Here is a 56,313-nt window from a genome sequence, read left to right on the forward strand (position 1 = left end):
ACGGCGGGGAGTCGGCGGGGCGCCGGATCTTCCGGTACGTGCCGTACACGATCGTGCAGGACCCGTCCGCCCTGCCCGAGTACCAGGCGTACTGCGTCTCGGGCGAGGACGCGGACTGCGGGGCGAGTTCGGGGCCGTGCGCGGCGCCCGGCGAGGTGGAGGAGTGGCAGCGCAGGCACACCCAGGAGACCCGGCACCTGCGCTACCGCCGCAGCTTCGCCGACTACGCGGTGCTGGAGCGGCAGGGCGGCTGAGGCCCCGGCCGGGCCTCAGGGCCCCTCGGTCGGTTTCCGCAGCACGGGCGGGAGGTCCTCGACGGACTCCGCGACGACGAGGCGGTAGGCGCCGGTGTCCTCGGCCACCGCGACCGCGACGGCGGGGTCCACGCCCCGTACGGCGAACGCGGTCGTCGGGACCGGGCCCTCGCCGTCGTCGCCGTCCCCGGGCGTGTCGTCGCAGGCCGGGCGGGTCGCGGGGCCGAGCGACCGTCCCAGGGGCACGGTGGTCTCCTCCCCGCCGAGGTACGTGCGGCCGTCGTACTCGACGACGTAGGCGCAGGAGGGCGCGGGTCGCGCGACGTCGTCCGGGGACGAGGGCGCGCAGCCCGCGCTCAGGGCGGCGGCGACGGCCACCAGCGCCGGGGCCCACGTCCCCCGGCCCGCCTTCATCGGTACGCCTTCATCGGTACGCCTCCTCCGGAGCCCTGCTCCCGTACGACGGTCACGTGACGAAGACGTGCGGGGGCCCGGAAGCGTTCAGTTTCCGGGCGGCCCCTGCGCCACGAGCCGGCCGCCGCCCGTCCCGCCCACCGGACCGAGGTCGATCAGCCAGTCGGAGGCCCGGACGACATCGAGGTTGTGCTCGATGGTGACGACCGAGTGCCCGGCGTCGACCAGGCGCTGGAGGACGTCGAGGAGGCGGGCGGTGTCGGCGGAGTGCAGGCCCGTCGTCGGTTCGTCGAGGAGGTACAGGGCGCGGCCGGTCGTGCGCCGGCCCAGTTCCTTCGCGAGTTTCAGGCGCTGGGCCTCACCGCCGGAGAGGGTGGGGGCGGGCTGGCCGAGCGGGAGGTAGCCGAGGCCGACGTCCGCCATGCGGCGCAGCCGGGTCGCCACCGCCGGGACGTCGGCGAACACGGTCAGGGCCTCGTCCACGGTCGCCGCGAGCACCTCGGCGATGTCGTGGCCCTCGTGGCGCACCGACAGCACCTCCGGCCGGAAGCGACGGCCCTTGCAGGTGGGGCAGCGCACCTGCACCGCGGGCAGGAAGTGCATGCGGACGGTGAGGACGCCCGCGCCCTCGCAGCGTTCGCAGCGGCCCCCGGGCACGTTGAAGGAGAAGTGCCCGGCGGTGAGGGCGCCGCGGCTGCGGGCGGCGAAGACCTCGCGGATCGGGGTGAAGACGTCCGAGTAGGTGGCCGCGTTGGAGCGCGGGAGGCGGCTGATGGGCTCCTGGTCGATGAGGACGGCCTTGGACAGGTGCTCCCAGCCGTCGACGCCGTCGTGCTCGGCGGGCAGCTCGCCGGCCCGGTCGAAGTGCCGTCGGGCGGCCCGGCCGAGGATGTCCAGCAGCAGCGTCGACTTGCCGGAGCCGGACGGGCCCGTGACCGTCACCAGGCGGCGCAGCGGGATCCGGACGGTGAGGTCCTTGAGGTTGTGGGCCCGGGCCCCGCGGACCACCAGGGCCGTGTCGCCGTCGCCTCGGGCGCGGGAGCGGGGTGCGGGGAGCCGGCCCGACAGGTACGCGCCGGTCACCGAGCCCTCGGTCCGGGCGACCTCCTGCGGTGTGCCCGCCGCGACGATCCGGCCGCCGTCCCGGCCCGCGCCCGGGCCGACGTCGACCACGTGGTCCGCGGCGCGCAGCACCTCCAGGTCGTGCTCGATGACCAGCACCGTGTTGCCGAGGTCGCGCAGGCGCCGCAGGACGTCGACCAGGCGGGCGGTGTCCGAGGGGTGCAGGCCGATGGTCGGCTCGTCCAGGACGTAGAGGACGCCGGTGAGGCCGGAGCCGAGCAGGGCGGCCAGGCGCAGCCGCTGCGTCTCCCCGGCGGAGAGGCTGGGCGTGGCCTGGCCCAGGGTGAGGTAGCCGACGCCGACGTCCACCAGGCGCCGCACCCGCTCCTCCAGGTCGGCGACGACCGGCTCGACGAGCAGCCACTCGTCACCGGCGGCCCGCTCGCGCAGCCCGGCGAGCCAGGTGCCGAGGTCGGTCAGCGGGAGCTGCGCGGCCTCCACGATGCTCAGGCCGTGCACGGTCACCGCCCGGCTCTCCGCACGCAGCCGCGTGCCGCCGCACTCCGCGCAGGGCTGCTTCACCAGGCCCTGCCGCTCGGCCCGTTCGCGGTACTCGGGGTCGTCGGCGCGTTCGGTGTAGCGGCGCAGCAGCGCCGTCGCGATCCCCTCGAACCGGCCGGCCGCCACGGTCTTCGGCGGTTCGGCGCCGGGGAAGTGCCGCCGGAACTCGGCGCTTTCGACGCCGTGGAGCAGCAAGTCCCTCTCCCGCTCGCTTAGTTCGTCGATCGGCCGGTCCGTGTCGAAGGTGAAGCCGTAGTGCCCGGCGGCGGCCCGCAGCTGGGGCAGGCTCCACTCGGTGAACTTCGCGTTCCAGCCCCGCACTCCGCCCCCGGCGACCGACTCGGCGCCGTCGACCAGGCGCCGCACGTCGGGCCGGATCACCTCGCCCAGGCCGGTGCAGGCGGGGCAGGCGCCGGCGGGCTTGTTGAAGGAGAAGGAGCCCATGACGAGGTCGGGCACGAGGTGGCCGCAGTGCGGGCAGGGCCGCTGCTCGGGTTCGGCGTCCTCGTCGGGTTCGGTGCCGTCGGCGTAGGCGGGCGGGATGTCCTGCCCGCAGCCCGGGCAGGGCCGCACCCCGACGCGCGACCACAGCAGGCGCAGGTAGGTGAAGACCTCCGTGACCGTGCCGACCGTGGAGCGGGGGCTGCGGTTGGTGTGGTGCTGGTCGACGCTGATGGACGGGGACAGGCCGGTGATCGAGTCGACGGCGGGTTTGCTCACGAAGCCGGTGACCATGCCCAGCGACTCCAGGTACTGCCGCTGGCCCTCCTGGTGGAGGGTGTCGAAGGCGAGGGTGGACTTGCCGGAGCCGGACAGGCCGGTCATGACGACCAGCTTGTTCTTCGGCAGGGACAGGGAGACGTTCTTGAGGTTGTTCAGACGCGCACCGGTGACATGAATGCAGGAGTCCATTCCTTCAAGTCTTCCATTGAAGTGCGGTGTTGAGACTTTCGGACCGGACGCACCGCTACTCTCGGCGTAACCTTCAAATCGATGACGAACGACCGCCGCCTCCGCCCCGTCGACCTGGCCCGGCTGGCCGGTGTCTCGACGCAGCAGATCCGCAACTACGAGGACGCCGGGGTGCTCCCTCCCGCGGCGCGCACCGCGTCCGGCTACCGCGTCTTCGGGGACGCGCACCGCCGCGCCCTGCTGGCGTACCGGGCCCTGATGCGTGGCTACGGCCCGCCGACGGCGACGGCGATCATGCGCGCGGTCCACGACGGTGACGTACCGGGCGCGCTCGCCCTGGTCGACGCCGCGCACGCAGCGCTGCACGAGGAGCGGGTGGCCCTGCGGGCGGCGAGCGAGGCCCTGGAACTGCTCGCCCTGGAACCCCCGGCCCCGCTCCCCCGCTCCGGCGGCCTGCGCATCGGCGAGGTCGCCGCGCTGCTGGGCGTACGGACGTCCGCGCTCCGGGTGTGGGAGAGCGCCGGGCTGCTCACCCCGGCCCGCGAGCGCGGCACGGGGTACCGGACCTACGCGCCCGCCGACGTCCGCGACGCCCGGCTGGTGCACACCCTGCGCCGCAGCGACTACCTGTTCGACCAGATCAAACCAATCCTGGACGACCTGCGCCGCGAGGGCAGCACGGAGGCCCTCCGGTCAGCGATCACCACCCGCTGCGAAACCCTCACGACCCGAAGCCGGACGATGATCGAGGGGTCGGGGGCGTTGCACACCTACCTGAACGGCCCGACCGGCTCCGGGGGCGTCACCTCTCCCAGTGAGGGCTCGTGAAGGCGGCGCCGAAGTAGCCCTTCACCTCGCCCACGGTGATGCCGGCGCTCTTGCCGCACAGGTTGACCGAGCCGTTCAGGACGGGGCCGGATGCCGAGCCGCGAGCGGTCCAGACACAGCCGTCGGAGTTCTCGGTGGGGGCGCCGACGACCGTCTCGGCCCTGCCGTCCTTGGTGAGATCGGCGAGGTGGACGGCGCCGCCGAAGCCGTCGCCGGTCTCCGCGGCGCCCGGGACGCCCGCCGTGTCCTGGGTGTAGCCGACCGCCTTGGCCGTGGTCAGCCCGGCCGCCGAACCGCGCAGCAGCACGGCGGTTCCCGCGGAGGCGAGCGAACCGACGGCCTCCTGGGGGGAACCGACCAGGACGTCGGCGTACCCGTCGCCGTCGGCGTCACCGACGCTCAGGGACCGGCCGAACCGGTCGCCCCACTCGGCGGTGCCGGGGACGCCCGGGGTGTCCTGGTGGAAGACCTTCGGCTTCTGCTCGGCCGTGATGCCCAGGGCACTTCCGTAGAGGACCTGGATCTCGCCGCCGCGGTGGGCGGCGGGGGTGGGTCCGTTGGCGACGGAGTCGTCGGACGGAACGCCGGTGACGAGGTCGCCGTATCCGTCACCGTTGACGTCGCCGATCTGCCCGGCGTAGCCGTCGGCGTACGGCAGGTCGATGCCCCGGTTGACGGTCGTGTCCTGCGGGTCGGGGGCTCCGGTGTCGAGGGTCACCGGTCCACGGACGTCGTCGTCGGCGGGACCGGCCAGGTAGAAGCGCTCGGCCCTGCCGTCGCCGTTCACGTCGCCCATGACCGCACCACGGACGTTCTGCCGCCATTCCAGGTAGCGCTCGGCGGCCTGCCCGGTGCGGCTGAAGGGGCCGCTGTAGGAGGCGACGGCACAGAGGTCCGAGGCGACACCGAGCTCTGGGGCCCCGTCACCGTCCATGTCACCGGCGGCGAGCGACGAGCCGAACCCGCAAGAGGACGTGTACTCGTCATAGCCGGCCGGAGGGGAGATGTTCGCGCCGCCCTTCAGCCCGTTCGGCCCGCCCCACACCACGGTCACGGAGCCCCGCGATTCGGCATCGTCCACGTCCTCGTCCGGGGTGCCGACGATCAGGTCCGCGTAGCCGTCGCGGTCCAGGTCGGCACTGGCCACCGTGGCCCCGAAGTGGTCGAACTCCTCGGCGGTGCCGGGGACGCCGGTGGTCGACTGGGTGATGACCGTCCTGCGGGTGGTGCTCACCGAGGAGGCGGAGCCGTACAGCACGACGACCGAACCGGCCGCCTGCACCGTGCCGTTGGTGGCATTCGGAGCCCCGACGGCCAGATCGCGATAGCCGTCGCCGTTGAAGTCGTCCTGTACGGCGGCCGTGTTCGCCCCCTTGTAGGGCGCGGCGGCGGACGAGGCCACCGGCGTGAGGGTGACAGCGGCGGAAGCGGTGAGCACGGCGACGGCCGTGACTGCTCTGCGCAACGGGACTCCTTGTTCTGAACAGCGGACGACCCCATGACACGCGAGGCACGGACAAGGTTGTAAGGCCAAGGTCAGACGACCGTCGCAGGGCGTGGCTCGCCGTGGAAGACCTGCCGGGTATGCCAGTCGCGGTGCTCGGCCGCCACAGGGCTCACGCCCGGTTGCGGCCCGACGAGCGGACGGCCCGAGAGGGCTGTGACGTGCTCCCGCGCGGCGTCACTGTGACCGACGAAGCGCTGCGAGACCAGGATGCGGTGATCGTCCCCCACACCGAGGACGCCCTTGTCGAACAGCTTGTGGTGCAGCGAGCACAGGCACAGCCCGTTCTCGACCTGGTCGGGTCCGCCGAACGCCCACCACCGCACGTGGGCGGCCTCGAGACCGACCGGTACCGCACCGATCCTGCCGTCGTATCCGCAGAAGGCGCACCGGTATTCGTAGGCGGTCAGGACGAGTTCCCTCATCCGCGGATCCCGCCGCCTGCGCACCGCAGCGAGCAGCTCGGCCTCGGCCGGCTCCAGGTCCAGGCCGACGGCTTCGCACAGTTCCCCGTGCAGAGAGGGCGGGAAGTGCAGGTCGAGCAGCAGGCGGGCGATCCTGCCGAGCAGGTCCGGTTCGCGCCGCAGCGCCGCTTGCAACTCCGGGATGAGCCGCCCGGTGGCACCCGACTCACGGAGGTCACGCACCCCGCTGCCCGGGCTGCCGGGCCCGCGGTCGGTACGCACCTCCCAGACACCGTCGCTGGTGAGGTGGTGGAACGGGTAGGCGGGAGTCGTCTTGCGGGGCGGACCGTACTCGCTCAGCAGACGCTGCAGATCGCCCTCCACCGCGGTGTACGGCAAGGGGGCATCGGCGTCCTCCTGGAACCGGCCGAGGGCGTACAGCAGCAACAACGGCTTGTGCGGAGCCCGAACCCCGTTCCTCGCCCACTGCCGCAGGGCCGCCATGCGTTCCAGCCAGTCCATGGCGGTTGATCGTAAAGGGCTTCGGCCGGGTGCGTGATGATGCCTGGTGCACTTAGTGGCACCGCTCCGAGGCCCACAGCAGCTTGCGGTATGCATTCGAAGGTAAATACCGTCGATTGGAGAGCTGATGAGTCACAGCACATGGCGGACGCGCCGGACCCGGCAGCTCGCGGGTGAGGCGGTGGAGTACGACCAGGAGTACGTCGACGCGCGGCTGGCCGGCGATCTCGGGCAGGCGGTCTACGACCGCCGGATCGAGCTCGGCCTGTCCCAGGCCGAACTCGCGGAGCGGGCCGGGATGACTCAGCCCCAGGTCTCCCGGATGGAGGGCGGCGACACCGTGCCGACCCTCCCGCTGCTGCGACGCTTGGCCAAGGCTCTGGACGGCACGCTGCACTTGACGATCGACGAAGGTGACTCGCGTGTCACCTTCACCCCGCACGCCGCCTGAGTCACCGGTGTGAGGACCCTGCCGTAACCCGATGGGTGTTTACGAAGGACCGCAGGTGCCCTCCGGGGTCGCGGCTCACGGCCAGACCAGGCAACAGGGCTGACGCCCCGCCTCCTGCAGGCGCGGTGGCTGAAGTCCTGCCATTCGTGCAGCGAGCGGGAGGAGCGGGGTTGTGACCTTGTTTCCCGGTGAGACGTGCGTTGACCTGCGGGAACTCTTCTTGGCAGCTCTCACGGGTCAACGCCGTTTCCCAAGTCATATGCCCTGGATGGGCCCTCGGGGCAGTGCCTGGGAAGGCACTCGTGTCAGGCTTCGTGCCTAGTGGGCCTTGATGCGGGCAGTGATCCCAGGCGGGCAGTGTCCACGAGATGCCTTGAGCTGTTTGGCAGGTGCGCGATCTGCAACGGTTGATCGAGTATCCGAAGCGCGGCTTCGCCGTCGAGCAGGAAGTGCCAGCGGATGTGTATGACGCTTACGAGCGACTTGTGCGGGCGGGGTTCGACAGCCGTCTTGCCACTGGCTGACGGCGACTCAGTCCCGAAGGTCTTTGACCATGACCGCGTACACCGGCGAGTCGGCGAACGGTTGCTGCAAGCCGACTGTGGCGTATCCCCAAGTCTCGTAGAGTGCTTGGACCTTGGGGTGTGTGACGTCGACCAGCAGCACCGCGAGGTCTTCCGTACGTTCCTTGAGTAGCACCTCGTGCAAGCGGTCGGCGATTCCCTGCTTCCGCCACCTCGGACGCACCATCACTTCGGACACCGCGTAGGTGGAGGAGTAGCCGTTGTTCGGCTCGTACCCGGTGGAGCGCCACCATTCGCGGCCCGGGGCGAGAGGGGCGCCGTAGGCGAAGCCCACAGGTTCGTCTTCGTCGTACGCCACCACGCAGGAGAAGCCGTCCATACCGGTCCAGTGGTCGACGAACCAGGCGAAGCGCTGGTGGAAGGGGTCGTCCATCTGGTCGGCGTAGGCGTCGGCATGTACGTCGATGAGCATCTGCCGGAAGCCTTCGGGGAGGTTCCCGTGCTGAAAGTGACGCAGGTCGGTCACGCTCGGCTCCATTCGGTTCGCATGCGGTCTGCCCAGTCTCTTGCGTAGGAAGTGGAAGGAGCCATGACGAACAGGCCCCGGTGGAAGTCGCCCATGAGTGTGCGCATACGGCCGGGCAACGGGTCACCATCCATGATGGTGAAGACGTCGGTGGCTGAGGCCGTGGCCTGTTCGGCTTCTCCCTGGTGGAGCTGTGCGAGGGCGAGTTGGGCGGTCGCGAGGGCCTTGTTGCGCCGGAAGGCGGTCGGGATTCCGGCCAGGGCGCGGTGCGCCATGGCTTCGGCATGAGCGTGGCGTCCGCTGTTGAACTGGACGATTGCGGCGAGGTGATCAAGTTCGGCCTGCCCGTAGAAGGCGGTCCAGCGCGGACGCCGTCGGTCGGCCACCCTCGTGAAGGTGTCCTGGGCTGATCCCAGTGCACGCAGGCCCGCACGGCCGTCGCCGAGAGCCGCGTATGCGAGGGCGACGCGGACTCGGCCCAGCGAATCGAAGAAGGGGTCTCGGCGAGCCGCTGAGGAAGCTTGTGCAGCCTGGGCCGCTGCGAGCGCTTCGGGCCAGTTCTGCCGTTGATAGGCGAGCATCGAGAGGTTGACCCACACCCGCATTTCGGTGGGACCGTCCTGGGAGAGGCCGGCGTACGCCGCTGATTCGTTCAGGTAGCCCTGGGCCTGGTCGAGGTTCCGAGCATCGATGCAGGACCAGGCGGCGATGGTGGTGTACTCGGCGGCCAGTGCGTACAGGGCTCGGCGGACACGTTCGCCGGCGTTTCGCTGCTGTAGTTCCAGCACCCTGGTGCGGCCCTGGGCGGCGGCCTTCTCCAGTGCCGTGTGTCCGCCCTGACGATCGTCGGCTTCGACAAGGGCGTTCATCCCGGCGGCGACCCGGGCCACGTCCGACATGCCGACGGTCCGGCGTTGGGCCACCAAGGGAACTGCGGCAGCTGCGCTTCCAGTCGCTGAGGTGAGGAAAGTGCGACGCCGCACGGGGTCCTCCTGCGGGTGTTGCATGGTGCGTGGTGCGCTGAACCCTAAGTCCTCGACGGGACAGCCGAATACCCGCTCCAGGGCTGCGCACGTGCGCCCGATGGGGCGGCGGGAGGTCCCATTGAGGAGATTGCGGATTGTGCGGTCGGAGACGTCACCGGGCCTGCCAGTGATCTCTGCCAGCGCAGCGTTCATCCGACCAGCTAATTCTTCCTGGGTGAGCCCGAGTTCCTCCATCCGGCTCTTGAGGATGGCGTTCGCTCCCATGGACCGACCGTAGCCCGGTGGTTACGGGCCGAACCAGACCCGAGGTCATCAGCACGTAAAGTCTTCCGGTTCGCGCAGGTGCTGCGGGACGCGACTTTTCCTGTTCGTCGTCGGCCGCGGGTCGTTGACTCGGTACGAGCCGTTGAGCGGGCGAGATTCCCCTTCCTGCCTCTCGATGGCGTGGAGGAAAGCCCGCTCCTGCGCACCCTTCGCGGGGCGGGCGTCCCAGCCTCGGAGGGATGACCCCGTGACCATGACCGCCGCCAAGCCAACCACGACTGGTGTTCCGGGCTACACCGAGACGATGCCGTGCGAGCCGGAATCCGCGCGCCGCGCACGTCTGCTCGTCTCCTCGGCACTGGGCACCTGGGGCATAGGCGAGTTGGCCGAGGTGGGCACTCTGATCGTTTCGGAGCTGATCAGCAATGCCGTCAGCCACACGGCCTGTTGCTTGATCCGTGTGGTGATTCGGCGCGAGACGACCGAAGTGATTCGGATCGGCGTTGCCGACAACTGCCGAGACACCCCGTCACCGGGCTGTCCTGCAGGTGACTCCGAGGGCGGCCGTGGTCTGCTCCTGGTCGAGTCGCTGAGCTGGCGTTGGGGCTATGACCTGCATCGTTGGGGCAAGCTCGTCTGGGCAGAGCTGCGGGTGCCGGCCGCATGCTGATCTCGCGTATCTCCTTACGACTCCTGCCCTTGGAGGACAGAATCCTGGACGGGCTGCGGAATCCCGGTCCGATCTCGGCGGAGGGCCCGGTGCCCCTTCTAGCGAATCAGTCGAAGAACAGAACATCCGACAGGAAGGAAGACCGTGTTCAACCACATGGATCGATTCCCCACGGGCAGCCCGCTGTCGCAGGGGCATCTGACCGTGGCCCCGTGGGGTCTCCGTCGCCTCGCCCCGTACCCGCCCGTCGACGGCCCCGGCTACGCGACGGTGACGCTAGATCCGGAGACGCAGACCGCCCGGTACTTCGACACTTCCGGGGCGCCCACCATGTCCCCGGGCCATGGCACTTCCTCCGGCACGAATCCCGCGACCGGCACCACGGGCCAGGGCGACCGCAACAGCGACTCCCCGGACAGTGACTCGGGGAACGACACCGATCAGTGACTCTGGTGACGAACGACGATCGTCCGGTCCTGGTCGTCACCAACCTCGACGACCCGACTGCGGACCTCGTGATCGCCGAGCTGCACGACCGGGACGTCCCGGTCGTGCGGTTCGACTCCGGTGACTTCCCCGCCACCCTGTCGTGCTCGGCCGCCATCGGCGGCACCGACAGCTGGCGGGGAAGCATGCAGACCCCGAGCCGACGTGTCGACCTGGGCGCGGTGCGTTCCGTGTACTACCGCCGGCCCTCCGGGTTTGCCTTCCCCCACCTCGACAAGCAGGACGAGCGGTTCGCCGTGGCCCAGGCGCGCTACGGGCTGGGCGGCATTCTGACCTCTCTGCCCGGCTGCCTCTACGTCAACCACCCCAACCGCATCGGCGATGCCGAGTACAAACCAGCCGGGCTCGCGGTAGCGGCGGCGGCCGGCTTCAAGCTTCCGCCGACGTTGATCACCAACGTTCCCGACGACGCACGGGCCTTCATCAGGGCGCACGGTCCGGTCATCTTCAAGCCGATCTCGGTTCCGCTCTATCTGGTCGACGGCAAGGCCCAGACCGTCCCCGTGACCGAGGTGATCACCGACGAGATCGACGACTCCGTGTCGGGCACCATGCACCTCTTCCAGAAACGGGTGGACAAGGTTGCCGACATCAGGGTGACAGTGATCGGCGAGCAGATCTTCGCCGTGCGGATCGACTCCGGTCTCCTTGACTGGCGTACGGACTATGGCACTCACACATACACGCCGCTTGCCGCGTCACCCGCGGCGGAGTGGTCGATGCGTGCCTATCTGAAGCGTTTCGGGCTCGTCTTCGGGGCGTTCGACTTTGCTCTGACGGACCGCGGCGAGTGGATCTTCATCGAGTGCAATCCTTCCGGGCAGTGGGCATGGATGGAGCCGCCGACCGGTCTGCCGATGACTGCGGCACTCGCCGATCTTCTGGAAGGGGGACTCTGTGGCCAATGAGACCGATATCGAGACGGCTGCGGTCGATCTCCGGCGCCGACTCGCCCGGCAACTGGAGAAGGACGGCCGGCTGCGCTCACCTGAGTGGCGGGCTGCTGTGGAGGCCGTGCCCCGGCACAGGTTCATCCCGCGCTTCTACCGGGAGGGCCGTGCCCCGGGCGTCACCACCTGGGAACCGGTCACACCGGAGACGGTCGGCAGGGAAGAGTGGCTCAGGCTCGTCTACACCGACGAGACATGGATGACTCAGTTCGATGGTCGGGACATCGACTGGGCCGACCCGAAGCCGATCAGTAACGCGGCACCGACCTCGTCGTCGACGTTGCCGAGCCTCGTCGTGCGGATGCTCGAGGACCTGGATGTGCAGGACGGCATGAATGTGCTGGAGATCGGCACCGGAACCGGTTACTCGACAGCACTGATGTGCCACCGGCTCGGTAGCGAGAGCGTGACCTCGATCGAGACGGACGAAGGCGTGGCCCGACGAGCCGGCCACGCTCTTGCCGAGTCCGGTCATTCCCCCCACCTGCTGGTGGGGGACGGCCGCGCCGGCCACCCTGACAGAGCCCCATACGACCGGCTGATCGCCACGTGCGGCTTCCGCAGCATCCCGCCTGCTTGGCTGGAGCAGGTCCCCCCGGGCGGCGTCATCCTCACCACCCTGCGCGGCTGGATGCGCTCCCTCGGCCTGGTCAAGCTCATCGTCACCGGTGACAGCGCGAGCGGCTGGTTCAGCGAGGACGACCCAAGCTTCATGATCGCCCGCCAGCAGGACGCACCGGAGAGTCTCGGCATGATTCCGGGCCCCCACGACGGGACGGTACGGAAAGCCGCACGCGGGCCAGAGGTTCTCACCAGCTCCGGGTCGGCGTTCATGGTGCAGCTCGCGGCGCCGGACGCCCGCTTCTTCTCGATGGCGGTCGACGGCGGCGCGGTCAGCACGTTCCTGCTGGACAGCGTTACCGATTCCTTCGCAGCCCTCACTCCCACAGACAGCGGCTGGCAAGTCCGCCAGGGTGGCCCCCGCCGCCTGTGGGACGCGATCGAGTCGGCGGTGGCCACCTGGGAGGAGTACGGCTCACCGAACACCGCGGCCTTCGGCGTGACCGTCTCCCGCGACCGGCAGACCGTCTGGCTCGGGAACCCGCACGGCCCGCAGTGGGCGCTGCCCACCTGAGAGCTCAGAACGCCAACGCGCACCGCCATCAGGATCAGGGAAGAACCGCTGATCAAAAGGGCGAGGTCCGAGCACCTCGCCCGCACCCGGTGAGACCCCGGCTCAGGGCCACACCAAGCAGTACGGCTGATGCCCCGCCTCATGCAGCCGGTGCGAGAAGTCCTGCCATTCGTGCAGCAGTTGGTACACGTTGAACGCGTCCCGCGGGCCGCCCCGGTCCGGGACCGTCGACCAGATGAAGGCGGCCGCTCCGACCGCCTCCTCGCCGATGCCGCGCAGGGGGTCGACGACGGTCATGGGGAGCTTGACGACCGCGTAGTCGGGGTGCAGGACGACCAGTTCCAGCGGCGGGACCTTGTGCAGGGGAACGCCCTCGATGCCCGTCAGGACCATCGCGGCCATGGTCTCCGGCTTGATCTTCGTGAACATGCCGTTCATGCCGAGCTCGTCGCCGCCGAGTTCCTCGGGACGCATCGAGATCGGGACGCGGGCCGCGGTGGCGCCGTCGGGCGCGCCGAAGTACTTGTACGTCACCCCCACCCGACCACCATTCCCGCTCCCGGCCCGAAGATCGTCCACTCGACGTTCAGTACGTCCGTCGAGGCGCTCCGGTTCACTCCGCCGCCCCTGTGCCTGAGGTGCTTCCTGCGTGTCCTCCGCTTCGCGCCGGTGCCTTCCCCGCCGGGCACGTCGAGGACCCAGGTCATCAGTCCCCTCGCCCAGTCCGCCACCGCGATGCATATCTCCACCCGACTGCTTTTCCAGAACGCGTCGCCCCCGCCGCGCAACCCGATCATCGTGTCAGTGACCTCCCCCACGGCCGCCCGCCGAAACGTGCGCCGAAACATCTGTCCGCAGGGATCTTCGCAGCCTCCGACCAGGCCGGGGCCGTTCGAGCTGTGTGTATCGGGTCCCAGTCTCGCAGACGCCGGGGCCCCGGGGTCCGGTTGTCCCACACCCTCGCCCGCGGCCCCCCTGGCCTACCCTGAACAGGTCACTGGCACCCGGAGCCCGACTACGTCGGAGAAGGTCGGAGAAGTCGCAGGTCATGAGCGAACTGGCATATCCGTATGAAGCACCGGCCTCGCAGGCTCTGTTCGACCGCGCGGCCGCCGTCACGCCGGGCGGCGTGAACTCCCCGGTCAGGGCCTTCCGGGCCGTCGGCGGCACCCCGCGGTTCATGGTGTCCGGGACGGGCCCGTACCTGACGGACGCCGACGGGCGGGAGTACGTGGACCTGGTGTGCTCCTGGGGTCCGATGATCCTCGGGCACGCGCACCCCGAGGTGATCGCGGCCGTGCAGGACGCCGTCGCCCGCGGCACGTCCTTCGGCACGCCCGGCGAGGGCGAGGTCGCGCTCGCCGAGGAGATGGTCGCCCGCGTGGCGCCGCTGGAGCAGGTGCGGCTCGTGTCCAGCGGGACCGAGGCGACCATGTCCGCCATCCGGCTCGCGCGCGGGTTCACACAGCGCACCAAGGTGATCAAGTTCGCCGGGTGCTACCACGGGCACGTCGACTCGCTGCTCGCCGCGGCCGGCAGCGGCGTCGCCACCTTCGCGCTGCCCGACACCCCGGGTGTCACGGGCGCCCAGGCCGGCGACACCATCGTCCTGCCCTACAACGACCTCGACGCCGTGCGCGCGGCCTTCCGGGCCCACCCCGGCGAGATCGCCTGTGTGATCACCGAGGCCTCCCCGGGCAACATGGGCGTCGTCCCGCCCGCCGACGGGTTCAACCAGGGGCTGAAGGACATCTGCTCCGACAACGGCGCCCTGTACATCTCCGACGAGGTCATGACCGGCTTCCGCACCAGCCGCGCCGGCTGGTTCGGCATCGACGGCGTGGTTCCGGACCTGATGACCTTCGGCAAGGTGATGGGCGGCGGCTTCCCCGCGGCGGCCTTCGGCGGACGCGCGGACGTGATGGCCCACCTCGCCCCGGCCGGGCCCGTCTACCAGGCCGGCACCCTCTCCGGGAACCCCGTCGCCACCGCCGCCGGGCTCGCCCAGCTGCGGCTGCTCGACGACGCCGCCTACGCCAAGGTCGACGCGGTGTCCCGGGAGATCCAGGGGCTCGTCACCGAGGCCCTGGCCAAGGAGGGTGTCGCGCACCGGCTGCAGACCGCCTCCAACATGTTCTCGGTGTTCTTCACCGACCGGCCCGTGCGCGACTACGAGGACGCCAAGGCGCAGGAGTCGTTCCGCTTCACCGCGTTCTTCCACGCGATGCTCGCGCACGGCGTCTACCTGCCGCCGTCCTCCTTCGAGTCCTGGTTCGTGTCCACCGCGCACGACGAGCGGGCGCTGCAGAAGATCGCCGACGCCCTCCCGGCGGCGGCCCGCGCGGCGGCGGAGGCGACGGCATGAGCGACGCGACGAACCCCGGCAGCGACACGAGCAGCAGCACGAGCGACCAGGACATCACCGTCGTCCACCTGATGCGGCACGGCGAGGTCGCCAACCCGGACGGCATCCTCTACGGCCGGCTGCCCGGCTACCACCTCTCGGAGCTGGGCCGCCGCATGGCCGACCGGGTCGCCGAGCACCTGGCCCCGCGGGACGTGACGTACGTCGTCGCCTCGCCGCTGGAGCGCGCGCAGGAGACGGCCGAGCCGATCGCCAAGGCGCACGGGCTGGACCTCGCCACGGACGAGCGGCTGCTGGAGGCCGAGAACATCTTCCAGGGCAAGACGTTCGGCGTCGGGGACGGGGCGCTGCGCAGGCCGGGCAACTGGCGGCACCTGGTCAACCCGTTCCGGCCGTCCTGGGGCGAGCCGTACGTGGACCAGGTCGTGCGGATGATGAGCGCGCTGGGCGCGGCGAAGGACAAGGCCCGCGGCCACGAGGCGGTGGTGGTCAGCCACCAGCTGCCCATCTGGATCGTGCGCTCGTACGTCGAGCGGCGGCGGCTGTGGCACGACCCGCGCAAGCGGCAGTGCACCCTGGCCTCGCTGACGACCTTCACCTACCGGGGCGACCGGATCGTCTCCGTCGGTTACAGCGAGCCGGCCCGCGACCTGGTCCCGGCGCACCTCCTCGCCGGTGCGAAGCCGGTGAAGGGCAAGGACAAGGCGTTCGGCGCATAAGCGGCTTCTGATCGCTTCCGACCGCTCCGTTACGGAATCTGCGCATTTCGGAGGAACCTTCCCGTCCGTCACGCCCTCTGACTGGGTGACCACCAGAGGACGTGACGGAACGGGGAAGCCATGCGCCCTTACTCCCGCAGGGGAATGCTGTCGATCGGCGCGGGAGCCGCCGCCGCTGTCTCGCTCGCCGGGTGCGCCGGTCTCACGGGGTCGGACGACGCGAGCCACGCCGACGGTTCCGGCGGCGACAGCGCGCAGGGCCGGCCGAAGCCCAAGCCCACCGCCCGCCCCATCGGCGACGGCTCCACCGCCTACACCGGCAGGCAGCCCCACCAGCCCGCGAAGCCCGAGCCGCTTCAGCCGGGCCAGGCGCCCCCGCAGTTCGTCGTGTTCTCCTGGGACGGCGCCGGCGAGGTCGGCAACGGCCTCTTCCCGCGCTTCCTCGACCTGGCGAAGGAGCACGGCGCGGCCATGACCTTCTTCCTGTCCGGGCTGTACCTGCTGCCCGAGTCGAAGAAGCGCCTCTACGACCCGCCGAACAACCCGCGCGGCGCCTCCGACATCGGCTACCTCACCGACGCGCACATCAAGGACACCCTGAAGAACGTCCGCCGCGCCTGGCTGGAGGGCCACGAGATCGGCACGCACTTCAACGGCCACTTCTGCGGCGAGTCCCACGGCTCGGTCAAGCACTGGACGCCCCGCCAGTGGCGCAGCGAGATCGACCAGGCGAAGTCCTTCGTGAAGGAGTGGCGCACCAACACCGGCTGGACGGACCTGCCGGCGCTGCCGTTCGACTACGACAAGGAACTCGTCGGCGGCCGCACGCCCTGCCTGCTCGGCCAGGACAACCTGCTGCCCACCGCCCGCGCGCTGGGCTGGCGCTACGACGCCTCCTCCCCGGGCGGCCGCCAGGTGTGGCCCGTCAAGCGCCAGGGCATATGGGACCTGTCCCTGCAGCAGATACCTTTCCCCGGCCGCCGCTTCGAGGTCCTCTCGATGGACTACAACATGCTGGCCAACCAGTCCGTGAACTCCACCAAGGCCCCCGCGCACAACTACCCGGGCTGGCGCGAGCAGGCGGCCCAGGCCTACATCCAGGGATTCAAGCGGGCATACGAGACGAACCGGGCACCCCTCTTCATCGGCAACCACTTCGAGCAGTGGAACGGCGGCATCTACATGGACGCCGTCGAGGAGGCCTTCCAGCACATCGCCCGCGAGAAGGACAAGGGCGGCGATGTGCGTCTGGTCTCTTTCCGGCAGTACGTCGACTGGATGGACGCGCAGCGGCCCGAGGTGCTGGCGAAGCTGCGCACCCTCGACGTCGGGCAGCAGCCGGCGGGCGGCTGGCGGGAGTTCCTGAAGGCGGCCCCCACCGGATCGGGTTCACCCTCCTCGAACGCCGCCTGAAATGCGGTTTTCCGCCCGCAAGGGGGGTGGGCGAGATCCCCGGAACGGACATGCGAAACTTTTCACATGAGTGCCGCCAGCCACGCCCCCCTGCGCTCGAACCGCACCCGCAGCCGCGCCGCCCTGCTCACCGCCGGTGCCGCGGCCGCGGCGCTGACCCTGTCCGCGTGCAGCTCCGGCGGGACCTCGGGCGGGGGCGGTGACACCAACTTCGTCCTGGGCAAGGACGGCATCGCCACCGCCGACAAGGGCGAGCGCGCCGACGCCCCCGACCTGTCCGGCAAGACCGTCGACGGCAAGCAGCTGGACGTCGACGACTACCAGGGCAAGGTCGTCGTCCTCAACGTCTGGGGCTCCTGGTGCCCGCCCTGCCGCGCGGAGGCCCCCGGCTTCCAGAAGGTCTCCGAGGACCTGAAGGACGAGGGCGTCCAGTTCGTCGGCATCAACACCCGCGACACCAGCACCGGCCCGGCCCTCGCCTTCGAGAAGACCTACAAGGTGACGTACCCGAGCCTGTACGACCCGACGGGCAAGCTGATGCTGCGCTTCGAGCGCGGCACCCTCAACCCGCAGGCCATTCCCTCCACGCTCGTCTTCGACCGGGAGGGGAAGATCGCCGCCCGCTCGCTCCAGGCGCTGAGCGAGGAGAAGCTGCGCAAGATGATCGCCCCGGTCCTCGCGGAGAAGTGACGTGACCTCCGCAGTCACCACGCTCGCGGCGACGGGCTACAACGGCACGGTGCTCAACGGCGCCCTGCTGGCGGCCCTGCCGATCGCCCTGCTCGGCGGGCTCGTCTCCTTCTTCTCCCCCTGCGTCCTGCCGCTCGTCCCCGGCTACCTGTCCTACGTGACCGGCGTCACCGGCACCGACCTGGCCGAGGCCCGGCGCGGCCGGATGGTCGCCGGCGCCTCCCTGTTCGTGCTCGGCTTCACCGCCGTGTTCGTCTCCTCCGGGGCGCTCTTCGGCTACTTCGGCGACACGCTCCAGGCCAACCGGGGCGTGCTCTCCAAGGTCCTGGGCGCGCTCATGATCCTCATGGGCGTGTTCTTCATGGGGCTGATGCCCTGGATGACCCAGCGCGAGTTCCGCTTCCACAAGCGGCCGGTGACCGGCCTGGTCGGGGCGCCGCTGCTGGGCGCGCTGTTCGGCATCGGCTGGACGCCCTGCATCGGCCCCACCCTCGCCTCCGTGCTGGCGCTCTCCTCCAACCAGGGCAGCGCGGGCCGCGGCGCCATACTGACGGTGGCGTACTGCCTCGGCCTCGGGGTGCCGTTCGTGCTCGCCGCGGTCGCCTTCCGCAAGGCGCTGGGCGCCTTCGGCTGGGTCAAGCGCCACTACGTCTGGGTGATGCGCATCGGCGGCAGCATGATGATCATCACCGGTCTGCTGCTGCTGACCGGTGCCTGGGACGTCATCGTGCAGGACATGCAGTCCTGGTCCAACGGCTTCACTGTGGGGATCTGATCGATGAGCAAGACCAGCACCACCGGCCCGGCCCCCGCCGGCCGCCCCGAGGACCGCGACCTCGGCGACGCCGGAGCCCAGCTGTCCACCGCCCCCAAGGAGGAGGCGCCCCACCTGCCCTCCCTGGGCGTCGTCGGCTGGGCCCGCTGGTTCTGGCGGCAGCTCACCTCCATGCGGGTCGCGCTGCTGCTGCTGTTGCTGCTGTCGCTGGGCGCGATCCCCGGCTCGCTGATCCCGCAGACCGGCATCGACGCCACCAAGGTCGCCGAGTTCCGCAAGAACAACCCCACCCTCGGTGACGTCTACGACAAGCTCGGGCTGTTCCACGTCTACAGCTCGGTGTGGTTCTCCGCGATCTACATCCTGCTGTTCGTCTCGCTCATCGGCTGCATCGTGCCCCGCACCTGGCAGTTCGTCGGCCAGCTGCGCGGCCGCCCGCCGGGCGCGCCCAGGCGGCTGACCCGGCTGCCCGCCCACACCACGTGGCGCACCACGGCCGAGCCGGAGCAGGTCCGCGAGGCCGCGCTCGCCCTGCTGAAGAAGCGCCGCTTCCGGGCGCACCTCGCCGGGGACGCGGTCGCCGCCGAGAAGGGCTATCTGCGCGAGGTCGGCAACCTCGTCTTCCACCTCGCCCTGATCGTGATGCTGATCGCCTTCGCCTGGGGCCAGCTGTTCAAGGCGGAGGGCTTCAAGCTGGTCGTCGAGGGCGACGGCTTCTCCAACACCCTCACGCAATACGACGACTTCAAGTCCGGCAACCTCTTCACGCAGGACGATCTGAACCCCTTCAGCTTCCGCCTGAAGGACTTCGAGGGCACCTACGAGATGAGCGGCCCCAACCGGGGCACCCCGCGCACCTACCAGGCGACCGTCGACTACAGCGAGGGCGCCTACGGCAAGGACCGGCACAAGACCATCAAGGTCAACGAGCCGCTCACCATCGGCGACACCAAGGTCTACCTCGCCGCCCACGGCTACGCCCCGGTCGTCACCGTCCGCGACGGCAAGGGCGAGGTCGTCTACCGCGACGCCGTGCCGCTGCTGCCGCTCGACGGCTTCGCGACCTCCTCCGGCGCCGTCAAGGTCATGGACGGCTACCGCAACGCCAAGGGCGAGAAGGAGCAGCTGGGCTTCCAGGCGTTCTTCGTGCCCACCTACAACGGCGGCGCGATGGTCTCCCAGTTCCCGGCGCTGATGAGCCCGGTGCTCGCGCTGAACGCGTACCACGGCGACCTGGGCGTCGACTCGGGCCTGCCGCAGAGCGTGTACCAGCTCGACAAGAAGAACATGAAGGAGTTCAAGAACTCCGAGGGCAAGCTGCTGAAGAAGCTGCTCAAGCCCGGCCAGACCATGCAGCTGCCCGACGGCGCCGGCTCGATCACCTTCGAGAAGGACATCAAGGAGTGGGCGCAGTTCCAGATCACCCAGCAGCCCGCCAGCGGCTGGGCCCTGGGCGGCGCCGTCGCCGCGATCTTCGGCCTGGCCGGCTCGCTGTTCATCCAGCGCCGCCGCGTCTGGGTCCGGGCGGTCCGGGGCGCCGACGGTGTCACCGTCGTCGAGATGGCCGGCCTCGGCCGCAGCGAGTCCGCGAAGGTCCCCGAGGAGCTGGGGGACCTCGCCGGGATCCTGTACGACCAGGCGCCGGCCGCGCCCGACCCCGCAGATTCCCCCGACCCCGCCCAGGAGCCGGGCACCACGACCCCCGTACCCGCCGAAGGGGCTGAGAAGCAGTGACGCTCGCCGCCGCGACCAACGAGAACCTGGCCAACCTCAGCAATACGCTGATCTACTCCGCGATGGCCGTCTACACCCTGGCCTTCTTCGCGTACATCGCCGAATGGCTCTTCGGCAGCCGCAGCAAGGTCGCCCGCACGGCGGCCGCGCTCACGGCGAAGTCCGAGGCGAAGAAGGCGCCCGCCGTCACCGTCAACCAGGCGGGCGGCACCGCCGTGCTGGAGCGGCCGAAGGTCACCGTGCGGGCCACGGCCGGCCAGCGGGACGTGCCGGACGGCCCGGGAGCGCACGGCGGTGACGCGCAGGGCGACCTGTACGGCCGCATCGCCATCTCCCTCACCGTGCTCGCGTTCCTGCTGGAGCTGGGCGGCGTCATCGCCCGCGCGGCCTCGGTGGAGCGGGCGCCGTGGGGCAACATGTACGAGTTCAACATCACCTTCTCCACGGTCGCCGTCGGCGTGTACCTCGGGCTGCTGGCGCTGAAGAAGAACATCCGCTGGCTCGGCCTGTTCCTGACCACCACCGTCCTGCTCGACCTGGGCCTCGCGGTCACCGTCCTGTACACGGAGAGCGACCAGCTGGTCCCGGCGCTGCACTCGTACTGGCTGTACATCCACGTCTCCACCGCGATCTTCTGCGGCGCGGTCTTCTACGTGGGCGCGGTCGGCACGATCCTGTACCTGTTCAAGGACTCCTACGAGAACAAGCTCGCGAGCGGCGGCCGTCCCGGCACCTTCGCGACCTCGGTCCTGGAGCGGCTGCCCTCCGCCGCGTCCCTCGACAAGTTCTCCTACCGCGTCAACGCCGCCGTCTTCCCGCTGTGGACGTTCACGATCATCGCGGGCGCGATCTGGGCGGGCGACGCCTGGGGCCGCTACTGGGGCTGGGACCCCAAGGAGACCTGGTCCTTCATCACCTGGGTCGCCTACGCGGGCTACCTGCACGCCCGCGCCACGGCCGGCTGGAAGGGGCGCAAGGCCGCCTACCTGGCCCTGCTCGCCTTCGCCTGCTGGCTGTTCAACTACTACGGCGTGAACATGTTCGTCTCCGGCCTGCACTCGTACGCGGGCGTGTAGCCCGGGGCTTCCTCACCGCCTGGTGTGGGGGGCGCGGTCCGCGACCGACAGGATGATGTCGCGCAGCCGGTCGGCGTACAGCCGCAGGTTCTTGTGCGCGACGTCGGTGTCCGGGAGGCGGGCCGCGAACCACAGCCCCTCGTGCAGCCGGGTGACCCAGGCGCAGACCTGGTCGCCGTAGGACACCCGGATCAGGCCGTAGGCGTTGCGCTCGGTCCAGGTCGTGGAGTCGGGGATGGCCCGGGTGTCGGTGTACGACACGATCGAGTACATGTCGGGGGAGGTCGGCCGGAAGTCCGCGCCGAGCAGCCGCAGCACCCGGGCGAGCGGCATACGGGCCAGCGGCCGGGCGGCGTGCAGCGCGTTGCGCACCGTCGTCAGCGCGGCGGGGAAGTCGGGGGTGCGGGCCACGGGCACCTCGATCGGCGCGCCGCCCACGTACCAGCCCACCGAGTCCGAGTACGCCGACCTGGCCCGGGTGTGGAAGGGCACCACCGTGCGGTAGACGGGCTCGCCGCCGATCTCGTGGACGATCAGGGCGGTCGCCGCCAGCAGGCCGACCAGGGTGCCGCCGCAGGGACGGCAGTACGCCTCGAACGCGGCGGCGGCGTCCGCGTCCACGAGCATCTCGCGCATCAGCTTCTGGGTGGGCAGCGTCCCGCCGGGCTCCAGGCCGAGGTCGACGGGGAAGCCCGGCAGCCGGCCGTCGCAGCGCTGGATGAACTCCCGCCAGCGGGCGACGATCTCGTGGTCGGCGTCCAGCCGGTCCGCGTCCGCCCGCTCGGCCTCGCAGAAGTCGACGTAGCTGCTGACCGGTGCCTGCTGGGGGGTGCGGCCGGTGCGGTGGGCGGCGTACAGCTCGCGGATCTCGGCCGGCATGCGGTAGATCGAGAACGCGTCGACGTTGCTGTGGTCGAAGGCCATGTACACGCTGGTGCTGTCGTCGCGGACGACGGCCGTGTAGATGAGGTTGGGCCAGCGCAGGGCGTCCGCCGTGGTGTCGAAGCGGTCCTGGAGGTGCTGGGCCAGGGCGGCGGGGTCGGTGAAGTCGCCGACGTCCTCGCGGTGCAGGGACACCGAGTCCGCGTCGAGCGTGAAGCGGCGGATCGAGTCGCCGGGCCCGCCCGCCCAGCGGAAGCCGCTGCGCAGCGTCTCGTGCCGGAGCGTCCAGCCGCGCAGCGCCGCGCCCAGCGCGTCGAGGTCGGCCCGGCCGGGCAGGTCGAAGGCCGCGCCGATCCAGGTCGGCACGAACAGGCCGTCCTCACGCACCGAACGCGCCGTCCTGAGGTGCGACTCCTGGATGTAGGCGGGCGGCCGGGAGTCCTCGGGCAGCGCCTTCGCCGTCGCGACGGTCGCCGGGCTCAGCGTCCATTCGACGAGCCGTCCAGGCCGGACCTCACAGCGCTGGATGTCAGACATTCGCACAGGGCGTCTCCGTTCGCAGTTGGGACAGACCCGACCAACACAATGACGAGGCGGCTGCCGGACACACGGCCTGCGGCCGTATTTCAGGGGAACGGATGGCATCTCGAACGGCGATCCGAGGCCGCGCCGCCGCCCCGGGTTGACGCCCTGGCCGGTACGCGTCCCCGCGCGGCCCGCGCGGCGGTGAACGGCGTGTACTGTCCGTGCGACGCGCGCTTTCGACGACCTCGGGGGTTCCATGCACCGTCACGCGGACTCGGTCGAATCGATGGAACAACTCGCCCTGGTCTGGCGGACCATGGTGCTCGACCGTGACCCCGGGTCCGACGTCCGCGACCTCCCGGGGATCGCGGTGCGCTGGGCGGACTGCCGGTTCGCGTTCTGGAACTGCCTCACGCTGACCGACGTCGGCGCGGACGCCGCACTGGTGAAGCAGCGGCTCGGCGAGGCGGCGGAGGTGATGCGCGCCAAGCGGCGGCCCGGGTTCCTGTGGGTCTTCGAGGACCTCCTCGACGAGCAGGCCCGCGCCGGGCTCGACGAGGCCGCCGACGCGGCGGGGCTCGCCTACGCCTTCCCCGGCACCGGCATGGCGGCCGACCTGCCGTCCCTGCCCGAACCGGCCCATGACGAGCTGACGTTCACACGCGTCACCGACGACGAGCTGCTGCGGGCCTACGCCGACCTCAACTCACGGGCGTACGGCTTCGACCTGGCGGACGGCCGCGACGGGCTGGCCGGCTCCACGCTGTGGAAGAGCGACGTCCACGCCTACCTGGGCCTGCGCGACGGCGTCCCCGTCACCTGCGCCGCCACGGTGGAGGCCGACGGACGCCTCTTCGTGGTCCTGGTCGCCACCGACCCGGACTGCGAACGCCGGGGCTACGGTGAGGCGGTGACCCGCAAGGCCCTCCACGAGGGCGCCAGGGCCACCGGCCTGACCCGCGCGACCCTGCACGCGACGGCGGCGGGCGCACCCGTGTACCCGAGGATCGGCTTCGAGCCGAACTCGCCCATCCGCTTCTACGGGCTCAAGGGGTAGCGGGCCGGCCCGGGCCGTGTCCCTCACTTCGTCCCCACCGTCCGCAGCACCCCCACCACCAGCGCCCGGGCCACCGCCACCGTCTCGCGGACCGACACCCGCTCCCCCGCGCTGTGCGCCACCTGGATGTCCCCGGGCCCGAACTGCAGCGTGGGGATGCCGGCGGCGGTGTACAGGCGCAGGTCACTGCCGTACGTCGCGCCGCGCTCGCGCAGGGCGGGGCCGCCGGCCGTGTCGGACCAGGCGTCGCGCAGGACGGCGGGCAGCCGGTGGCCCTCGGGCAGACGGCCGGGGGCGAACTGTCCCCCGGGCCAGGTCACGGTCGGCGGGTGGGCGCGCAGCCAGGGGTCGGCGGCGCAGACCTCGGCCACGCACTCCTCCAGGGCGCGCCGGGCGTCGGCCGGGTCCTCGTCGAGGCGTACGCCGAGCCTGCCCTCGGCGACCAGCAGGTCGGGGACGCTGCTCGCCCAGTCGCCGGAGCGCACCGTGCCGACGGACAGGGCGTAGGGGATGGGGTACTCCGCCAGCAGCGGGTCGGGGTCGGCGTTGCGCGCGGTCTCCAGACGGGCCAGGGCCCGGTGCAGCGGCAGGTACGCGTCGACCGCGCTCACGCCCTGCTCCCGGGAACTGGCGTGGGCGGCCCGGCCGGGCACGGCGATGCGGAACGTCAGGGCGCCCGCGTTGGCGGTGATCAGCGTGCCCGCGGTGGGCTCGGCGATGACACAGGCGTCGCCGCGGTGGCCGCGCCGCAGGGTGCCGAAGGCGCCGATGCCGCCGTCCTCCTCGCCGACGACGAAGTGCGCGGCGACCCGGCCGCGCAGCCGGATCCCGGCCGCGCGGATCGCGGCCAGCGCGGCGAGGTGCGCGGCGATGCCGGCCTTCATGTCGCAGGCGCCGCGCCCGTGCACGACGTCCCCGGTCACCCGGGGCACGAACGGGTCGCCGTCCCAGGCGGTGGGGTCGCCGGGCGGTACGACGTCGACATGGCCCTGGAGGATCAGGGTGGGCCCGTCGCCGCCGTCGGGTGTGGTGCCGACCAGGCCCCACGCCTCGTCGCGGGGTGCCTCCGTGCCCGGGAAGTCCGGGTCGGCCCGCAGGGCGGGCAGGTCCATGGACCACAGGTCGGTCTCCAGGCCCAGCCACTCCAGCCGGCCCGCCAGCTGGTGCTGCAGCTCCGACTCGGCGGCGCTGCCGGTCACGCTGGGCACGGCTATGAGCTCCTGCAGGGTCCGCGCCAGGGCCGCCTCGTCGATCTCCGCCAGGGCGGCGGCCTCCTCGTCACTCAGCACGCTGCCGGTCCTCCCCTCGCCCCGGGGCGCGCCGTTCGCGGCCCCGCCTCCGGATATCTGCTCACGCGGGACCGTCCGTGAACGCCCGTACCGGGAACCGGCGTGCCGGGAGCGGCCGTGCGTGCCGGGAACGGCCGTGCAGTGCCGGGAACGGCCGTGCGGGGAACGGCCGTGCAGTGCCGGGAAGGGGAATGCCGGGATCGGCCGCGCGGTGCCGGGAACCGGCAGGCCGGGAGCGGCCGCGCGGTGCCGGGAACCGGCAGGCCGGGGACGGGCGGGCGGTGCCGGGAACCGGCAGGCCGGGAAACGGCCGCGCGAGGCCGGGAACCAGCAGGCCGAGAACGGCCGCGCGAGGCCGGGAACCAGCAGGCCGAGAACGGCCGCGCGAGGCCGAGCCCAGCCGTGCCGTGCCGGGAACCGGCGGGCCGGGAACGGCCGCGCGGTGCCGGGAACGGCGTGCCGGGAACGGCCGTGCAGTGCCGGGAACCGGCCGTGCGGGAAACGGCCGCGCGATGCCGAGAACCGGCGTGCCGGAAACGGCCGCGCGATGCCGGGAACCGGCAGGCCGGAAACGGCCGCGCGGTGCCGGGAACGGCCGTGCGGGAAACGGCCGCGCGGTGCCGGGAAGGGGCGGGCGGTGCCGGACCCGGGAGTGGCGGGCGTCAGCCGTCCGCGATCCCGCCGCCCACCGTGAACCCGATCACGGCCCCGCCCCCCTCCCGGCACAGCGCGAACGGCGCGCCCCCGTGCGCGAGCGCCACCTCCCGCACGATGGACAGGCCCAGCCCGGACCCGGGCAGGGAACGCGCGTCGGCGGCACGGTAGAAGCGGTCGAAGACGCGGTCCAGGTCCCGGTGCGCTATGCCGGGGCCGCGGTCGAGGACCTCGACGCGGATCGTGCCGGGCCGGGCGGGACCGGCGACGACGATCTCGATGGGGGCGGTGCCGCCCTGGTCGAACTTCACCGCGTTCTCGACGAGGTTGGACAGCGCCCGGGTCAGCATGCCGGGCCGCCCGTCGGTGGTGGTGTCGCCGCCGGTGCGCAGCACGATCCGCCGGCCGCTGCGGCGCCGGGCGTTGGCCGCCACCTCCTCCGCGAGGTCGGCGAGGTTCACCCGCTGCGGCGGCTCGGTGTCGGACTGCCCGGCCGCGAGGTCGACGAGCTCGTTGACCAGGTCGGTCAGCTCCCGGGCCTCCTGCCCCAGGTCGGCGACCAGTTCCTCGCGGGTCGCCGGCGGCAGTTCGTCGATGCGGCGCAGCAGGGAGATGTTCGTGCGCAGCGAGGTCAGCGGCGTCCGCAGCTCGTGACCGGCGTCCTGGACCAGGCGGCGCTGGTCCTCCTCGGACTGGGCGAGCCGGCCCAGCATGCGGTCGAAGGCCCGGCCCAGCCGCCCCACCTCGTCGTGCCCGGCCACGGGCACCTGGATGCCGAGGCGGCGGGTGCGGGCGACGTCCTCGGCGGCGTCGGTGAGCACCACCAGCCGGCGGGTGATCCGCCGGGCCAGCCACCAGCCGAACAGCCCGGCGCCCAGCACCACGGCGGCCATCAGCACCAGCGTGCGCTGCTGGAGCGCCCGCAGCAGGTCCTCGACGTCGCTGAACTCCTGCGCGACCTGCACCGCGCCCCGGCCGCCGCCGAGGGAGACGGTCGCGACGCGGTAGACGTCGTCGCCGACGTCGACGTCCTTGTGCTGCACCACCCGGCCGGAGTCGGCCGCGGCGGCGATCCGCACGTCGTCGGCGACGACCGGCAGCCCCGGACTGCCCCGGTCGACGACCCGCCCGTCCGGGCCGAGCACCTGCACGTCCGTGCGGGCGGGCCGCACCAGGTCGTGCCCGGGCGCGGCGGAGGAGAAGTCCCCGGGCGTCATCCGGTTCTCGCTGACCTCGTCCCGTAGGTCCTGCACGACCTCGTCGAACACGGTCTGCTGGTCCACCCGCACCAGCCGCGCCGCCGCGTTGTACGACAGGATGCCGACCAGGATCGTCACGGCCGCCGTCACGGCGGCGAACGACATCGCGAACGTGGTGCGCAGCGAGACCAGCTTCGTCCGCCGTACCGCCGCCGCCCGGCGCAGGCGGCCCATCAGTCCTCCCGCAGCACGTAACCCACGCCGCGCACCGTGTGGATGAGCTGCGGCGCGTCCGGCGCGTCGAGCTTGCGGCGCAGGTAGCCGACGTAGACGGCGAGGTTCTTGGAGCCGGGGCCGAAGTCGTAGCCCCAGATGCGGTCGTAGATCGTGGAGTGGTCCAGGACGATGCCCGCGTTGCGGACCAGTAGCTCCAGCAGTTCGAACTCGGTGCGGGTCAGCTCCAGCTCGCGCGGGCCCCGCCAGGCGCGGCGGGCCTGCGGGTCCATGCGGATGCCGGCGGCCTCGACGAACCGCTCTGGCAGCGGACGGGGCGGCCCGGCGGGTGCGGCCGGGCCCGGGACGCCGACCGGGCCGGAGCCGACCGGGCTGCTGTCGACCGGCCCGGTGCCGACGTGGGTGCTGTCGACCGGGCCGGTGCCCACCGGGGTGCTGTCGACCGGGCTGGTGCGGCGCAGCAGTGCGCGGAGCCGGGCGAAGACCTCCTCCACGTCGAACGGCTTCACCACGTAGTCGTCGGCGCCCGCGTCCAGGCCGGCGATCCGGTCGGCGGTCTCCACGAGCGCCGTCAGCATCAGGATCGGCGTGCGGTCGCCCTCGGCGCGCAGCACCCGGCACACCTGCAGGCCGTCGATGCCCGGCATCATCACGTCCAGGACGAGGACGTCCGGGCGGTTGCGGTGGGCCTGCGCCAGCGCCTCGACACCGTCGGCGACCGCCATGACCCGGTAGCCCTCCAGGGTCAGGGCGCGCTCCAGGGCGTTGCGGATGGCGCGGTCGTCTTCGGCGAGCAGCACGGTGTGGGGCACGGATCCAGTGTGCCCCGCCACCGGGACCCAGGGGCCGGACGAGCTGCGCCGGAGGGTCCTTCTTACCCCTCTCTCACCAGGGCCCGCGCCGCCGCGGGCGGGGTGCCCGCCGCCCGCTCACCGCCGGGCCGCGGCGAGCCGGGAGGCGTGCGTGGGAGCGTCCGGCACGTCCGCCGGGCGGCCCACGGCGAACTCCTTGCGCAGCACGGGCACGACCTCCTCGCCGAGCAGGTCGATCTGCTCCAGCACGGTCTTCAGCGGCAGCCCGGCGTGGTCGATCAGGAACAGCTGCCGCTGGTAGTCGCCGGCGTACTCACGGAAGGCCAGGGTCTTCTCGATGACCTGCTGCGGGGAGCCGACGGTCAGCGGCGTCTGGTCCATGAAGTCCTCCAGCGACGGGCCGTGCCCGTACACCGGGGCGACGTCGAAGTAGGGCCGGAACTCGCGCACGGCGTCCTGGCTGTTCCTGCGCATGAACACGTGCCCGCCGAGCCCGACGATCGCCTGCTCGGGAGTGCCGTGCCCGTGGTGCGCGTACCGCTCCCGGTACAGCTCGACCATGCGCCTGGTGTGGTCGGCCGGCCAGAAGATGTTGTTGTGGAAGAAGCCGTCGCCGTAGTACGCGGCCTGCTCGGCGATCTCGGGTGAGCGGATCGAGCCGTGCCAGACGAACGGGGGCACGCCGTCCAGCGGGCGGGGCGTGGCGGTGAAGCCCTGCAAGGGCGTACGGAACGTGCCCTCCCAGTCGACGACGTCCTCCCGCCACAGCCGGCGCAGCAGGGCGTAGTTCTCGATGGCGAGGTTGATGCCCTGGCGGATGTCCTGGCCGAACCACGGGTAGACCGGGCCGGTGTTGCCGCGCCCCGTCATCAGGTCGACGCGCCCGTCGGCCAGGTGCTGGAGCATCGCGAAGTCCTCGGCGATCTTCACCGGGTCGTTCGTGGTGATGAGGGTGGTGGCCGTGGACAGGACCAGCCGCTCCGTGCGCGCCGCGACGTAGCCGAGCATCGTCGTCGGGGACGAGGGCACGAACGGCGGGTTGTGGTGCTCGCCGGTCGCGAAGACGTCCAGGCCCACCTCCTCGGCCTTCAGGGCGATGGCGACCATGGCCTTGATCCGCTCACGCTCGGTCGGCGTCCGGCCGGTGGTGGGGTCCGGCGTGACGTCGCCGACGCTGAAGATCCCGAACTGCATGGTCGCTCACCCTCCAGGTTGTTTACCGTTCAACCATACCTGGAGAGCGCCGGTGCGCCCCGGATCGTGCCCAGGACGGGTTCCGGCCGGTCCGCGCCAGCAGCCGCTCGAACGCCGACGCGCCCTCGGCCTCCGGCACCGGCTCCCCGAAGACGCCCATCCGCCGGGCCGTCGGCGCCAGCTCGTCCACCGCGCCCGCCAGCTCCGCCACGACCGCCTCGTCGGCACCCGGGTCGTCCTGGCCCGTCGCCCGCGCCAGGTCCCACACGTGCACCGTCAGATCCAGCAGCGCCATCGAGCCGACCAGCCGCGCCGGCATGCCCATCGCACCGGTCGTGCCCTCCTCGGCACCGGGCGCGGACCAGGCCGCCACCAGCCGCTCCGCCTCCCGCGCCAGCCGCTCACGCCACTCGGGACTCCCGGTGACCACGTCGACCGGCTCGCCGAACTCCGCCGGCTCCTTCACGGCCAGCCGCTGGAACTGCACGATCACCTGGAACAGATGGTTGACCAGGGCCTTCACGTCGTACTCCGCGCAGGGCGTGGGAGCGGCGAGCGCCCCGTCCGCGATGCCCCGCACCACCGGAACCGCCCGCTCCCGGGCCAGCTCCAGCAGCTCACCGATGCCGTACGTCCGCATGTCTTTCGTCTCCATGCCCCGACCGTAGGAAAACCCGGGGCTGCCCTTCTTGAACAAACGCGACGTACGATCCGCCCATGGAGGCACCCCGCCACGACACCCGCGGGATCGTCGACCCGTCCGGGCTGCTGAACCGCGTGCGCTTCCGCCGCCACGAGCCCGCCGAGCCGCTGCGCCGGTACGTCGAGTGGTACTGGCTGATCGACTGGGACCTGCCCGCGCCCTACGCGTCCCACATCGTCCCGCACCCGGCCGTGAACCTCACCTTCCAGTGGGACGAGGACGAGGGGCCGCCCTACGCCGAGGTCACCGGCGTCGCCCTCGGCCTGTACACCAGGAAACTGACCGGCCGCGGCCGGGTCTGCGGGGTGCGGTTCCGCCCCGGCGGCTTCCGGCCCTACACGCCCCAGGCACCGGCGTCCCGCTGGACGGGCCGCGCGCTGCCCGCCCAGGAGGTGTTCCCGCAGATCACCGACGACACCGTCCGCACGATCGTCACCGGCGCCGGCGACCCCGCCCGGGTGGCCGCCCTGGACGCCTTCCTGCTCTCCCTGCCCTGCGCCCCGGACCCGCAGGCCGACCTCGCGATCGACCTCGTCCGGCGCATCCGCGCCGACCGCGGCGTGCGCCGCGTCGGCGACTTCGCCCGCGCCCGGGGCCTGTCGGTGCGGGCCCTGCAACGGCTCTTCGCCACCCAGGTCGGCGTCAGCCCCAAGTGGATCATCCTCCGCTACCGCATCCACGAGGCCCTGGAGGCGGCCGGCACCCGCAGCGACGTCGACTGGGCCGCCCTCGCCGCCGACCTCGGCTACGCCGACCAGGCCCACCTGGTGCGGGACTTCACCGCGACGGTGGGCGTGCCCCCCACGGCCTACGCGGCGGAGGCCCGGGCCTGACACCGGAGCCCGGCCGCCCCGGCGGCGCGCGCCCCGAAGAGGCCGCCGGAACCTGACCCCCGGCCCCACCACCCGGGCATGCGAAGCTGGCCGGCATGTCCGTGCTGCGCTCCGCCGCCCTCTTCGTCCTCGCCGCGCTGCTGGAGATCGGCGGGGCCTGGCTCGTCTGGCAGGGCGTGCGCGAGCACAAGGGCTGGCTCTGGGCGGCCGGCGGCGTCCTCGCGCTCGGCGCCTACGGATTCGTCGCGACGTTCCAGCCCGACGCCCACTTCGGCCGGGTCCTCGCCGCGTACGGCGGGATCTTCGTCGCCGGTTCGATCCTGTGGGGCGTCGTCGCGGACGGCTACCGCCCGGACCGCTGGGACATCGCGGGCGCGCTGATCTGCCTCGCGGGCATGGCAGTGATCATGTACGCCCCGCGCGGGAACTGACGGCGGTCCGGGCCCGGCGTGTCAGAACGGCTCGTCCGGCAGCAGACCCAGCTGCCCCAGGAAGTCCATCTCGTCGAAGTACAGCCGGTAGTCCACGATCCGCCCGTCCTTCACGGTGGCGATGTCCACCCCGCGGATCCGCACCTCCTTCTGCGTCGCGGGCAGCGTCTCCCCGTTGGGCAGCTCCAGTGGCCCCGTGTTCCGCCCGCTGTAGATCCCCTCGTCGATGGCCGTGTCACCGGCCTCGTAGGAGTGCAGCGTCCGGAACGTCGCGTCGGGAACCGCCTCCGTCATCGTCCGCCAGTACGCGACGATCGCGTCGCGCCCGCGCAACTCGCCCTCGTCGGGGGTGAAGGCGACCGCGTCCTCGGCGTACAGATCGGCGACGACCTTCAGATCGGTGTGCGTGGTGACCGCGTCCGTGAGCCGGTCCATGACCTCACGAGCCTCACCCATGACCCACCTCCACAGAAACAGGGGATCACCCGCCCCCATTCTCCCACCGTCGGCCCCTTCTATCCTGGCCGGGAGCCCGGCGCAGAGCCCGGCCGGTCCACCCACCCGAGGAGCTCCCATGGCCACCGCCGCCCCGTCCGCAGCCTCCCGCATCGCCGTCGTCACCGGTGCGAGCAGCGGGATCGGCGCCGCCACGGCCCGGCAACTCGCCGCCGCGGGCTACCGCGTGGTCCTCACCGCGCGCCGCAAGGACCGCATCGAGGCACTGGCCGAGGAGATCAACGCGGCGGGCCACCAGGCCACGGCCTACCCGCTGGACGTCACCGACCGCGCGGCGGTCGACGAGTTCGCCACGGCCTTCCGGACGATCGGCGTGCTGGTGAACAACGCGGGCGGCGCGCTCGGCGCCGACCCGGTCGCGACCGGCGACCCGGCCGACTGGCGGGCGATGTACGAGACCAACGTCATCGGCACGCTCAACCTCACCCAGGCCCTGCTGCCCAAGCTGGTCGCGAGCGGCGACGGCACGGTCGTGGTCGTCTCCTCCACCGCCGGCCACGCCACCTACGAGGGCGGCGCCGGCTACGTCGCCGCCAAGCACGGCGCCCACGTCCTGGCCGAGACCCTCCGCCTGGAGATCGTCGGACAGCCGGTCCGCGTGATCGAGGTCGCCCCCGGCATGGTCAGGACCGAGGAGTTCGCCCTGACCCGCTTCGGCGGCGACGAGGAGAAGGCGGCGAAGGTCTACGCGGGCGTGGCCGAACCCCTCACCGCCGACGACGTGGCCGACACGATCACCTGGGCGGTCACCCGCCCCGCCCACGTCAACATCGACCTCCTGGTGGTCCGCCCCCGCGCCCAGGCGTCGAACACGAAGGTGCACCGGGAGGCGTAGGGCGGGCCGGCCGGTCAGCCCTTGACGCAGACGACCTGCTTGATCTGCGCCACGACCTGCACCAGATCGCGCTGCTGGTCGATGACCTGCTCGATCGGCTTGTAGGCGCCCGGGATCTCGTCGACGACACCGGAGTCCTTGCGGCACTCCACGCCCCGCGTCTGCTCCTCCAGGTCCTTCGTCGAGAACCGGCGCTTGGCCGCGGTGCGGCTCATGCGCCGGCCCGCGCCGTGCGACGCGGAGTTGAAGGACTTGTCGTTGCCGAGGCCCTTCACGATGTACGAACCCGTGCCCATGGAGCCGGGGATGATCCCGTACTCGCCGGAGCCCGCCCGGATCGCGCCCTTGCGGGTCACGAGCAGGTCCATGCCCTCGTACCGCTCCTCCGCCACGTAGTTGTGGTGGCAGGAGATCTCCGGCTCGAAGGTCGGCCTGGCCTTCTTGAACTCCTTGCGGACGACGTCCTTCAGGAGCGCCATCATGATCGAGCGGTTGTACTTCGCGTACTCCTGGGCCCAGAACAAATCGTTGCGGTAGGCCGCCATCTGCGGGGTGTCCGCGACGAAGACGGCCAGGTCCCGGTCGACCAGACCCTGGTTGTGCGGGAGCTTCTGGGCCACCCCGATGTGGTGCTCGGCCAGTTCCTTGCCGATGTTGCGGGAACCGGAGTGGAGCATCAGCCAGACGGCACCGGTCGTATCCGTACAAACTTCAACGAAGTGGTTGCCTCCGCCCAGCGTCCCCATCTGCTTCCCGGCCCGCTCGGAACGGAACCTGACCGCCTCCGCCACCCCGTCGAACCGCCCCCAGAAGTCGTCCCACCCCGCCGTGCCGAAGCCGTGCAGCCGGCCGGGGTCGACCGGGTCGTCGTGCATGCCGCGGCCCACCGGGATGGCCTGCTCGATCCTCGACCGCAGCCGGGACAGGTCACCGGGCAGGTCGTTCGCCGTCAGGGACGTCCTCACGGCCGACATCCCGCAGCCGATGTCGACGCCGACCGCCGCCGGGCACACCGCGTCCTTCATGGCGATGACCGAACCGACCGTCGCGCCCTTGCCGTAGTGCACGTCGGGCATGACGGCCAGGCCCTTGATCCACGGCAGCGTGGCGACGTTCCGGAGCTGCTGGAGCGCCGAGCTCTCCACCGTGGCCGGGTCGGCCCACATCCGGATCGGCACCTTCGCACCAGGCATCTCTACATACGACATAGCGTCCTCAATCCCCCGTAAACGAACAGAAGTCCTCAAGAGCAAATACCGGCGCCAAGGTCGACGAAAGGGATTCCGGACCGGCGTCCACGGCAGTGCGTGCGATACACATTGTGTTCATCGGCCGCACCACGGCGGCAAGCCGATTTCCGCGTCGTAAGGAGCCACCACGTGCAACGGAAGGCGTACGCGTCCGGTATCGCCGCGCTCCTCGCGGCGCTGCTGGCCGGCTGCACCGGCGGTTCGGGCGACGGCGGCACCACGGACGACTCCAACCCGGGCGATGCCGGCACGGCCTCGGCCGCCGCCGAGCCCGGCCGCTACCGCACGCTGCCCGAGCCCTGCACGGCGGTCGGCGAGAGCACCCTCGACGAACTCCTGCCGGGCATCCGGCAGATCGCCGACGGCGAGCAGCGCGAGCGGGCCTACCAGGGCGAGCCGACGACCACGTTCGACACCGACCGCAAGGCCGGCTGCCGCTGGAAGGTGGACTCCCCGGAGGCGACCGACCACCTGCTCGTCGACTTCGAGCGGGTCGTCTCCTACGACAACGCCGTCAGCGACGACAGCCAGGCCGAGCAGCTGTTCGCGGAGCAGGAGGCGGGGGCCCACCTGCCCGAGCCGACCGTCACGTCGTCGGCGTCCGCGGGCAGCCCCCTGGCGGGCGGTTCCTCCGAGGCCCCGAGCGGCTCGCCCTCCCCGTCCGGCTCCGCCTCCTCCACACCGGGCTCCTCCCCCTCGGGCACCTCCTCGCCCTCGGCTTCGGCCTCGGCGGCCCCGACCGAGCTCCAGCCGCGCGTCCTGGAGGACCTCGGCGACGAGGCGTTCCTCGACGACCAGCTCAGCAGCTCCGGTTCGACCGCCAAGCAGCGCACGGTGACTGTGGCGTTCCGCACGTCCAACGTCATCGTGACCATCGAGTACATGGAGCAGCCGGCGACCGTGGGCGTCGTCCCGGACAGCAAGGAAATGCAGGACAGGGCGCAGAAACTGGCTGCCCGGCTGGCGGATTCGCTGAGCGACTGAGGCCCCTTCGCGGCCCCTTCACCGGTGCCCGCAAAGCGTCCGAAGGAAGAACACACTGTCGCCCCACCGCGTACCGTGACCACTCGGACCCGTTCCGACCGCAGGGAACCACGAGCGTCATGAGTGAAGGAACCATGCAGCGACGAGCACAGCGAGAAGAGCGAGACAAGCGAGCGAAGGGCCTGGGCCGTGTCCTTGTCTGCGCGGCCGCCGTCCCCGTGATGCTGGTCGCCGCCGGCTGCTCCTCGGACTCCGGCTCCGGCGAGAGCTCGGACAAGGCCGAGAAGGCCGCCGCGTCGGCGTCCGCGAGCCCGTCACCGACGGTGGAGGCGGCGGCGTACGGCAAGCTCCCGGAGCCGTGCAAGGCGTTGTCGAAGAAGACGCTGGAGGACCTCGTCCCGAAGGGCAAGTCGGGCAAGGAGGGCAAGTCGGACGACATTTCGACGCGTGCCAGCTGCTCCTGGAACAGCCTCGACAACAACGGCGTGAAGGGCTCGCAGTTCCGCTGGCTGAACGTGTCGATGCTGCGCTTCGAGTCGGACGTGACCCGCGGCCCGGCCGACGAGCTGGCCCAGGAGTACTACGAGAAGCAGGTCCAGGACGTCCAGGCCGCCGAGGGCGCCAAGGGCGTGAGGTCGGAGCCGGTGTCCGGGACGGGCGACCAGGCGACGGCCGTGCGCTACGAGCTGAAGAAGAAGGAAGGCACCTTCAAGCAGCAGACGATCGTGGCGCGCGTCGAGAACGTGGTCGTCACCCTCGACTACAACGGCGCGGGCCTGGCCGGTGACAAGACGCCGAGCGCCGACGACCTGCTGAAGGACGCGAAGAAGGCCGCCAAGGAGGCCGTCGCGAAGGTGTCCGAGGCCAACGGCGCGGGCGGCGGGGCGAGTGGTTCCCCGTCCGGGTCCGCGTCGAAGTCGCCGTCGCAGTCCGTGTCGAAGCCGGCGTCCGGGGACGCCTCGGACGAACCCTCGAAGGCCGCGTCGAAGTCCCCGTCCACGTCGCCGTCGAAGAAGGCCGCGTAGCGGGGCGGAACAAGCCCGGCGGGATCCGGCCACCCGTTCCCCGTACACATGTGCCACCCTGTTGCGCGCAACAACACGCAAGGGGAGGGGAGTACGGGTGGCCGCGCCACTGCAGCTGACTCGGATGCACCGCGTTCTCATCGGCGTGGTCGTGGCCGGTGCCGTGATCATCGCCGGCATCGGCTTCGCCGGTTCGTACGCGGCGGTCCGCGAGTTGGCCCTGAAGAAGGGCTTCGGGAACTTCTCCTACGTCTTCCCGATCGGCATCGACGCGGGGATCTGCGTCCTGCTGGCCCTGGACCTGCTCCTGACGTGGATCAGGATCCCGTTCCCCCTGCTGCGCCAGACGGCCTGGCTGCTGACGGCGGCCACGATCGCCTTCAACGGCGCCGCGGCCTGGCCGGATCCGCTCGGCGTGGGCATGCACGGGGTGATCCCGATCCTGTTCGTCGTCTCGGTCGAGGCGGCCCGGCACGCGATCGGCCGCATCGCCGACATCACGGCCGACAAGCACATGGAGGGCGTCCGCCTCACCCGCTGGATGCTCTCCCCCGTGCCGACGTTCCTGCTGTGGCGCCGTATGAAGCTCTGGGAGCTGCGCTCCTACGAGCAGGTGATCAAGCTGGAGCAGGAGCGCCTGGTGTACCAGGCGCGGCTGCGCTCCCGCTTCGGCCGGGCCTGGCGCCGGAAGGCCCCGGTGGAGTCGCTGATGCCGCTGCGGCTGGCGCGCTACGGCGTGCCGCTGGCGGAGACGGCCCCGGCGGGCCTGGCGGCGGCGGGCATCGAGCCGGCGCTGATCCCCCCGCCCCCGCCGCAGGCGGAGGTGACGGCGGGCCGGGGTGCCGCGGGGCCGGTGCCCGACCCGCGCCGGGCGGCGCCCGGCGGTGAGCAGCGCCTGGAACTCGACGGCGGACCCGGGGCCGAGCCCCTTCAGCAGGAGCCCGAGCCGGACCAGAGCCCGTGGTTCAACACCCCGCGCGAGGTCGAGTACCAGGGCGGCTACGACCCGAACTACGACCCGGCCGAGCACTACGCGCGGTGGATCGCGGAGCAGCAGGAGGCCGAGCGGTACCAGCCCGAGTACGACCGTGAGCCGCCGTCCCCGGAGGACACCGGCAGCTTCCCGATACCGGTGGGCCCGAACCGCACGCGCGAGCTCGGCGAGGGCGGCGGCACGCCCCCGGCCCCGGCCCCGGAGCCGGACGAGGAGGCGTACTACCAGGTGTTCCGCCAGTCGATAGACGGCAGCTACCCCACGCCCCGCGCGCTGGGTGACAACATCCAGGCCACCTACGGCACGACGCTGAGTCCCGGTGAGCTGAAGTCCCTCGTGGAGCGCTTCCAGAAGCGCCACTCGGCGGAGCTGGAGGAGGACCACATCGCCTGACCGTCTCGCGCGGACCGGCAGCACATGACGAAGGGGCCCCCAAAGAACCGGGGGCCCCTTCTCAGTGCCCGTTCACTCCCCGAGCAGGGACCGCACCCGGTCCTGCCCGACCGCGAGCAGCAGCGTGGGCAGCCGCGGGCCGGTGTCCCGCCCGACCAGCAGGTGGTACAGCAGCGCGAAGAAGGAGCGCTGGGCGGTCTTGATCTCCGGCGGCAGTTCCTTCGGGGTGGCGTCGGCGGAGAACCCGGCCTGCACCTTCGGCACGCCGTACACCAGGTGGGTCAGCCCGTCGAGCGACCAGTGGTCGGCGAGTCCGTCGAGCAGCAGCCGCAGCGACTCGCGGCCCTGCTCGTCGAGCGACTTCAGCAGCTCGGCGTCGGGCTCGTCGCGCACGATGGTGCGCTGGTCGGCCGGGACGTGCGTGTTGATCCACGCCTCGGCCTTGTCGTACCGGGGGCGGGCCTCCTCCAGGGAGCCCAGCGGCCGCGACGGGTCCAGCTCGCTGAGGATGCGCAGCGCCTGGTCCTCGTGCCCGGCCGTGATGTCCGCGACGGACGCGAGCGTGCGGTACGGCAACGGCCGGGGCGTGCGCGGCAGTTCCCCGGCGGCGGTGCGCACCGCGCGGGAGTGCGCGGCGGCGTCGGCCGGCAGGGCGCTGCCGTCGGCGACCTTGGCGTCGAGCCGGTCCCACTCGTCGTAGAGCCGCTGGATCTCCTGGTCGAAGGCGACCTTGAAGGACTGGTTGGGCCTGCGGCGGGCGTAGAGCCAGCGCAGCAGCTGCGGCTCCATGATCTGCAGGGCGTCGGCCGGGGTGGGCACGCCGCCCTTGGAGGAGGACATCTTGGCCATGCCGGAGATGCCGACGAAGGCGTACATCGGGCCGATCGGCTGCTTGCCGCCGAAGATCCCGACGATCTGCCCGCCGACCTGGAACGACGAACCGGGTGACGAGTGGTCGACGCCGCTGGGCTCGAACACGACGCCCTCGTACGCCCACCGCATCGGCCAGTCGACCTTCCAGACCAGCTTGCCGCGGTTGAACTCGTTCAGCCGGACCGTCTCCGAGAAGCCGCACGCGGTGCAGGCGTAGGTCAGCTCGGTGGAGTCGTCGTCGTAGGACGTGACGGTGGTGAGGTCCTTCTCGCAGTTGCCGCAGTACGGCTTGTACGGGAAGTAGCCGGCGGAGCCGGAGCTGCCGTCGTCCTCGGCGGCGGCGCCGGAGCCCTCGGCGGCCTCCAGCTCGGCCTCGTCGACCGGCTTCTGCCCCTGCTGCTTCCTGGCCGGGGCCTTCTTGGTCCGGTACTGGTCGAGGATGGCGTCGATGTCGCCGCGGTGCCTCATGGCGTGCAGGATCTGCTCGCGGTACACGCCGGAGGTGTACTGCTCGGTCTGGCTGATCCCGTCGAACTCCACGCCCAGCTCGGCCAGCGACTCGATCATCGCGGCCTTGAAGTGCTCGGCCCAGTTCGGGTGCGGGGAGCCCTGGGGCGCGGGCACGGACGTCAGCGGCTTGCCGATGTGCTCGGCCCAGGAGTCGTCCACACCCGGGACACCGGCCGGCACCTTGCGGTAGCGGTCGTAGTCGTCCCAGGAGATGAGGTGGCGCACCTGGTGGCCCCGGCGGCGGATCTCGTCGGCGACGAGGTGCGGGGTCATGACCTCGCGGAGGTTGCCGAGGTGGATGGGGCCCGACGGGGAGAGGCCGGACGCGACGACGACGGGTTTGCCCGGGGCCCGGCGCTCCGACTCCTCGATGACCTCATCCGCGAAACGGGAGACCCAGTCGGTGGTCTCGGTGCTCTGAGCCACGATCGGCACGTCCTTCTTTCTGCATCGGGCAGCCGGTACGGTCGCACGGCTGACCGCCTCATTGTCCCAGACCGCCGCGCGCCCGGAAAAACGGCTTTACCCCCATGGGATACTGGCCGTGTCTATCGATTCCCTCGAGGAGAACGGCACCCCTGACTATGGCCTCGGTCACGTCCCTCAGCGACTCCGTCCACCAGCGCCTCGCGGCGGCCCTGTCGGCGGTCCTGCCGCAGGCCGGCTCCGCGGACCCGCTGCTGCGACGAAGCGACCGGGCCGACTTCCAGGCCAACGGGATCCTGGCCCTCGCGAAGAAGGAGAAGGCGAACCCCCGGGAGCTGGCGACCCAGGTCGTCGCGCGGGTGGAGTCGGGCGGGCTGCTCCAGGACATCGAGGTGTCCGGCCCCGGCTTCCTCAACGTCACCGTCTCCGACCGGGCGATCACCGAGAACCTGTCCGCGCGGTACGCGGACGACACGGGCCGCCTCGGCGTGCCCCCGGCGGAGCACCCGGGCACCACGGTGATCGACTACGCGCAGCCGAACGTGGCGAAGGAGATGCACGTCGGTCACCTGCGGTCCGCGGTGATCGGCGACGCGGTGGTGCAGCTGCTGGAGTTCACCGGCGAGAACGTGGTCAGGCGCCATCACATCGGCGACTGGGGCACCCAGTTCGGCATGCTCATCCAGTACCTGGACGAGCACCCGCACGAGCTGGACCACGAGTCGGCCGAGGTGTCCGGCGAGGAGGCGATGTCGAACCTCGACCGCCTCTACAAGGCCTCCCGCAAGCTGTTCGACTCCGACGAGGAGTTCAAGACGCGCGCCCGGCGCCGGGTGGTGGACCTCCAGGCGGGTGACGAGAAGACCCTCGCCATCTGGCAGAAGTTCGTCGACGAGTCGAAGATCTACTTCTTCTCCGTCTTCGAGAAGCTGGACATGGAGATCCGCGACGCCGACATCGTCGGCGAGTCCGGTTACAACGACATGCTCGCGGAGACCTGCCGCCTGCTGGAGGAGTCCGGTGTCGCGGTCCGCTCGGAGGGTGCGCTGTGCGTGTTCTTCGACGACGTCAAGGGCCCGGACGGCAAGCCGGTCCCGCTGATCGTGCAGAAGTCGGACGGCGGTTACGGCTACGCGGCGACGGACCTGTCGGCGATCCGGGACCGCGTCTTCCACCTGAAGGCCGACTCCCTGATCTACGTGGTGGACGCCCGCCAGTCGCTGCACTTCAAGATGGTCTTCGAGACGGCCCGCAAGGCGGGTTGGCTCAACGACGACGTGAAGGCGTACCAGCTGGCCTTCGGCACGGTCCTCGGCAAGGACGGCAAGCCGTTCAAGACCCGTGAGGGCGAGACGGTGCGTCTGGTCGACCTGCTGGACGAGGCGATCGACCGCGCCTCGGCGGTGGTCCGGGAGAAGGCCCAGGACCTCTCCGAGGAGGAGATCGCCGAGCGGGGCGCCCAGGTGGGTGTCGGCGCGGTGAAGTACGCGGACCTGTCGACGTCGGCCAACCGGGACTACAAGTTCGACCTGGACCAGATGGTCTCGCTCAACGGCGACACGTCGGTCTACCTGCAGTACGCCTACGCCCGTATCCAGTCGATCCTGCGCAAGGCCGGCGAGGTGCGGCCCGCCGCGCACCCGGAGCTGGAGCTGCACGCGGCCGAGCGGGCCCTGGGCCTGCACCTGGACGCGTTCGCGGAGACGGTGACGGAGGCGGCGAGGGAGTACGCCCCGCACAAGATGACGGCGTACCTGTACCAACTGGCGTCGCTGTACACGACGTTCTACGACAAGTGCCCGGTGCTGAAGGCCGAGACGCCGCAGCAGGTGGAGAACCGCCTGTTCCTGTGCGACATCACGGCCCGCACGCTGCAGCAGGGCATGTCCCTGCTGGGCATCCGGACGCCCGAGCGGCTCTGAGCCCGGGCCCGGACGCGGCCGGGACGACGACGGACCGAGGGCTGCACTCCCCCGTGAGTGCAGCCCTCGGCGTTTCAGGAGCCGTGGGTCACGAGCAGTTGACCCACGTGTTGGACTTCATGTAGCGGCTCACGCTGCCGGTCTCCTTGTAGCCCCGCGGGACGATGCCGCTGGAGCCGCGGTGGTTCTTCTCCGAGAACCACTTGAAGTCGCAGGAAGCGCCGTGGTTGTACCAGGACTTGAAGCTCTGGAACACGGCGAACCCGGTCAGGTCGCTGTTGGTCCCGGCGACCTTCTGCATGCGGCCGGTGTAGTTCTGGCCGGCCCAGACGCAGAACCAGCCGGACGGGCAGTCCGAGGCGGCCTGCGGCGCGCTCTCCGCGGCACCGGCCGTGCCCGAGGTGCCGGCCAGCAGACCGCCGGTCAGCGCGATGCCCCCGGCCATGACGGCGAGCTTGGCCATGCGCATGGTGTGTCCCCCTTCGTGGTCGGCCGACCGCACCGGCCGGCTCGCCAACGACACTGCCTGCTGCGGGCCCCGATCCGCCACATTCGCCGCGGAAGTGACGTCGGCGCGGGACGTCCCACCCGCTGGCCTGCGAGGACACCGCGGGCCGGGACGGTGCGGCGGGACGCCCGCGGTGGGCCGTGGCCGAATCGGTGGGGCGCCGGCGCGGGGAACGGAACCGATGGGTGGGGCTCCGCGTGGATGCTGATGCACAATGCGGCGGTGACGGGACCGCTGACCACGGTCCAGCACACGCGAGTGGGGGGAACATGTCGCGTTGGAAAGGGCTGCCCGAAGAACTCGACCCCAGGGTCCGCCAGTTGGTGGCGGCGTTGCGCCGGGTCAAGGACCGCAGCGGACTGAGTCTGCGCCGGCTGGCCGCGAAGACGGGCTACAGCGCCTCGTCCTGGGAGCGGTACCTGTCCGGCAGGTCCCTGCCGCCTCGGGAGGCCGTCGAGGCGATCGCCCGGCTCGGGGGCGAGGATCCGGCCCGGCTGCTGGCGCTGCACGAGGTCGCGGCCGAGGTGTGGGGCAGAGCCCCGGGCGGGACGCCGGCCCCGCCCAGTACCGCTGCCGCCCCTCCACCGGCGGACCAGGGCCCCGCAGCCGATGCGCCCCGCCCGCACGGCCGGGCGCTGCGCGTCACGCTGGTCGCGGGGTCGGTGGCACTGGTGCTGGCCGTCGCGGCGGCGGTGCTGCTGGCGGTGCGGCTCACGGACGGCGGGGACAGGACGGCGGCCGCCCCGCTCACCGCCTCCGCGCCGCCCCCGGAGTCGGCCCGGGAGTCGCAGCGCCCGGCGTACACCTGCCGCTCGGAGCGGATCGACGGCCGCTGGTACGCGGGCAACAGCCGCACGGTGAAGGCGGTCCTGGCGAAGGGGCACGCGGGCCCGGAGGTCGCCGAGGCCCAGTGCCTGCTGCGGGAGGCCGGTCTCGTGCCGGGGGCGGTCGACGGCATTTTCGGCCCGCACACCGAACGGGCCGTCAGGAACCTGCAGAAGCGCGCCGGGCTGGTGGTGGACGGCATCATCGGCCCGCACACCTGGAAGGCGCTGCGGGAATGACCCGGCCCCCGCCGGCCGGGCTGCCCCCGGAACGCGCCCGGCTGGTGTGCCGCCTGCGGGAGCTGAGGGAGGGCACGGGTCTGAGCCTGGCGGCCCTGGCGGCGAAGACGACCTTCAGCAAGTCGTCCTGGGAGCGCTACCTCAACGGCAGGACGCTGCCCCCGGACCAGGCGGTGCGGGAGCTGTGCCGGCTGGCGGGCGAGCCGGAGGGCCGGTGTCTGGCGCTGTGGGAGCTGGCGGAGTCGGAGTGGAGCGGCCGGGCCGCCGCGCCGCCGCCCGGTCCACCGGCCTCGCCGTCCTCGCCGTCCCCTCCGCCCCCGGTGGCCGCGCGGGCCGGACGGGCGGGTGGCCGGGCCCGGTTCATGGCGCTGCTCGCCTCGCTGTGCGCGCTGGCGGCCGGCGGGCTCTCGGTCGCCCTGGTGCTGCTCGCGGGCCAGCCGACCGAGCCCCGCCCGGCCGCGCCGTCGCCGTCGGTCCCGGCGCCCCGCTGCCGTGGGAGCGTGTGCGAGGGCAGGAGCCCGATGCTCATGAAGTGCGGCACGGACCCGCTCACCCTCGCCTCGCACCGCACGTCCACGGGGGCCCACCTCGAACTGCGCTACAGCGCCAGGTGCGGGGCCGGCTGGGCACGGATGTGGAGCACGCGCATCGGCGACCGCTTGGAGCTGAACGGGCCCGGTGGCCGCCCGCACTCCGCCCGGATCACCGACGGCCTGGCCGCGCAGTCGTACGTCTACACGCCCATGACCGCGGCCCGCTCCGGCACGGTGCTGCGCGCCTGCTTCCGCCCGGTGACGGGGGCCCGGGGCGAGTGCTTCGAGGCGCGCGTCCGGCACGGCGGCGGCGTTGTCGGTGGCCGGCCCTACGCTCACCCCCATGGCGACTCTCCCGAACCCCCTGCCCGCCCTGGCGGCTGACCCCGGCGGCCGCGCGCTCGGACTGCGGCTCCCGGCCGGCGCGCTCGTCGACACCACGGCCGAGGGGCCGTGGCACGAGCCGCTGCTGTGGTGCGGGCGGGAGCGGGCCCGGCCGGGCGACCAGCAGGCGCTGGAACCGGCCCGGCGCGTGGGCCTGCTGCCCGTCGTGCTCGACGTGGGAGGCGGCCACGGCGGCCCGGACCGCTGGGAGCTGGCCCCCGCCGACGTGTCGTACCCGGGGGACCACGACGCCGAGGAGGTCCTGGCGGAGTACTGGCAGGAGCACGCGGCGGACGGCTCCCCCTGGCCGGGCGCGGACACCGCGCCGCCCGTCGACCGGGGCCCGGACACGGTGGCCGCCGACGTCACCGACGCGCTCCTGGACGACGGCGGCCCCCTCAAGGACCCCCGCCTCGCCCTCGTCCCGGCCCGCCGCAGCGCCGACATACCGGCGGCGATCGGCTGGACCGGCGCGGTGCACCACGAGGCCGACCCGGCCCGGCTCGGCGCGGTCCTGCGCGACTGGGAGGACCGCTTCGGCCTGCGCGTCACGGCGCTCGGCTTCGACCACCTGCTGGTGTCGGTCGCCGCCCCGCCCGCCACGCCCGCCGAAGCGGAGGCCGTCGCCGCCGAGCACTTCGCGTTCTGCCCGGACAACGTCCGCCACGCCACCGACCCGTCCCTGCGGGCCTACGCCCGCGATCACGTCCTCGGCCGGCCGACGTGGCACTTCTGGTGGGACTGACCGCCGGCAGGCCATCGGGACCGACCGGCGGCCCCTAGGACTCGCGCAGGCCCTCCCCGAGCCTGCGCAGCCCTTCGGCGATCTCCTCCGGGGTCTGCGTCACGAAGCACAGCCGCAGCGTCGTCCGGTCGGGCGGGCCGGCGTGGAAGGGGGCGCCGGGGACGTAGGCCACGTCGTGGCGCACGACCCGCGGCAGCAGCGCCGTCGTGTCGTACGGCTCCGGCAGCCGCGCCCAGAGGAACATGCCGCCCTCGGGGCGGTTCCACACCGCGCCCTCGGGCAGCGCCCCGGCCAGCCCCGCCAGCATGGCGTCACGGCGTGCGCGGTACACACCGGCCACGCGGGCGACGTGGGCGTCCAGGTCGTGGTCGGCGAGGTACCGGGCGGCGGCGAGCTGGTTGACGGTCGGGGTGTGCAGGTCGGCGGCCTGCTTGGCGACGGCACAGGCCCGCCGCAGCTCCCCCGGCGCGCGCAGCCAGCCCAGCCGCAGTCCGGGTGCCATCACCTTGGAGAAGCTGCCGAGCAGCACCGTGCGGTCCTCGGCGCCCGGCAGGGAGGCGATCCAGGGCACGCGTGCGCCCTCGTAGCGCAGCTCCCCGTAGGGGTCGTCCTCCACGATCCACAGCCCGCGCCGGGCGGCGACCGCGGCCACGGCGGCACGCCGCTCGGCGGGCAGGGTGCGGCCGGTGGGGTTCTGGAAGGTGGGCACGGTGTAGAGCAGCTTGGGCCGCTCGCGCACCACCAGGTCCTCCAGCGCCTCGGGGTCGAGTCCCTGCTCGTCGCCGGGCACGGGCACGATGCGGGCGCCGGCGAAGCCGAAGGCCTGGAGCGCCGCCAGGTAGCAGGGGTTCTCGACGAGGACGGTGTCGCCGGGTTCGAGCAGGGCGGTGGCCAGGAGGGACAGGGCCTGCTGGGAGCCGGTGGTGACGAGCAGGTCGCCGGGTCCGGTGGACAGGCCGCGGGCGGTGGTCCGGGCGGCCAGGGCGGCCCGCAGTGCGGGTTCGCCCTCGGTCGTGGAGTACTGCAGCGCCCGCGCGGGCTGCTCGGTCAGCACCGCCCGGTAGGAGGCCGCGATGCCCTCCGCGTCGAACAGCTCCGGCGCCGGCAGCCCGCCCGCGAAGTTGATCACTTCCGGGCGTGCGGTGACGGCGAGGATGTCCCGCACCGGGGAACCCCCGACCGCACGCGCCCGCGCGGCGAGCGGCGGCAGGGGCGTATGGACGGGGACGGGCTCGGCGACGGTCATGGCACGGCTCCTTCGGCAGCGGTGACGGCGTGCCCCGCAGCCTAGATACATACGTGCTGTCTACAAGGAAGATTTCCGGGATGCGGACACCGTGCCCGGCCCCGGCGCTCAGCCCCTGGGTCCCGACCGCGGCGTGGACGTCGATGTCCGCGTCCCGCGGGGCCGCTGGTCAGCAGGGCGCGAGGGTGCCGGAGGACGGGACCCGACCGGTCGTCAGGACAGGTCGGTCGTCCCCTCCTTGACCCACGTCCGGCCGCCCAGCGGGAACTCGTAGGCCGGACGGCCGTTGTTGCCGCTCGTGCGGAAGGGCCGGCCCGCGTCGTCCACGGTCAGCGTGCCCTGCCGGCTGCCGCTGGACCACCGCAGCTCCAGGTACCAGCTGACGTCGTAGGCGGAGGCGTCGGCCTGGATGTAGTAGACCTCCGGGTCGGAGTCGCTCACCTTGAACGGGAAGTCCTTGTGGCCCGCCTCCGGCACGACGGCCGGCCGCGCCGCGTCGAGGGCGACCGTGAAGAACCGGGTCGGCACACCGCCGCCGCAGCCGACGCCCGGATACCCCATGGCGTAGTCGTTCCAGGCGAGCGGGACCCGCTTGCCGGCCATCCGGACCGTCAGTCCCTTGAGGACCACCGTCTCGTCGCCGGTCCCCTGCACGGTGACCTTGAGCAGCTGCTGGCCCGACGGCACGGCGTCCATCGCCGCCACCCAGCCCGGCGCGTCCTGCTCCAGCGGCGGCGGCACCACCCGCTCCGGCGGCAGGTTCACCAGGTAGCGCTGGGAGCAGCCGTCCATCCAGGCGTGCGGCTCGGTGTCCACGGTGAGCGGGGCCGGGCCGGTGGCGGGGGCGGGTGCGACGTCGCGGCCGGGGCGGGCGGTGCCGGTGGCGGCGACGGAGGGGGTGGAGGACGCGGTGGCCTTCCCCTTGCCCTTGTTCTTGTCCTTCCCCTCCTCGCCTTCTGCGGATCCGGAGGACGGGCGGCCCGAGGGGGACACGGAGGCGACGGTGGAGGCGTGCGGCCGCGCGGCCCCGTCCGTCACGGCCGCCGACCCGCGCCGCCCGTCACTGTCGGTCCCGCCGGACGGCACGGCCACGGCGAGACCGACCCCGCCGAGCACGACGGCCAGGGCGGCACCGGCGAGGACGGCGGGACGCGGCCGGCGCACCCGGCGCCGGCCGGTCCCGGCCCCACCCGGAGGCACCGCCACCGACGCCTCCGGCCGGCCCTCGCCCGACGGCCCGGAGCCCGGACCGCCTTCGCCCGCACCCTTCTCACCCTGATCGCCGGCGCCGCCCGCAGCACCCTCCTCCGGAGCGGTCTCCGCCCGGCCCCGCTGCCGCCGATCCCCTGCGTCCGGCGACGGGCGTCCCTCCGCGCGCGCCTGATCCACGGGCGCCTGATCCACCGGCGCGTCGGGCACGGGCGCCTGATCCACGGCCGCGTCACGCGCGGACACCTCCGTGGGCATCTCCGCGGACGCCTCCCTGAGCACGTCCGCGGACGCCTTACTCCCGGCCGTGCGGGACGCGTCGGCTCCCCCCTTCCGCCCCCGCCCCGCGTCGGCCAGCACCCACCGCCGGTGCAGCTCCACCAGCTCCCGGGGCGACGCCTTGCACAGCCGCGCCAGCCGCTCCACGGGCGCGTAGTCGGCCGGTACGGCGTCCCCGTTGCAGTAGCGGTGCAGCGTCGAGGTACTCATGTGGAGCCGCTTGGCGAGCACCCCGTAGCTCAGCCCGGAACGCTCCTTCAACTCCCCCAGCAGCGCCGCGAACTCCCCCGCGGCCGTGCTCTCCGACACTGTTCCTCCAGCCCCCGTGTCCCGTTCCGCCGTTCCAGGGAACGGACGTTTCCCCTGGTCAAAGGCCATGCGGGCGTTCCAGCGTCCCGGATGGGCCGCCGGGTGTGGCGGCCGGGACGGATCCCCCCACAAGCTCTTGCCATCCAAGCACGCCGCTCCCGGCCCGCCGGTCGAGCGACCCGCCTGGGCCCACTTACCCACTGCCTTTGTCCGAAAGGAAACCCAGCCATGCGCACGTACCACGCTCTCCCCGTCGCCCTCCTGGCCGCCCTCGCCCTCACGGCGTGCGAGAACGGCACGGGCACACAGAACGAGGGGGCGGCGAGGCCCGCCCCGGCGAGCGCGTCGATCACGACCGGCGCGAGCGGTGCCGGGGACCGGCCCGCCGGCGAGCCGTCGAAGGGCACCGGGAACGCCGGGGCCGCACAGGGAGCCGAGGCCACCCGGCACACCCCCGCGGGCACCGCCGGCGGCACGAGCACCCGGAAGCCCGGGAAGCCGGCCGACCGGTCGAGCGTCTCCTGCAACGGCTCCAACACCACCGTCACGGCCCAGTTGGTGCCCCGCCCGCTCAACCACATGCTGATCACGGTCAAGAACACCGGCTCGAAGACCTGCGACCTCACCTACTACCCGGTGCTGCGCTTCGACGAGATGCAGTGGGCGCCGAGCCCCATCGAGGACTCCCAGCCGCAGGCGGTGACGACCCTGGCCCCCGGCGAGTCGGGCTACGCCGGTGTCCTGCTGTCGGCGGCCGACGGCAGCGGCGAGGCCGGCACGACCGGCCGCAAGCTGGCGGTCGGTTTCCAGGGCCGCACGCCGAACAGCAGCGGCGGCCCCTCCGCGCTCCCGTCCCTGCCGGCCAAGGGCGTGTACTACGACAGCACGCTGGCGGTCACGTACTGGCTGCGCGACATGGACGACGCCCTGTCCTACTGAGCTACCGGTCCTTCAGCTTCTGGGCCACCTCGGTGGCCCAGTAGGTGAGGATGTTCCGCGCGCCGGCCCGCCGGATGCCGGTCAGGGTCTCCATGATCGCCCGGTCGCGGTCGATCCAGCCCTTCTCGGCGGCGGCCTCGACCATCGCGTACTCGCCGGAGATCTGGTACGCGGCGACGGGCACGTCCACGGCGTCGGCGACCCGGGCGACGATGTCCAGGTAGGGCCCGGCCGGCTTGACCATCACCATGTCGGCGCCCTCCTCCAGGTCGAGGGCGAGCTCGCGCAGCGACTCGCGGGCGTTGGCGGGGTCCTGCTGGTAGGTCTTGCGGTCCCCCCGCAGCGACGAGGCGACGGCCTCACGGAAGGGCCCGTAGAAGGCGGAGGCGTACTTCGCGGTGTAGGCGAGGATGGCGACGTCCTCCCGGCCGATCTGGTCGAGCGCGTCCCGGATGACGCCGATCTGCCCGTCCATCATCCCGCTGGGGCCCACCACATGGGCTCCGGCGTCGGCCTGCACCTGGGCCATCTCGGCGTACCGCTCCAGGGTGGCGTCGTTGTCGACCCGCCCCTGCGCGTCCAGCACGCCGCAGTGCCCGTGGTCGGTCGTCTCGTCCAGGCACAGGTCGGACATGACGAGCAGTTCGTCGCCGACCTCGGCCCGCACGTCCCGCAGGGCGACCTGGAGGATGCCGTCCGGATCGGTCCCCGGCGTGCCCAGCCCGTCCTTCTTCGACTCCTCCGGCACGCCGAACAGCATGATCCCGGAAACCCCGGCCGCCACCGCCTCAGCGGCCGCCTTCTTCAGGCTGTCCCGCGTGTGCTGCACGACCCCCGGCATGGTCGCGATCGGCACCGGCTCGCTGACGCCCTCGCGCACGAAGGCGGGGAGGATGAGATCGGCGGGGTGCAACCGGGTCTCGGCGACCATCCGACGCATCACGGGGGTACTCCGCAACCGTCGCGGCCGCGCACCGGGGAATGATCCGTACGACGTCATGACCTCTACGCTACGCCCGCCCCATACGTCCCGATGCCGACGCCGTGTCGGAGCCCGGCGGCCCGCGCACCGCACCGGGAACCGGCGCATCCCGCGATGCGCCCACCACCCCCGAGGTCCATCCTGAAAGCAGCGAACACAAGGACCCCGACGGCCCGTCCCCCTGCTCCTCGCCGCCGCCGTCCCTCCGTACCCGTACCCACGGAGGACGCGATGACCGCCCCCCAGCACACCCCCGACCTCTTCGCCCTCTCGGAGATCTCCGGCCCCGTCCTGCGGCCCGGCGACGACGGCTACGCCGACGAGGTCACCGGCTTCAACCTGGCCGCCCTGCACACCCCGGACGTCGTCGTCGGAGCCACCGGCACCGACGACGTCGTGGCCGCGATGCGCTGGGCCCACGCCACCCACACCCCCGTCGCCGTGCAGGCCACCGGCCACGGCGCCAACTTCCCCATCGAGCACGGCCTGCTGATCACCACGTCCCGGATGACGGACGTCCGGGTCGACCCCGCCGGCCGCACCGCGAGGATCTCCGCGGGCGCGAAGTGGAGCCACGTCATGGCCGCCGGCGCGCCCCACGGCCTGGCCGGCCTCTGCGGGACCTCCACCGACGCGGGCGTCGTCGGCTACACCCTCGGCGGCGGACTGCCGGTGCTCGGCCGGGCCTACGGCTACGCCGCCGACCTGGTCCGCTCCCTGCAGGTCGTCACCCCGGACGGCCGGCTGCGCGAGGCGGACCCCCACCACGAGCCGGAACTGTTCTGGGCCCTGCGCGGCGGCAAGGGCAACGTGGGCGTGGTGACCTCCCTGGTCACCGAACTGCTCGCGCTGCCCCGCCTGTACGGCGGCGGCCTGCACTGGCACGCCGAGCACACGCGGACCCTGCTGCACACCTGGTCGGAGTGGACCCGCACGGTCCCGGACGCGATGTGCAGCATGTTCTCGGTGCTCCGCCTGCCGCCCATCCCCCAGATCCCCGAGCCCCTGCGCGGCGGCTTCTGGGCCCGGGTCGCGATCGCCTGGCCGGGCCCCACGGCCGAGGGCGAGGCACTGATCGCGCCGCTGCGCGCGGCCGCCCCCGTGGCCGTCGACCTGGTGGAGGAGATGGACCACGCGGCCCTGGACCGCATCCACATGGAACCCCAGGACCCGCTCCCGGCCCGGGAGTGCTGCATGCTCCTGCGCGACCTGCCCCCCGAGGCCATGAGCACGTTCCTGGACCAGGTCGGCCCCGCGGCCGGCGCCGACCATCCCCTCCTGGTCGCCTCACTGCGCCACATGGGAGGGGCGCTGGCCCGCCCGGCCCGCGTCGAGGACGCCGTCTGCGCCCGCGACGCCCACTACTTCATGGAGTCGGTCGGCATCATGCCCGCACCGCCGGTGGCGGAGGCCGTCGAACAGGCCACCCGCCGCCTCTACACCGCCATGGCCCCCTACGGCACCGGCCGCACCATGGTCAACATCCACGGCACGCCCGGCGGCGACCAGGACATCGCCCGCGCCTGGACCCCGGAGGTCTACACCCGCCTGCGCCGCGACAAGGCCACCTACGACCCGGACAACCTGCTGCGCTACGGCCACGCGGTGACTCCCGCGTAGCCGCAGCCCACCGGGTTCCGCCTAGGTCGTCGACCGCCGCCTGCGCGCGCCCGGCCGCCGCTCGCTCGGCCGGGTGACCGGGTCGCCGGCCTCCAGTGCCGCGGCCCGCCGCTTCGCGCCGAAGTCCGCCAGCGCCTCCGCCAGCTTGAGCACGGACGGCTCCGGAGCCATCACGTCCACCCGCAGCCCGTGCTCCTCGGCGGTCTTCGCCGTGGCCGGGCCGATACAGGCGATCACGGTGACGTTGTGCGGCTTGCCGGCGATGCCGACGAGGTTGCGCACGGTGGAGGACGACGTGAACAGCACGGCGTCGAACCCGCCGCCCTTGATCGCCTCACGCGTCTCCGCCGGCGGCGGCGAGGCCCGCACGGTCCGGTAGGCCGTCACGTCGTCGACCTCCCAGCCGAGCTCGATCAGCCCGGCGACCAGCGTCTCCGTGGCGATGTCGGCACGCGGCAGGAAGACCCGGTCGATCGGGTCGAACACCGGGTCGTAGGGCGGCCAGTCCTCCAGCAGCCCGGCGGCCGACTGCTCCCCGCTCGGCACCAGGTCCGGCTTCACGCCGAACGCGATCAGCGCCTTGGCGGTCTGCTCGCCGACGGCCGCGACCTTGATGCCCGCGAAGGCACGCGCGTCGAGCCCGTACTCCTCGAACTTCTCCCGCACGGCCTTGACCGCGTTCACCGAGGTGAAGGCGATCCACTCGTAGCGGCCCGTGACCAGGCCCTTGACCGCGCGCTCCATCTGCTGGGGCGTGCGCGGCGGTTCGACGGCGATGGTCGGCACCTCGTGCGGCACGGCCCCGTACGACCGCAGCTGGTCGGAGAGCGACGCCGCCTGCTCCTTCGTGCGCGGCACGAGCACCTTCCAGCCGAACAGCGGCTTGGACTCGAACCACGCGAGCTGGTCGCGCTGGGCGGCGGAGGAACGCTCCCCGACCACGGCTATCACCGGCCGGCCGCCCTCGGGCGAGGGCAGCACCTTGGCCTGCTTCAGCGTCTGCGCGATCGTGCCGAGCGTGGCGGTCCAGGTGCGCTGCCGCGTGGTCGTACCGGCGACGGTGACCGTCATCGGGGTGTCCGGCTTGCGCCCGGCGGAGACGAGCTCGCCGGCGGCCGCGGCGACGGAGTCCAGCGTCGTGGAGACGACGACCGTGCCGTCCGACGCCCCGACCTCCGTCCAGCACCGGTCCGACGCCGTCCGCGCGTCCACGAACCGCACGTCCGCGCCCTGCGCGTCCCGCAGCGGCACACCGGCGTACGCGGGCACACCGACGGCGCTCGCGATACCGGGGACGACCTCGAAGGGCACCCCGGCGGCGGCGCACGCCAGCATCTCCTCGGCCGCGTACGTGTCGAGGCCCGGGTCACCGGACACCGCACGCACGACCCGCCTGCCGCCCCGCGCGGCCTCCATGACAAGATGTGCGGCATCCCGCACCGCGGGGACGGGCGCGGTGGTTGACGTGCCGTCAACTACCGTCAGCTGGGGCGTTCCTGTGCCCGGAGTCGGTTCCTGGGAAGGATCCGGGTCCGTGTGCACCTCGGAGACGCCCTGCCTGGCGTGCTGACGTACCACGTCGAGCACTTCGTGCTCGGCGACGAGGACGTCCGCGTTGGCCAGTGCCTCGACGGCGCGCAGAGTCAGCAGTCCCGGATCTCCGGGTCCGGCACCCAGGAAGGTGACGTGCCCGTGTTCAGGACCGGCGGAAAGGGTGGTGGGGCTCACTGTGCTCGCTCCCCCATCAGACCGGCCGCGCCCTGGGCGAGCATCTCGGCCGCGAGTTCGCGACCGAGCGCCATTGCCCCGTCGTGCGTCTCGGGCACGGGACCGGTGGTGGACAGCTGCACCGTGCGTGTGCCGTCGGTGGTACCGACGACGCCGCGCAGGCGCATTTCCTTGACAATCTGCCCGTTGGCCTGGGGGTCCCCCCGCTCGAGCGGAGCCGAGAGGAGGGGCAGGTCGGCCAGCGCGCCCACGGGAGCACTGCAGCCGGCCTCCAGGGCGGCGAGCAGGGACCGCTCGGCCGTCACGGCGATCCGCGTGAACGGGTCGTCGAGTTCGGCGAGCGCGGCGACGAGGTCCGCGTCGGCCGCGGTGCACTCGATCGCCAGGGCCCCCTGGCCGGGGGCGGGCAAAACCGTGTCGACCGACAGGAAGTCGGTCACCTCGTCGCCGCGGCCGATCCGGTTCAGTCCGGCGGCGGCCAGCACGACGGCGTCGAGCTCTCCGCTGCGCACGAACCCGATGCGGGTGTCGACGTTGCCGCGGATCGGGACCGTCGCTATGTCCAGGCCGTGGCTGCGCGCGTACGCGTTGAGCTGGGCCGTGCGGCGCGGCGAACCGGTGCCGATGCGGGCCCCGGGCGGCAGGTCGGTGAACTTCAGGGCGTCCCGGGCGACGATGACGTCCCGCGGGTCCTCCCGCACCGGCACGGCGGCCACGACCAGTTCGTCGGGCTGCGTGGTCGGCAGGTCCTTCAGGGAGTGCACGGCGAAGTCGACCTCGCCCCTGAGCAGCGCGTCGCGCAGGGCGGTCACGAACACGCCGGTGCCGCCGATCTGGGCGAGCGCCTCACGCGAGACGTCGCCGTACGTGGTGATCTCGACGAGCTCCACGGGCCGCCCGGTCACCCGGCTCACGGCCTCGGCCACCTGCCCGGACTGGGCCATGGCGAGCCTGCTCCGCCGGGTGCCGAGCCTCAGCGCCTTGTCAGTCATGCCGGGCCTCGGTCTTTCTGGGTGGTGCTGTCCTCGGCTCGGGAGACGGCGGCCACCGTCTCGGGGTCGAGGTCGAACAGGGTCCGCAGCGCGTCCGCGTACCCGGCGCCGCCGGGCTCGGCCGCGAGTTGCTTGACCCGCACGGTCGGCGCGTGCAGCAGTTTGTCGACCACGCGCCGCACGGTCTGGGTGATCTCCGCCCGGTGCTTGTCGTCGAGGCCGGGCAGCCGTCCGTCCAGGCGGGCGATCTCGCTGGCCACGACGTCGGCGGCCATGGTGCGCAGGGCGACCACGGTCGGCGTGATGTGCGCGGCCCGCAGGGCTGCCCCGAAGGCCGCGACCTCGTCGGAGACGATACGCCTGACCTGGTCCACATCGGCAGCCATCGGGGCGTCCGCCGAGGCGTCGGCGAGCGACTCGATGTCCACCAGCCGCACCCCGGTGAGCCGGTGCGCGGCCGCGTCGATGTCGCGCGGCATGGCCAGGTCCAGCAGGAACAGCACGGGCTCGGGCCGCTGCGGCTCCTCGACCGGCTCGGGCCGGCGCCGCTCGGGGATCCGCCCGGCGGTGGCCGCGGTCGCGGCGAGCGCGGCGATGGCGTCGCTCTCCGCGGCCGGGTCGAGCGTGCCGAGCGCCCCGGGCCGGGCCGCACCGCGCTGGGCGCCGCCGGCGGTGCCGTTGTCGACCCACGCCGCGTGCTGTTCGAGGTCGGCGGCGGCCATCCCGGCCACGGCGGCCTCGCCCAGCACGGAGAACCCGGCGGTGCCCTGCACGGCGGAGAGGTCCAGCGGGCAGCCGTCCTCGCCGCCGGGGCCGGCGGTCGGCAGGCCGTCCTGCCGCGCGTCCGGTCCGGTCGCGCGGCCCGCGCCGCCCGGCGCCGCCGGTCCGGCGCCGCCGGCCGGCAGCGCGGGCGTACGGCCCTCGACGGCCCGGGCGACCGCCTCGGCGGTCAGGACCAGGCCGGTCGCGCCGGTGCAGGAGACGGCGACGTCGGCACGTGTCAGCTCGACCGGCACCGATTCCATCGGGACCGCGCGGGCCAGCACGTCCGTGTCGTCGCCCTCGCTCAGGATCCGCGCGAGCCGCTCGGCGCGGTCGAAGGTGCGGTTGGCGACGACGATCTCGGCGACCCCGGCCCGCGCGAGCGTGGCCGCGGCCAGGGAGGACATCGACCCGGCCCCGATGACCACGGCCCGCTTGCCCCTGGCCCATTCCCGGACGTCGCCGCCCCGGGCCAGCTGCTCCAGGCCGAAGGTGACCAGGGACTGGCCGGCGCGGTCGATGCCGGTCTCGGAGTGGGCGCGCTTGCCGACCCGCAGGGCCTGCTGGAACAGGTCGTTCAGCAGCCGGCCGGCGGAGTGCAGCTCCTGCGCCCGGGCCAGGGAGTCCTTGATCTGGCCGAGGATCTGGCCCTCGCCGACGACCATCGAGTCCAGCCCGCAGGCCACCGAGAACAGGTGGTGGACGGCCCGGTCCTCGTAGTGCACATAGAGATAGGGAGTGAGCTCCTCCAGGCCGACCCCGCTGTGCTGGGCGAGCAGCGTGGACAGCTCGGCGACACCGGCGTGGAACTTGTCCACGTCGGCGTAGAGCTCGATGCGGTTGCAGGTGGCCAGCACCGCGGCCTCGGTCGCCGGTTCGGCGGCGACGGTGTCCTGGAGCAGCTTGACCTGGGCGTCCGCGGTGAGCGAGGCGCGCTCCAGGACGCTGACCGGGGCGCTGCGGTGGCTGAGTCCGACGACGAGGAGGCTCATGCCGGCATCACGGCGGGCATGTCCCCGTCGGGCCCCTGGTCGGCGGAGTCGCCGCGGGCGGCGGCGGCCGGGACGCCGCCGTCGGAGGCGGCGGCCTCCTCCCCGGCCTTGCGCTGCTCGTGGAAGGCGAGGATCTGCAGCTCGATGGAGAGGTCGACCTTGCGCACGTCGACGCCGTCCGGCACCGACAGCACGGTCGGCGCGAAGTTCAGGATGGAGGTGACACCGGCGGCCACGAGCCGGTCGCAGACCTGCTGGGCGGCACCGGCGGGGGTGGCGATGACACCGATGGACACGCCGTTGTCCTGGATGATCTTCTCCAGGTCGTCGGAGTGCTGCACCGGGATGCCGGCGACGGGCTTGCCCGCCATGGCCGGGTCGGCGTCGATCAGCGCGGCGACGCGGAAGCCGCGGGAGGCGAACCCGCCGTAGTTGGCGAGGGCGGCGCCGAGGTTTCCGATACCGACGATCACGACCGGCCAGTCCTGGGTGAGCCCCAGTTCGCGGGAGATCTGGTAGACGAGATACTCGACGTCGTAGCCGACGCCCCTCGTGCCGTACGACCCGAGGTAGGAGAAGTCCTTGCGCAGCTTCGCGGAGTTGACTCCCGCCGCGGCCGCGAGCTCCTCGGAGGAGACCGTGGGCACCGAGCGCTCCGACAGTGCGGTCAGCGCGCGGAGGTACAGCGGAAGCCGGGCGACGGTGGCCTCGGGAATCCCTCGGCTGCGGGTCGCCGGTCGGTGAGTTCGGCCAGTTGCCACGGTGCTCCTGCGGGTAGAGCGGGGCTGTAGGCGGTCATACGTCCCTACATGACCGCCCCGTCGAATGCAGGCTATGTCTTTGTGAACGCGTGCACAAAGATGGTGTCCGATTTGCCCACCCAACGTGACCGGGCTCACGCACCCCCGGCGCATGCGTGGGGAACCGGCGCACAGGCACCACCGTTCCTTGTCTTCTGGGGGCAAAACCACACACTTCCTCAGTGAATCCCGCCCCCGAGACCAAGTCGCCATCGATCCTAAGCGACGTTCCGGCCACTTTGTACTGCTCGGTCAGTCCGCTGCGGGCCGGACTCAGTCGGTCAGCGCCCTGCGCAGCCGGTCCTCGTTCACGCGCCAGAAGGTGTGCTGCTCGCCGTCCACCAGCACGACCGGGATCTGTTCCCAGTACATGTCGTGCAGGTGCCGGTCCTCGGTGATGTCCTTCTGCTCCCAGGGGACACCGAGGTCGGCGC

Annotated in this window: 52 protein-coding genes and 1 pseudogene (2 of these 53 running past the window's edge); 28 read left to right on the top strand and 25 right to left on the bottom strand. The window is 72.3% G+C overall.

Features of this window, described 5'->3' with window-relative positions:
• Positions 1-254, top strand: the 3' portion of a protein-coding gene (locus tag ACPXCS_RS27050) for a hypothetical protein (protein WP_425950100.1). It extends 355 nt beyond the left edge of the window; 254 of the gene's 609 nt are visible here — the last part of the coding sequence; its start codon lies beyond the left edge, outside the window; the stop codon is at positions 252-254.
• A gap of 15 nt (positions 255-269) precedes the next feature.
• Here ACPXCS_RS27050 and ACPXCS_RS27055 read toward each other — a convergent pair whose 3' ends face one another.
• Both ACPXCS_RS27055 and uvrA read right to left on the bottom strand, forming a co-directional pair.
• Positions 270-668 (bottom strand): DUF6281 family protein, encoded by a 399-nt coding sequence (locus tag ACPXCS_RS27055; RefSeq protein WP_425950102.1) that lies wholly within the window; start codon positions 666-668, stop codon positions 270-272.
• 87 nt (positions 669-755) lie between these two features.
• A complete protein-coding gene (gene uvrA, locus ACPXCS_RS27060; RefSeq protein WP_425950103.1) occupies positions 756-3,203 on the bottom strand; it encodes an excinuclease ABC subunit UvrA in 2,448 nt (815 codons plus the stop codon).
• Positions 3,204-3,284: 81 nt separating this feature from the next.
• Between uvrA and ACPXCS_RS27065 the strand changes: the two genes are divergently transcribed.
• Entirely contained in the window at positions 3,285-4,031 is a 747-nt protein-coding gene (locus ACPXCS_RS27065; RefSeq protein WP_425950105.1) for a MerR family transcriptional regulator, read from the top strand.
• On the opposite strand, the gene ACPXCS_RS27070 is transcribed toward ACPXCS_RS27065, so the two are convergent.
• Together ACPXCS_RS27070 and ACPXCS_RS27075 are read right to left on the bottom strand one after the other, a co-directional pair.
• Positions 4,006-5,496 carry an FG-GAP-like repeat-containing protein gene (locus ACPXCS_RS27070; RefSeq protein WP_425950107.1) on the bottom strand — a complete coding sequence of 497 codons (1,491 nt, stop codon included), beginning with the start codon at positions 5,494-5,496 and terminating at the stop codon, positions 4,006-4,008. The genes ACPXCS_RS27065 and ACPXCS_RS27070 overlap by 26 nt on opposite strands.
• Before the next feature lie 71 nt (positions 5,497-5,567).
• Complete coding sequence (locus ACPXCS_RS27075) at positions 5,568-6,461, bottom strand: phosphorothioated DNA-binding restriction endonuclease (protein ID WP_425950109.1); 894 nt, start codon at positions 6,459-6,461, stop codon at positions 5,568-5,570.
• Between the two features lie 127 nt (positions 6,462-6,588).
• On the opposite strand from ACPXCS_RS27075, the gene ACPXCS_RS27080 reads away from it, so the two are divergent.
• Entirely contained in the window at positions 6,589-6,912 is a 324-nt protein-coding gene (locus ACPXCS_RS27080; RefSeq protein WP_425950111.1) for a helix-turn-helix domain-containing protein, read from the top strand.
• A gap of 389 nt (positions 6,913-7,301) precedes the next feature.
• A pseudogene (locus ACPXCS_RS27085) lies at positions 7,302-7,436 on the top strand (hypothetical protein); the annotation flags it as partial.
• 7 nt (positions 7,437-7,443) lie between these two features.
• On the opposite strand, the gene ACPXCS_RS27090 reads toward ACPXCS_RS27085, so the two are convergent.
• Together ACPXCS_RS27090 and ACPXCS_RS27095 are read right to left on the bottom strand one after the other, a co-directional pair.
• Positions 7,444-7,974, bottom strand: coding sequence for a GNAT family N-acetyltransferase (locus ACPXCS_RS27090; RefSeq protein ID WP_425950113.1), 531 nt, complete (start codon positions 7,972-7,974; stop codon positions 7,444-7,446).
• A complete protein-coding gene (locus ACPXCS_RS27095) occupies positions 7,959-9,212 on the bottom strand; it encodes a helix-turn-helix domain-containing protein (protein ID WP_425950115.1) in 1,254 nt (417 codons plus the stop codon). The genes ACPXCS_RS27090 and ACPXCS_RS27095 overlap by 16 nt, the downstream gene beginning before the upstream one ends.
• A gap of 253 nt (positions 9,213-9,465) precedes the next feature.
• Between ACPXCS_RS27095 and ACPXCS_RS27100 the strand changes: the two genes are divergently transcribed.
• From ACPXCS_RS27100 to tgmC, 4 genes are all read left to right on the top strand, one after another.
• On the top strand, positions 9,466-9,882 hold the full coding sequence (locus tag ACPXCS_RS27100) for an ATP-binding protein (protein WP_425950208.1): 417 nt from the start codon (positions 9,466-9,468) through the stop codon (positions 9,880-9,882).
• Positions 9,883-10,026: 144 nt separating this feature from the next.
• Entirely contained in the window at positions 10,027-10,329 is a 303-nt protein-coding gene (tgmA, locus tag ACPXCS_RS27105) for a putative ATP-grasp-modified RiPP (RefSeq protein WP_425950117.1), read from the top strand.
• Positions 10,330-10,334: 5 nt separating this feature from the next.
• Positions 10,335-11,297 (top strand): ATP-grasp ribosomal peptide maturase, encoded by a 963-nt coding sequence (gene tgmB, locus ACPXCS_RS27110; protein WP_425950118.1) that lies wholly within the window; start codon positions 10,335-10,337, stop codon positions 11,295-11,297.
• The gene (tgmC, locus tag ACPXCS_RS27115; RefSeq protein ID WP_425950120.1) at positions 11,287-12,474 is read left to right on the top strand and encodes an ATP-grasp peptide maturase system methyltransferase; all 1,188 of its coding nucleotides are present in this window, start codon (positions 11,287-11,289) and stop codon (positions 12,472-12,474) included. The genes tgmB and tgmC overlap by 11 nt, the downstream gene beginning before the upstream one ends.
• 102 nt (positions 12,475-12,576) lie before the next feature.
• Here tgmC and ACPXCS_RS27120 read toward each other — a convergent pair whose 3' ends face one another.
• Positions 12,577-13,014, bottom strand: coding sequence for a hypothetical protein (locus ACPXCS_RS27120; RefSeq protein ID WP_003974483.1), 438 nt, complete (start codon positions 13,012-13,014; stop codon positions 12,577-12,579).
• Between the two features lie 508 nt (positions 13,015-13,522).
• On the opposite strand from ACPXCS_RS27120, the gene hemL reads away from it, so the two are divergent.
• The 7 genes from hemL to ccsB all read left to right on the top strand — a co-directional run bounded on the left by hemL (position 13,523) and on the right by ccsB (position 21,246).
• Positions 13,523-14,839: a glutamate-1-semialdehyde 2,1-aminomutase gene (gene hemL / locus ACPXCS_RS27125; protein ID WP_425950121.1), complete on the top strand. Its 1,317-nt coding sequence runs from the start codon at positions 13,523-13,525 to the stop codon at positions 14,837-14,839.
• The gene (locus tag ACPXCS_RS27130; protein WP_425950123.1) at positions 14,836-15,558 is read left to right on the top strand and encodes a histidine phosphatase family protein; all 723 of its coding nucleotides are present in this window, start codon (positions 14,836-14,838) and stop codon (positions 15,556-15,558) included. Before hemL ends, ACPXCS_RS27130 begins: the two co-directional genes overlap by 4 nt.
• A gap of 120 nt (positions 15,559-15,678) precedes the next feature.
• The gene (locus ACPXCS_RS27135) at positions 15,679-16,971 is read left to right on the top strand and encodes a hypothetical protein (protein ID WP_425950124.1); all 1,293 of its coding nucleotides are present in this window, start codon (positions 15,679-15,681) and stop codon (positions 16,969-16,971) included.
• Positions 16,972-17,037: 66 nt separating this feature from the next.
• The gene (locus ACPXCS_RS27140) at positions 17,038-17,661 is read left to right on the top strand and encodes a TlpA family protein disulfide reductase (RefSeq protein ID WP_425950126.1); all 624 of its coding nucleotides are present in this window, start codon (positions 17,038-17,040) and stop codon (positions 17,659-17,661) included.
• Between the two features lies 1 nt (position 17,662).
• Positions 17,663-18,436, top strand: a complete 774-nt coding sequence (locus ACPXCS_RS27145) for a cytochrome c biogenesis CcdA family protein (RefSeq protein ID WP_425950128.1) — start codon at positions 17,663-17,665, stop codon at positions 18,434-18,436.
• A gap of 3 nt (positions 18,437-18,439) precedes the next feature.
• The gene (gene resB, locus ACPXCS_RS27150; RefSeq protein ID WP_425950130.1) at positions 18,440-20,170 is read left to right on the top strand and encodes a cytochrome c biogenesis protein ResB; all 1,731 of its coding nucleotides are present in this window, start codon (positions 18,440-18,442) and stop codon (positions 20,168-20,170) included.
• A complete protein-coding gene (gene ccsB, locus ACPXCS_RS27155) occupies positions 20,167-21,246 on the top strand; it encodes a c-type cytochrome biogenesis protein CcsB (protein WP_425950131.1) in 1,080 nt (359 codons plus the stop codon). Before resB ends, ccsB begins: the two co-directional genes overlap by 4 nt.
• Positions 21,247-21,258: 12 nt before the next feature.
• Here ccsB and ACPXCS_RS27160 read toward each other — a convergent pair whose 3' ends face one another.
• On the bottom strand, positions 21,259-22,671 hold the full coding sequence (locus ACPXCS_RS27160) for a condensation domain-containing protein (RefSeq protein ID WP_425950133.1): 1,413 nt from the start codon (positions 22,669-22,671) through the stop codon (positions 21,259-21,261).
• Between the two features lie 238 nt (positions 22,672-22,909).
• On the opposite strand from ACPXCS_RS27160, the gene ACPXCS_RS27165 reads away from it, so the two are divergent.
• Positions 22,910-23,710, top strand: coding sequence for a GNAT family N-acetyltransferase (locus ACPXCS_RS27165; RefSeq protein WP_425950134.1), 801 nt, complete (start codon positions 22,910-22,912; stop codon positions 23,708-23,710).
• Between the two features lie 23 nt (positions 23,711-23,733).
• On the opposite strand, the gene ACPXCS_RS27170 is transcribed toward ACPXCS_RS27165, so the two are convergent.
• The 5 genes from ACPXCS_RS27170 to ACPXCS_RS27190 form a co-directional block, all read right to left on the bottom strand.
• The gene (locus ACPXCS_RS27170) at positions 23,734-24,999 is read right to left on the bottom strand and encodes an ArgE/DapE family deacylase (RefSeq protein ID WP_425950135.1); all 1,266 of its coding nucleotides are present in this window, start codon (positions 24,997-24,999) and stop codon (positions 23,734-23,736) included.
• A 662-nt stretch (positions 25,000-25,661) separates the two neighbouring features.
• A complete protein-coding gene (locus tag ACPXCS_RS27175; protein WP_425950136.1) occupies positions 25,662-27,086 on the bottom strand; it encodes an ATP-binding protein in 1,425 nt (474 codons plus the stop codon).
• A complete protein-coding gene (locus ACPXCS_RS27180) occupies positions 27,086-27,898 on the bottom strand; it encodes a response regulator transcription factor (RefSeq protein WP_425950138.1) in 813 nt (270 codons plus the stop codon). Before ACPXCS_RS27180 ends, ACPXCS_RS27175 begins: the two co-directional genes overlap by 1 nt.
• Before the next feature lie 117 nt (positions 27,899-28,015).
• Positions 28,016-29,092, bottom strand: a complete 1,077-nt coding sequence (locus tag ACPXCS_RS27185; protein WP_425950140.1) for an LLM class flavin-dependent oxidoreductase — start codon at positions 29,090-29,092, stop codon at positions 28,016-28,018.
• A 22-nt stretch (positions 29,093-29,114) separates the two neighbouring features.
• On the bottom strand, positions 29,115-29,747 hold the full coding sequence (locus ACPXCS_RS27190) for a TIGR03086 family metal-binding protein (protein ID WP_425950141.1): 633 nt from the start codon (positions 29,745-29,747) through the stop codon (positions 29,115-29,117).
• A gap of 62 nt (positions 29,748-29,809) precedes the next feature.
• On the opposite strand from ACPXCS_RS27190, the gene ACPXCS_RS27195 reads away from it, so the two are divergent.
• Complete coding sequence (locus ACPXCS_RS27195; RefSeq protein WP_425950143.1) at positions 29,810-30,628, top strand: AraC family transcriptional regulator; 819 nt, start codon at positions 29,810-29,812, stop codon at positions 30,626-30,628.
• Positions 30,629-30,723: 95 nt separating this feature from the next.
• Positions 30,724-31,059 carry a YnfA family protein gene (locus tag ACPXCS_RS27200; protein WP_425950145.1) on the top strand — a complete coding sequence of 112 codons (336 nt, stop codon included), beginning with the start codon at positions 30,724-30,726 and terminating at the stop codon, positions 31,057-31,059.
• A 21-nt stretch (positions 31,060-31,080) separates the two neighbouring features.
• On the opposite strand, the gene ACPXCS_RS27205 is transcribed toward ACPXCS_RS27200, so the two are convergent.
• Positions 31,081-31,515, bottom strand: coding sequence for an ester cyclase (locus ACPXCS_RS27205; protein WP_425950147.1), 435 nt, complete (start codon positions 31,513-31,515; stop codon positions 31,081-31,083).
• Positions 31,516-31,633: 118 nt separating this feature from the next.
• Between ACPXCS_RS27205 and ACPXCS_RS27210 the strand changes: the two genes are divergently transcribed.
• The gene (locus tag ACPXCS_RS27210; protein WP_425950149.1) at positions 31,634-32,410 is read left to right on the top strand and encodes an SDR family NAD(P)-dependent oxidoreductase; all 777 of its coding nucleotides are present in this window, start codon (positions 31,634-31,636) and stop codon (positions 32,408-32,410) included.
• A gap of 14 nt (positions 32,411-32,424) precedes the next feature.
• Here ACPXCS_RS27210 and ACPXCS_RS27215 read toward each other — a convergent pair whose 3' ends face one another.
• The gene (locus ACPXCS_RS27215; RefSeq protein WP_425950151.1) at positions 32,425-33,618 is read right to left on the bottom strand and encodes an RtcB family protein; all 1,194 of its coding nucleotides are present in this window, start codon (positions 33,616-33,618) and stop codon (positions 32,425-32,427) included.
• 171 nt (positions 33,619-33,789) lie between these two features.
• Here ACPXCS_RS27215 and ACPXCS_RS27220 point away from each other — a divergent pair, with 171 nt between their 5' ends.
• The 3 genes from ACPXCS_RS27220 (at position 33,790) to ACPXCS_RS27230 (ending at position 37,056) form a co-directional block, all read left to right on the top strand.
• Positions 33,790-34,644 carry a DUF3558 domain-containing protein gene (locus tag ACPXCS_RS27220; RefSeq protein WP_425950153.1) on the top strand — a complete coding sequence of 285 codons (855 nt, stop codon included), beginning with the start codon at positions 33,790-33,792 and terminating at the stop codon, positions 34,642-34,644.
• Between the two features lie 119 nt (positions 34,645-34,763).
• Positions 34,764-35,669 (top strand): DUF3558 family protein, encoded by a 906-nt coding sequence (locus ACPXCS_RS27225; protein WP_425950155.1) that lies wholly within the window; start codon positions 34,764-34,766, stop codon positions 35,667-35,669.
• 124 nt (positions 35,670-35,793) lie between these two features.
• Complete coding sequence (locus tag ACPXCS_RS27230; protein ID WP_425950157.1) at positions 35,794-37,056, top strand: DUF2637 domain-containing protein; 1,263 nt, start codon at positions 35,794-35,796, stop codon at positions 37,054-37,056.
• Positions 37,057-37,128: 72 nt separating this feature from the next.
• Here the strand turns inward: ACPXCS_RS27230 and lysS are convergent, their stop codons facing one another.
• Complete coding sequence (gene lysS, locus ACPXCS_RS27235; protein WP_425950158.1) at positions 37,129-38,874, bottom strand: lysine--tRNA ligase; 1,746 nt, start codon at positions 38,872-38,874, stop codon at positions 37,129-37,131.
• Between the two features lie 149 nt (positions 38,875-39,023).
• Between lysS and argS the strand changes: the two genes are divergently transcribed.
• Positions 39,024-40,787: an arginine--tRNA ligase gene (argS, locus tag ACPXCS_RS27240; protein ID WP_425950160.1), complete on the top strand. Its 1,764-nt coding sequence runs from the start codon at positions 39,024-39,026 to the stop codon at positions 40,785-40,787.
• Positions 40,788-40,875: 88 nt separating this feature from the next.
• Here argS and ACPXCS_RS27245 read toward each other — a convergent pair whose 3' ends face one another.
• Positions 40,876-41,256 (bottom strand): peptidase inhibitor family I36 protein, encoded by a 381-nt coding sequence (locus ACPXCS_RS27245; protein ID WP_425950162.1) that lies wholly within the window; start codon positions 41,254-41,256, stop codon positions 40,876-40,878.
• A 308-nt stretch (positions 41,257-41,564) separates the two neighbouring features.
• Here ACPXCS_RS27245 and ACPXCS_RS27250 point away from each other — a divergent pair, with 308 nt between their 5' ends.
• The 3 genes from ACPXCS_RS27250 to ACPXCS_RS27260 are packed head-to-tail and all read left to right on the top strand — an operon-like array spanning position 41,565 to position 44,021.
• On the top strand, positions 41,565-42,359 hold the full coding sequence (locus ACPXCS_RS27250) for a peptidoglycan-binding protein (RefSeq protein ID WP_425950164.1): 795 nt from the start codon (positions 41,565-41,567) through the stop codon (positions 42,357-42,359).
• Positions 42,356-43,276 (top strand): DUF2690 domain-containing protein, encoded by a 921-nt coding sequence (locus ACPXCS_RS27255; RefSeq protein WP_425950165.1) that lies wholly within the window; start codon positions 42,356-42,358, stop codon positions 43,274-43,276. Before ACPXCS_RS27250 ends, ACPXCS_RS27255 begins: the two co-directional genes overlap by 4 nt.
• A complete protein-coding gene (locus ACPXCS_RS27260; RefSeq protein WP_425950167.1) occupies positions 43,236-44,021 on the top strand; it encodes a DUF4253 domain-containing protein in 786 nt (261 codons plus the stop codon). Before ACPXCS_RS27255 ends, ACPXCS_RS27260 begins: the two co-directional genes overlap by 41 nt.
• A gap of 34 nt (positions 44,022-44,055) precedes the next feature.
• Here the strand turns inward: ACPXCS_RS27260 and ACPXCS_RS27265 are convergent, their stop codons facing one another.
• Positions 44,056-45,267 (bottom strand): PLP-dependent aminotransferase family protein, encoded by a 1,212-nt coding sequence (locus tag ACPXCS_RS27265; RefSeq protein ID WP_425950169.1) that lies wholly within the window; start codon positions 45,265-45,267, stop codon positions 44,056-44,058.
• Between the two features lie 213 nt (positions 45,268-45,480).
• Positions 45,481-47,064, bottom strand: coding sequence for a helix-turn-helix domain-containing protein (locus tag ACPXCS_RS27270; RefSeq protein WP_425950171.1), 1,584 nt, complete (start codon positions 47,062-47,064; stop codon positions 45,481-45,483).
• A gap of 228 nt (positions 47,065-47,292) precedes the next feature.
• Here ACPXCS_RS27270 and ACPXCS_RS27275 point away from each other — a divergent pair, with 228 nt between their 5' ends.
• The gene (locus ACPXCS_RS27275) at positions 47,293-48,003 is read left to right on the top strand and encodes a DUF4232 domain-containing protein (protein ID WP_425950172.1); all 711 of its coding nucleotides are present in this window, start codon (positions 47,293-47,295) and stop codon (positions 48,001-48,003) included.
• Between the two features lies 1 nt (position 48,004).
• Here ACPXCS_RS27275 and hemB read toward each other — a convergent pair whose 3' ends face one another.
• On the bottom strand, positions 48,005-49,003 hold the full coding sequence (hemB, locus tag ACPXCS_RS27280; RefSeq protein WP_425950174.1) for a porphobilinogen synthase: 999 nt from the start codon (positions 49,001-49,003) through the stop codon (positions 48,005-48,007).
• Positions 49,004-49,216: 213 nt separating this feature from the next.
• On the opposite strand from hemB, the gene ACPXCS_RS27285 reads away from it, so the two are divergent.
• Positions 49,217-50,605 carry an FAD-binding oxidoreductase gene (locus ACPXCS_RS27285; RefSeq protein ID WP_425950176.1) on the top strand — a complete coding sequence of 463 codons (1,389 nt, stop codon included), beginning with the start codon at positions 49,217-49,219 and terminating at the stop codon, positions 50,603-50,605.
• A 21-nt stretch (positions 50,606-50,626) separates the two neighbouring features.
• Here the strand turns inward: ACPXCS_RS27285 and ACPXCS_RS27290 are convergent, their stop codons facing one another.
• The 5 genes from ACPXCS_RS27290 to ACPXCS_RS27310 form a co-directional block, all read right to left on the bottom strand.
• Entirely contained in the window at positions 50,627-52,333 is a 1,707-nt protein-coding gene (locus ACPXCS_RS27290; RefSeq protein ID WP_425950178.1) for a uroporphyrinogen-III synthase, read from the bottom strand.
• Positions 52,330-53,325 carry a hydroxymethylbilane synthase gene (gene hemC / locus ACPXCS_RS27295; protein WP_425950179.1) on the bottom strand — a complete coding sequence of 332 codons (996 nt, stop codon included), beginning with the start codon at positions 53,323-53,325 and terminating at the stop codon, positions 52,330-52,332. Before hemC ends, ACPXCS_RS27290 begins: the two co-directional genes overlap by 4 nt.
• The gene (locus ACPXCS_RS27300) at positions 53,322-55,079 is read right to left on the bottom strand and encodes a glutamyl-tRNA reductase (protein WP_425950181.1); all 1,758 of its coding nucleotides are present in this window, start codon (positions 55,077-55,079) and stop codon (positions 53,322-53,324) included. The genes hemC and ACPXCS_RS27300 overlap by 4 nt, the downstream gene beginning before the upstream one ends.
• Entirely contained in the window at positions 55,076-55,840 is a 765-nt protein-coding gene (locus ACPXCS_RS27305; RefSeq protein WP_425950183.1) for a redox-sensing transcriptional repressor Rex, read from the bottom strand. The genes ACPXCS_RS27300 and ACPXCS_RS27305 overlap by 4 nt, the downstream gene beginning before the upstream one ends.
• 312 nt (positions 55,841-56,152) lie before the next feature.
• Positions 56,153-56,313, bottom strand: the 3' portion of a protein-coding gene (locus ACPXCS_RS27310; RefSeq protein ID WP_425950184.1) for a glutaredoxin family protein. It continues 109 nt past the right edge of the window; only the last 161 of its 270 coding nucleotides appear in the window; the start codon falls outside the window, past its right edge — the gene reads right to left on this strand; its stop codon occupies positions 56,153-56,155.

The sequence above is a fragment of the Streptomyces sp. DT190 genome, from assembly GCF_049846985.1.
GTDB lineage: Bacteria > Actinomycetota > Actinomycetes > Streptomycetales > Streptomycetaceae > Streptomyces.

Coding starts and splice junctions, on each gene's coding strand:
- ACPXCS_RS27055 (WP_425950102.1), bottom strand. CDS start 668: ATGAAGGCGGGCCGGGGGACGTGGGCCCCGGCGCTGGTGGCCGTCGCC.
- uvrA (WP_425950103.1), bottom strand. CDS start 3,203: ATGGACTCCTGCATTCATGTCACCGGTGCGCGTCTGAACAACCTCAAG.
- ACPXCS_RS27065 (WP_425950105.1), top strand. CDS start 3,285: ATGACGAACGACCGCCGCCTCCGCCCCGTCGACCTGGCCCGGCTGGCC.
- ACPXCS_RS27075 (WP_425950109.1), bottom strand. CDS start 6,461: ATGGACTGGCTGGAACGCATGGCGGCCCTGCGGCAGTGGGCGAGGAAC.
- ACPXCS_RS27080 (WP_425950111.1), top strand. CDS start 6,589: ATGAGTCACAGCACATGGCGGACGCGCCGGACCCGGCAGCTCGCGGGT.
- ACPXCS_RS27090 (WP_425950113.1), bottom strand. CDS start 7,974: ATGGAGCCGAGCGTGACCGACCTGCGTCACTTTCAGCACGGGAACCTC.
- ACPXCS_RS27095 (WP_425950115.1), bottom strand. CDS start 9,212: ATGGGAGCGAACGCCATCCTCAAGAGCCGGATGGAGGAACTCGGGCTC.
- ACPXCS_RS27100 (WP_425950208.1), top strand. CDS start 9,466: ATGACCGCCGCCAAGCCAACCACGACTGGTGTTCCGGGCTACACCGAG.
- hemL (WP_425950121.1), top strand. CDS start 13,523: ATGAGCGAACTGGCATATCCGTATGAAGCACCGGCCTCGCAGGCTCTG.
- ACPXCS_RS27130 (WP_425950123.1), top strand. CDS start 14,836: ATGAGCGACGCGACGAACCCCGGCAGCGACACGAGCAGCAGCACGAGC.
- ACPXCS_RS27135 (WP_425950124.1), top strand. CDS start 15,679: ATGCGCCCTTACTCCCGCAGGGGAATGCTGTCGATCGGCGCGGGAGCC.
- ACPXCS_RS27140 (WP_425950126.1), top strand. CDS start 17,038: ATGAGTGCCGCCAGCCACGCCCCCCTGCGCTCGAACCGCACCCGCAGC.
- resB (WP_425950130.1), top strand. CDS start 18,440: ATGAGCAAGACCAGCACCACCGGCCCGGCCCCCGCCGGCCGCCCCGAG.
- ACPXCS_RS27165 (WP_425950134.1), top strand. CDS start 22,910: ATGCACCGTCACGCGGACTCGGTCGAATCGATGGAACAACTCGCCCTG.
- ACPXCS_RS27175 (WP_425950136.1), bottom strand. CDS start 27,086: ATGGGCCGCCTGCGCCGGGCGGCGGCGGTACGGCGGACGAAGCTGGTC.
- ACPXCS_RS27185 (WP_425950140.1), bottom strand. CDS start 29,092: ATGCAGTTCGGGATCTTCAGCGTCGGCGACGTCACGCCGGACCCCACC.
- ACPXCS_RS27190 (WP_425950141.1), bottom strand. CDS start 29,747: ATGGAGACGAAAGACATGCGGACGTACGGCATCGGTGAGCTGCTGGAG.
- ACPXCS_RS27195 (WP_425950143.1), top strand. CDS start 29,810: ATGGAGGCACCCCGCCACGACACCCGCGGGATCGTCGACCCGTCCGGG.
- ACPXCS_RS27200 (WP_425950145.1), top strand. CDS start 30,724: ATGTCCGTGCTGCGCTCCGCCGCCCTCTTCGTCCTCGCCGCGCTGCTG.
- ACPXCS_RS27205 (WP_425950147.1), bottom strand. CDS start 31,515: ATGGGTGAGGCTCGTGAGGTCATGGACCGGCTCACGGACGCGGTCACC.
- ACPXCS_RS27210 (WP_425950149.1), top strand. CDS start 31,634: ATGGCCACCGCCGCCCCGTCCGCAGCCTCCCGCATCGCCGTCGTCACC.
- ACPXCS_RS27215 (WP_425950151.1), bottom strand. CDS start 33,618: ATGTCGTATGTAGAGATGCCTGGTGCGAAGGTGCCGATCCGGATGTGG.
- ACPXCS_RS27225 (WP_425950155.1), top strand. CDS start 34,764: ATGAGTGAAGGAACCATGCAGCGACGAGCACAGCGAGAAGAGCGAGAC.
- ACPXCS_RS27230 (WP_425950157.1), top strand. CDS start 35,794: ATGCACCGCGTTCTCATCGGCGTGGTCGTGGCCGGTGCCGTGATCATC.
- argS (WP_425950160.1), top strand. CDS start 39,024: ATGGCCTCGGTCACGTCCCTCAGCGACTCCGTCCACCAGCGCCTCGCG.
- ACPXCS_RS27245 (WP_425950162.1), bottom strand. CDS start 41,256: ATGCGCATGGCCAAGCTCGCCGTCATGGCCGGGGGCATCGCGCTGACC.
- ACPXCS_RS27250 (WP_425950164.1), top strand. CDS start 41,565: ATGTCGCGTTGGAAAGGGCTGCCCGAAGAACTCGACCCCAGGGTCCGC.
- ACPXCS_RS27255 (WP_425950165.1), top strand. CDS start 42,356: ATGACCCGGCCCCCGCCGGCCGGGCTGCCCCCGGAACGCGCCCGGCTG.
- ACPXCS_RS27260 (WP_425950167.1), top strand. CDS start 43,236: ATGGCGACTCTCCCGAACCCCCTGCCCGCCCTGGCGGCTGACCCCGGC.
- ACPXCS_RS27265 (WP_425950169.1), bottom strand. CDS start 45,267: ATGACCGTCGCCGAGCCCGTCCCCGTCCATACGCCCCTGCCGCCGCTC.
- ACPXCS_RS27275 (WP_425950172.1), top strand. CDS start 47,293: ATGCGCACGTACCACGCTCTCCCCGTCGCCCTCCTGGCCGCCCTCGCC.
- hemB (WP_425950174.1), bottom strand. CDS start 49,003: ATGACGTCGTACGGATCATTCCCCGGTGCGCGGCCGCGACGGTTGCGG.
- ACPXCS_RS27285 (WP_425950176.1), top strand. CDS start 49,217: ATGACCGCCCCCCAGCACACCCCCGACCTCTTCGCCCTCTCGGAGATC.
- hemC (WP_425950179.1), bottom strand. CDS start 53,325: ATGACTGACAAGGCGCTGAGGCTCGGCACCCGGCGGAGCAGGCTCGCC.
- ACPXCS_RS27300 (WP_425950181.1), bottom strand. CDS start 55,079: ATGAGCCTCCTCGTCGTCGGACTCAGCCACCGCAGCGCCCCGGTCAGC.